Raw genomic sequence first — 55878 nt, forward strand, 5'->3', positions numbered from 1 at the left:
CCGATGGATTTGCGCGAGGCGATCGCGTGAATCTTGTCCACGGGGAATTCCACTTCCTCGAGGATATTCAGCATCTCACGGCCCACATTGCCCGTGGCGCCGACGACGGCTACCCGGTAACCCATCGAAGTCTCTCCTGAATTTCGGTGCGGTGCGTTCCGTTACGCCGCCGCATGAACGCGCGCAAGCGCGCCGCCGCAAGGGCCCGACCGGCCGCGGCTTCGTCCCCCCTCACCTAGGGGCTAGGATGGATGGGCGCAACCCGGAGGCGAGGCCGCCCGGGCCCGCCTTAAGGGAGAGATCACCATGAGCCAGCCGACCACCGGCATGCCCTTCGCCGACCTGATGGGGGTGCAGATCCTGGAGCGGGCCAGGGACCGCGTGGTGGGGACGCTCACCGTCCGCGAAGACCTCTGCACCGCCGGCGGCATCCTGCACGGGGGCGCCTTCATGGCGTTTGCAGATGCGCTGGGCGCCATCGGCGGCTTCCTCAACCTGCCCGCTGGGGCGCGGACGACGACGCTGGAGAGCAAGACCAACTTCCTGGGCTCGGCCAGGGCCGGCGCCACCGTCACCGGCGAGGCGACGCCGCTACACATCGGCCGCCGCTCCAGCGTCTGGCAGACCCGCATCACCGACGAGACCGGCAGGCTGCTGGCCCTGGTCATCCAGACCCAGATGACGGTGGAGGGGTAGGCGGTGGACGCGGAGCGAGCGGCCGACATCATGCAGGCCAACCGGGCGGCCTGGAACGCCGCTCGCTATGAAGCCTGGCACGAGGCTCTTGGGTCTCCCGCCGACGCGGCCGCCCGCCTGCAGGCAGACCCCGCAAGGGCCGCCAGGCGCATCCTGCCCCATCTCGGCCCGGTCGCCGGAAAGCGGATCTGCAACGTCCAGGGGTCGCACGGCCGCCTCGCGGTCAGTCTCGCCCTTTTGGGCGCGCAAGTGACGGTGATTGATTTCGCCGAAGACAATCGGCGCTACGCCGCCGAACTCGCCGACGCGGCGCAGGTCAGCCTCGACTATGTCCTGGCCAACGTGCTGGCGGCGGCCGATCTCGGCCTGGGGGCGTTTGACGCCCTGGTCATGGAGCTCGGCATCCTCCACTACCACCTCGATATCGCGGCCTTCTTCCAGGTCATGGGACGGCTCTGCGGCGAGGACGCGGCCCTGGTCCTCCATGAATTTCACCCGGTCCAGCGCAAGCTGTTCCAGCCCTATCCAGGGCAGGCGCCGGACTACTTTTCCGCTGAGCTCGTCCGGGCGCCCGTGCCTGACCCGACCGGCCAGGACCGAGTCCTCGGAGAATGCCAGTATCGGTTCTGGACCCTGGGCGAGGTGTTGGGGGCCGCCCTGGCCGCCGGCTTCCAGGTGACGAGGTTCCAGGAACACCCCGACTGGACCGATCCGCACATTCCCGGGGCCTACACCCTCGTCGCCCACTGGCGGCCAGCCTGATCTCGGCAAGGATCGACCATGGGCCAACTTCTCCTGATCAAGCACGCGCCGCCGGAGATCACGCCTGGGGAGATCTCGCATCGCTGGGTCCTCTCGGCCGAGGGGCAGGCGCGGTGCGGCTGGCTCGCCGAGATCTGTCGGTCCAGGGGCGTGGCGCACATCTTCGCCAGTCCCGAACCCAAGACCCTGGAGACCGCGGCCTTGATCGCCATGGCGTTGGGGCTGCCCTTCCGTCCCCTGGACGGGTTGCAGGAGAACGACCGCACGGGCCTGGGCTTCGTCTCGGCCAGCGCCCTCGAGGCCCGGATCGCGGCCTTCTTTGGAACCCCCGACGCCATGGTGGTCGGACGTGAGACGGCCAACGCTGTCCTGGCGCGGTTTCAGGCCGCAGTCGACATCGCCGCCCAGGGCGCGACAGAGGGCGCCGTCGCCGTGGTCACCCACGGGACGGCCATGAGCGGCTTCATCGCGGCGCATAATTCCGTGGACGCGCTCGAGGTGTGGCGTGACCTGACCCTGCCCGGTGTCGCGGTGCTGGACGCCTCGACCTACCGGCTTCTGGAGCCGCTCATTCCCCATCCCGACGCCCAGGCGCCTAAAACCTGACCACCGGCGCCCGATCCTCCCGCAGCGCAGCACCGCGATGTTGCGTCGCAAAATTGTAGCTTGTGACCCCGGGGAAAGGGCGGCTAAGACCTGTCTCAAGGCAGCCGACAACGACGCACATCGACGACGAAGGCCGCCAGAGGAACGCCCCGCAAAGTGGTTGTCATCAACCCCCTTTTCGGGAACTGAAAAAATGATCGCTCGTATCGCTGCTCTCGCCGCCGTCGCGGCCGTCTCCATCTCGGCCCCCGCCTTCGCGCAAGGCGTCAAGGTCTCCCTCGCCGGCAAGTCGGCCGAGCAAATCCACGCCGACATCCAGGGCGCCGCCCGCTCGGTCTGCCTGCGTGAAACCACCAGCGAAACCTTCCGCCAGGCCGCCCAGGCCCGCTGCGTGAAGTCGACGGTGGAAGCCACCCTGCAAAAGGTCGGCGACTCCGAACTGGCCGCCGTGGCCGGCATCGAGCTGGCCCAGCGCTAAGCTGACCTGAAGCTCCCACGGGGGCTTCTGCGACCTCTAGGTCCCCTGGAAAGGCCGACGGCGACGTCGGCCTTTCTTGCGTCCGGGACCCGTGCTTCTTTTGAGGCTCAACCCGATCCAGGAGCCCCGCCATGGCCGACAGCGACGATCTGCAGGTGATCAACAACACCGAGGACGGCCGGTTTGAAATCCACGTCGGCGACGAAGTGGCCTATGCCGAATACCGGCTATTGAAGACCGGGATTCTGTTTCCCCATACCGAGGTCCCGCCGGCCTTCGAGGGCAAGGGTGTGGGCTCCCAGCTGGTCCGCGCGGGCCTGGACTATGCCCGCGAGCACGGCCAGGCGGTGATGCCGGTCTGCCCCTTCTTCGCCAGCTACATCAAGCGCCACGCGGAGTATCAGGACCTGCTGCATCCCGACTACCGCAAGAGCCTGGGCCTGGACTGAGGCCGGACGCGCCCCCACCCGCACAACAGGGGTTGGCGAGCCCCAACAACCTATTGTAGGGAACCTCGGGCGTTTCTGTTTTGTTCGGGGGCGGGCATGGGGCGGTTTGCGGGGCGGTTCTGGACGAAATGCGTCCTTGCGGGCTGGATTCTCCTGTCGGCGGGAAGCTGCGCGGGCCCATCTTCAGCGCAGGATGAGCATCCCGCTCTGGTGCGGGGCGCGCTGTCCAACGGCCTGGCCTACATGATCCTGCCCATGGCCGACGCCGACGGCCCCTCGTTCCGCCTGATGGTTCGCGTCGGCAGTCAGGCCGAGAGCGCGGACAACCGCGGGATCGCCCACTTCGTCGAGCACATGGCCTTCCGCTCCACCCGCAACCTCGCCGATGGCGAGATCGACCAGGTGATGGCGCGGGCCGGCGGGGCGTACGGGCGGGACCACAACGCCTTCACCGGCCGCTGGACCACCACCTATCACCTGGACCTGCCCAGCCACGACGCGGCCACGGCCGCCCGCGGGCTCGACTGGCTGCGCGACGTCGGCGACGGCCTGGTGTTCCGTCCTGAAGAGGTGACCGCCGAACGGGGCGTCGTCCTGGCTGAACGCCTGGACCGGCTGCGCTCAGGCGATGCGACCGACGAACAGGAGACCAGCTTCCACTTCCGGCCCGAGGACCATCTGACCCCGGCCGGCTCCGTGGCCACCCTGAACGCCCTGACGCCGGAAGATCTGCGGGCCTTCCACGCCAAATGGTATCGCCCAGACCGCAGCGTGATCATCGTCACCGGCGATCTCGACGCCGGCGACATGGCCGCCGAGCTGGAGCGCCGCCTCGGCGGCTGGGCGGGCGCAGGCGCGCGGCCCCGCATGCCCACCAGTCCGGCGCCCGAGCCCCCGAAGACGCCCGTCGCCCTGGCCCTGACGCCCAGCCGCCTGCCGGCCCAGAGTCTGGCCTGTCGCAACACCGCCGTTGGGGAGGAAGATCACGACGATCCCGCCAACGAACTGCGCGAGACCCTGCTGCTCAGCATCGTCAACCAGCGGCTGAGCCGGGCGGCGGCGGCGACCCCCGGGGTCTACTATCTGGGGTTCGAAGGGCCGGCCTGGTACGAAACCCGGAGGGTGGCCTGCGTGCGGGCGACCCACGCCCCGCAAAAGGGCCTGGAGGGCCTGGGCCTCGCCCAGGCGACTTTGCGGAGCTTTGTGTCTGAGGGACCGACCCAGGCCGAGATCGACGGGGCTGTGGCGAGCCAGCGGGCCTATGTGCGCGGCGCCCAGACCAGCTACGCCAGCGCTACCTCGGCCGAGATGGCCGACGAGCTGGCCTATCACGAAGAATATGGACGGCCCTTCCTCGCCCCCCATCAGAGGATGAGGCAGATCAGTCAGGTCACCGCCCGCCTGACCTCGGATGACCTTGCCGCGGCCTTCGAGGCCCTATGGCCCGAGGCGGCGGCGGCCACCATCTCGATCGAGGACACGGGGGTGACGCCTTCCGGGGCGCTCGCAAGCTGGCAGGCGGGCGCCGTGGCCCCCTTGGCCAGGGCGTTTCCGCCGCCAGAGCCCCTGACCTACGACTTCGGCCCCGATGGCCGGGTGGTGCGCCGGGAGGCCCTCGCCCAGGGGGTGGTGCGGGTGACCTTCGCCAACGGCCTGGTGCTGAAGCACATGGCCACCGAAAATGCGCCGGGCTTTGTGCAGATTCTGATCCGCATGGGCCCAAGCGCAGGCGAACTCAGCCCCGCAGACTTCGTCCTCGCCTCCGCCGCCGCCTCTGTGCTGCCGATGGCCGGCGTGGAAGGCCGCAGCTATGGCGCCCTGCAGGAGCTGAACGCCCAGTGGGATTGGGAATTTGAAGCCACCCTCGCCGACGCCGGCCTGGTCGTCGCGGCCCAGAGCTTCGCCAGCCAGACCCCGGCCCAGCTGGCCCTGATCATGGCCCACCTCATCGCCCCGGGCTTCGACGCCGAACTGGCCGACCCGCTGGCCCTGCTGGCCGCAAGCCTCGAACAGGACGCCCGGCTGAACCCCATCGACGCCATCGAGACCGCCTTCTCGAGGACCATCTGGCCCGACACGGCCGGGGCGGCCGTCGATCCGGAAACCTATCGGCGACTCGACCCTGCGGACCTGCGGTCCGCCCTGACGCCCTTTCTCACCACCGGGCCTGTGGAGCTGACCCTGGTGGGCGATATCACCGAAGACGAGGCGGTGGAGCTAGCCGCCCGCACCCTGGGGGCGCGCCCCGCCCGACGCCCGCACCGTCCCGGACCTGCGCGGCCCACCCTCGACTATTTGGCCGCGCCGGCTGGCCCGATCGAAGTGACCCACCAGGGTCCGGCCGATCGCAGCGCCGCCCGCATCTATTGGACCCGCCCGCCGGTCCGGGCCATCGAGGATCAGGCGGCCGCCATGGTCCTGGCCGCGCTGCTGGAGACCGCCGTGGTCGAGGAGACCCGGCGCCGCCAGGGGCGCACCTATTCTCCTGTCGCCGAACTTGATGGCCACCTGGATGATCCCCATGACATCGCCCTCTATGTGGAGGTCACGCCTGAAGCCCGCCGCCTGGACGAGGTCGTCGAGACCGTCCAGCAGGCCGCCGCAGCCCTCGTCGCCGCCCCGCCGGCCATGGACGCCCTGGAGCAGGCCCGCAGGCCCTTGCTGGCCCAGCTAGAGGCGGTGGGCCGGTCCGACGTCTACTGGGGGAGCGCCCTGGCGAGTCCCGCCGACTGGGACGCCGAACGCACGGAACTCGACCGGCTGAACAAGGCCCTGGCGAAGATGACGCCCGCCGACATCCACGCCCTGGCCCGGCCGTGGCTCTCCACTCCCCCGATCATCGTTTTGGCCCGCCCCGTCGCCGCGCCTTTGGGAGACGCGCAATGAACCTACGACGCCCCAAGATCCGATCGATCCTGGCGGCCGGCGTCTGGCTGGCCGGTTTCGCGGTCAGCCCGGCGGCGGCCCAGGATCCGGCGGCGGAAGACCCCGCCCCGCCCCAGGTGCAGGCCTGCTGGGATTCCACGCCCCTGAGCGCCCCTGACGCCAGCCTCGCCCTCTGCCGCCCGGCCCTGACAGCGGCCGAGACCGACGAGGACCGCGCCGTGGTCCTCATGTGGACCGCCATGGCGCTAAGTGCGAAGAACGATCACGACGAGGCCATCGCCGCCGCCGACCTGGCCGCGGCGCTCTATCCCACGGTGGACGCCCTCAACGCCCAGGCTCTGGCGCGCCTGTTCGCCGGCCGTCATGACGAGGCCCTGGCCGCCGTCGAGGCCGCCCTGCGCCAGGATCGCGCGGCGACCGAACTGAGGCGCACCCGGGCCCGGATTCTCAGCGCCATGGGCCGGCAAGCTGAGGCGGTGGAAGACCTCGAACGGCTGCATCGGGAATCGCCCGACGATGTCGACCTGACCTTGACCCTGGTCGCCGCCCTCGACGAGGTGGGACAGACGAAGAAGCGCGACCGGATTCTTGACCGCGCCATCGCCCGAGCGCCGGAGGCGGCCGATCTTCGTGTCGAGCGGGCGCTCCTCTTGATGCTGACCCGGCCGGAAGGGTCCGTCACCGACCTTGATGTGGCGATCGCCCGGGCCCCCACCGACGAAGCCTACGCGTTGCGAAGCTTCGCCCGCATCGCCGCCGGTGATGTTGAGGGCGCCAAGCTTGACCTTGCCGCCATAGGCGATCTCGCGACGCTCAGCGTTCCGGCTCTCGTCTACGCCTCCTTCGCCGCCGAGACGGCCGGTGACCTGGACGGGGCCCTCGCCCTCGCCGAACAACTGGTCGAGAGCGCCAACCCAACCGACCTAGGGACCAGCCTCGCCCGGCGGGGTACGCTGCTGATCCAGCTGGACGACCTGACGCGCGCCAAGGCCGACCTTGAACGGGCGGTCATCCTGGACCCCGAGGAGGCCATCGCCTGGGGCGGGCTCGGCGCCCTGGCTCTAAGGACAGACCCCGCCCAAGCCGTGGTCTTCTATCGGCGCGCGCGCGCCCTCGACCCAGACGATGCAAACTTCGAGCTCGGCGTGGCCGAGGCCCTGTTCTGGAGCGGTGACTATCCGGGCGCTGCGGCCGGTTACACCGGCCTCCTGAAGCGCTATCCGGACGACGCCGAGATCAACGCCGCCCTGGCCGCCACCCTGGTCCGGCTGGAGCGCTTCGAGGACGCTAGGCGCCCCGGCGCCCGGGCCGTGGCCCTTGCCCCGGACAACCCCGAGCACATGCTGATCTACGGCGAATTGCTCTACATGCTCGGCGAGGAAGACGGCGCCCTGGAGCAGATGAACAGACTGGCCGCCGTGGGCGCCGACACCGCCTATTCACGATATGTCGCCGCCGTCATCCGGCGCACCAAGGCCGATTATGAGGCCGCCCTTCGGGAGACCAATGCGGGCTTGGCGCTGGCCCCCGATGATGCGGACCTCATGGAGGAAAAGGGCGGCGTCTACTACATGCTGGATGACCCGCTCAGCGCCCTGGAATGGCTGGACAAGGCCCTGGCGATCAATCCGAGGCTGCCTGGCGCCCTCTTCGTCCGCGGCCTGGTCCGCGCCGAGCTGGGGGACGCCGAGGGGGCCGCCGCCGACCGGGCCGCGGCTGTCGCTCTCGATCCTTCCCTGGCCGAAGAGCTCTAGGCGAGCGCCGCGAGGACAGCGTCGCCCATCTGCACGGTGGTCAGGGCGCCGCCAAGATCGCGGGTGCGGGCGCCGTCCTCCAGGGCCTTGATCACTGCGGCTTGCAGGCGGTCGGCGGCCTCCGGCCGCTCCAGCGACCAGCGCAGGGCCATCTCGAACGACAGGATGGCGGCCAGGGGATTGGCCAGCCCTTGCCCGGCGATGTCCGGCGCCGAGCCATGGATCGGCTCATAGAGGCCAGGCTTGCCCGGCGCGCCGAGCGCCGCCGAGGGCAGCATGCCCAGCGATCCGGTCAGCTGGGCCGCGGCGTCCGACAGGATGTCGCCGAACAGGTTGTCGGTGACCATGACGTCAAACTGCTTGGGGTTCTTGACGATCTGCATGGCCGCATTGTCGGCCAGGATGTGCTCCAGCTCGACATCGGCGAATTCGCGGGCGTGCAGTTCGGTGACCACTTCGCGCCACAGCAGGCCGGAATCCATCACATTGGACTTCTCCGCCGAATGGACCTTGTTGCGGCGGCCCCTCGCCAGCTCGAAGGCCACCCGCGCCACCCGCTCGATCTCCGCGGTCGTGTAGACCTGGGTGTCCACCGCCCGCTTGCCGCCGCCGGGCAGGTCCTCGATGAAGCGGGGCTGGCCGAAATAGATCCCGCCGGTGAGCTCCCGCACGATCATGAAGTCGAGGCCCTCGACCAGCTCGCGCTTGAGCGACGAGGCGTCGGCCAGGGGGCCGAAGCACAGGGCCGGGCGGAGGTTGGCGAACACCTCCATGCCCGCCCGCAGGGCCAGCAGGCCCGCCTCGGGGCGCTTGTCCCGGGGAACGCCAGCCCATTTCGGCCCGCCCACCGCGCCCATCAGGACGGCCCTGGACGCCTTGGCCAGCGCCAGGGTCTCGTCGGTCAGGGGCAGGCCCGTCTGGTCATAGCTGATCCCGCCGAAGGGGCGTTCCTCGACCCCCAGGTCCGGGGTCAGGGCGGCGATCACCCGGCGGACCTCGGCGGTCACTTCGGGGCCGATGCCGTCGCCGGGCAGGAGGAGAAGGTCGGTCATGGTCATCGCCCCGTCGCTGGTCAGGTGGACGGAGAACTAGACCGTCCGCTCAGAAGCGACCTCGTAGGCGATGAGACGGCGATCGGAAACCCCGAATTCCGGCCAGGCCGCCCGCCAAGCGGCCAGATGCGGGGTCTGGAAATGGGCGTCCAGGGCGGCCTGGTCGCGCCAGGCCTCGAACACCCGGATCAGGCCAGGCTCGGCCACGTCCTCGGCATAGGCATATTGCACGCAGCCGTCCTCGGCCCGGCTGGCCTCCAGCATGGCCAGCATGTGGGGCCGGAAGGCCGCCAGCCGGGCGGCCGGCACGCGGATGGTCCCAGCGATGACCAGGCTCACGCCCGTTCCAGCCACGGATTGTCCAGGGCGCGGCGGCCCTCATAGACATCGATGTCGGACACCCGCTGCAGGGTCTCGCCGATGGCGTCGAGGCCGTTCAGCATCTTGTGCTTGCGGGCGGGATCGATGTCGAACCGGAAAACCTCGCCGTCCGGCGCGGTGACCGTCTGGGCCTCCAGGTCAACGCTGACCACATGGTTGCCGCCCCGGGCCTGGGCCATGAGGCTCTCGACCTCGTGCGCCTTCAGCACCACCGGCAGGAGGCCGTTCTGGAAGCAGTTGTTGTAGAAGATGTCGGCGAAGCTGGTGGAGATCACGCAGGTGATCCCGAAGTCCAGCAGGGCCCAGGGGGCGTGCTCCCGCGAGGAGCCGCAGCCGAAGTTGTCGCCGGTCACCAGGACGCCGGCGTCCTTGTAGGCCGGCTGGTTCAGGACGAAGTCGGTCTTCTCGTTCCCTGCCTCGTCGAAGCGGAAGTCATAGAACAGCCCCCGGGCCAGGCCCTCCCGCTCCACGGTCTTCAGGAACTGCTTGGGGATGATCTGGTCGGTGTCGATGTTGGAGAGCGCCAGCGGCGCGGCCTTGGCGTCGATCTTGGTGAAGGGCTTCATGGGGCGGTCTCCTGGGACGCGGCGGGCGTCCCCTGCTGGATCATCAGGGCGGGCAGGCCGGGCGCGCCTGAGCGTACGGTGAAGACCTGGGTGCCGGGCTTGCGGCCCTGGCGCAGGTCCGAGACATCCCAGCCCCCGGCGGCCAGGCGGGCGTGGACGGCGGCGGGGTCATCGACCCGCCAGGCCAGGCCGCCGCTGGAATCCGGCGCGTCCGAGACCGGCGTCTTCAGGCTGGCCCCGAACTCCACCACGGCTGAGCCGCAGCGGAAGAAGAGCTGGCGGGCGCCCCAGTCGGGATTGGAGCGATCCAGCCGCAGGTCGAGGCCGAGCTTGGCGCCGTAGATCGCCAAGGCCCGCTCCGGGTTGGGGGTGCGGACCACCACATGGTCGAGCGCGGTGACCGCCGCGGCCTCGCCCGCGGCGGGTGGCGACATGGGCCAGGGCTGGCCGTCCCGGGGCGGGGCGGTGAGCAGGATGTTCATGCCGCCGGTGGCGGCCGCGTCCAGGGTCGAGGTGGTCCAGTAGCGCTTGCGCCCATCCGCGTGGGTCGAGCGGACGGGGCCAGGATCGGCGGCGCCGATCCCCCGCCGGCGCAGCAGGGCGACGGCGGCTTCAATGTCCGGCGTCGTAAAGGCCAGGGCCCAGACGCCCTCCCCATGGGCGTCGAGATGGGCGCGGATGACGTCGCCAAACGCGCCTTCGCCAGACCGCGCGATCACGTCCAGGGCCATGTTGGGCAGCTGGAACCAGGCGTGCCGCGCCCCGCCGTCGCCGCCCACCCAGTTGGGGGCGCGGCCCAGCAGGCGGGCATAGGCGTCCTGCGCCTGATCCAGGTCGCGCACGGCCAGCGCGACATGATCCAGGCCGCTGATCATCAGATGAAGTCGCGCACGTCGGCCAGGTGGCCGGCGATGGCGGCGGCCGCCGCCATGACGGGGCTGAGCAGGTGGGTGCGTCCGCCGCGGCCCTGCCGGCCCTCGAAGTTGCGGTTCGAGGTGGAGGCGCAGCGTTCCCCCGGCGCCAGGCGATCGGGGTTCATGCCCAGGCACATGGAGCAGCCCGGCTCGCGCCAGTCGAAGCCCGCGGCCTTGAAAATGGCGTCCAGCCCCTCATCCTCGGCCTGAGCCTTCACCAGGCCTGAGCCCGGCACCACCATGGCCCGCACATGCGGCGCCACCAGCCGGCCCTCCAGGAAGGCCTTCTGCACCACGGCGGCGGCGGCGCGCAGGTCCTCGATCCGGCTGTTGGTGCATGAGCCGATGAACACCCGGTCCACCTTGGCCTCGCTGATCGGCTGGCCGGCGACCAGGCCCATATAGTCCAGGGCCCGGGCGACCGAGGCGCGCTTGTCCGGCGTCGCGAAGCTGGCCGGATCGGGCACCAGGCCGGTGATCGGCATGACGTCTTCCGGCGAGGTGCCCCAGGTGACCAGGGGGGCGATGGCGGCGGCATCCAGCACGATCTCGCTGTCGAACACCGCGCCCTCGTCGGTGAAGAAGCTCTTCCAGTGGGCCACGGCCATGTCCCAGGCCGCGCCCTTGGGGGCGGCGGGCCGGCCGCGCATATAGTCGAAGGTGGTCTCGTCCGGCGCCACCAGGCCGGCCCGGGCGCCGGCCTCGATGGTCAGGTTGCAGAGCGTCATCCGCCCTTCCATCGACAGGGCGCGAATGGCCTCGCCGGCATATTCGATCACATGACCGGTGCCGCCGGCCGTGCCGATGGCGCCGATGACGGCCAGCGCGAAGTCCTTGGCGCCGACGCCGGGGGCCGGCGTCCCATCGATGGTGACGCGCATGTTCTTGGACTTGGCCTGGCGCAGGGTCTGGGTGGCCAGCACGTGTTCGACCTCGGAGGTGCCGATGCCCTGGGCCAGGGCCCCGAAGGCGCCGTGGGTCGAGGTGTGGCTGTCGCCACAGACGATGGTCATGCCCGGCTGGGTGCGGCCCTGTTCAGGCCCCACCACATGGACGATGCCGTTCCGCAGGTCGCCCATGGGGAAATATTCGATGCCGTTGTCGGCGACATTGCGCTCCAGGGTCAGGAGCTGCAGGCGCGCCTCCTCATCGGCCACCGCGCCTGCGCCCAGGGCCTGGCCCTCGGTCGGCACATTGTGGTCGGCCACCGCCAGGGTGCGGTCGGGGCGGCGCACGGGGCGGCCATTGGCCCGGAGGCCGGCGAAGGCCTGGGGCGTCGTCACCTCATGGATGAGGTGCAGGTCGATATAGATGATCGTCTCGCCATCCTGTTCGGCGACGAGGTGAGCATCCCAGATTTTGTCGTAGAGCGTCTTGGCGGCCATGGCGCGGTATGTAGGAGGCCTGGGGCCATTCCGTAAAGGTCGCAGGCGCGTCCGGACGCCGAGTTTGACCCGCCGCAGGTTTCGGCGCGCCCCCAAACCGTCTAGGACAGGACCCCATGAGCCTTGAGACGGACCCTCAGGACGAGCGCGACCTCGACCGGGCGACCGCCTTGATGATGGTGGACTCCGCCGCCGCCACGGCGGTCACGGCGGTGACCTCCGGCATCGTCCTGGCCGCCTTCGCCCTGCATCTGGGCGCCTCCAACGCGGTCATCGGCCTGCTGGCCGCCCTGCCCTTCCTGACCCAGCTGATCCAGGCGCCGGCCGTGCCCCTGGTGGAGAAGCTGCGCCGCCGCCGGCTTATCGCCTCGACGGCGGCCTTCTGCGCCCGGCTCACCCTGCCGATCATGGCCGCCATCGCGCTCCTGCCGCACAACGCCTGGAGCCTGACGGCCCTGGTGGCCACCCAGGTGGTGATCGGCTCCCTCGGCGCGGTGACCAGCTGCGCCTGGAATTCCTGGGTGCGGGACCTGATCCCGGAGGAACGGCTGGGGTCGTTCACCGCCCGACGCACGGTGATCGCCACCGGCGTGACCCTGAGCGTGACCATCCTGTCGGGGGTGGCCCTCGACCAGGCCGCCGCCCAGGACCGGGGCATGGTCTTCGCCGCCTTCTTCGGCGTCGCCTTCGTCCTCGGCATGATCAGCGTCGCGGCGCTGGCCCGTACGCCGGAACCGCCCATGCCGCCGCCGGCCGCGGGCGTGAACCTCTATCGCCTGCTGCGGGCGCCCCTGCGGGATGAGAATTTCCGCCGCCTGATCCTCTTCCTGTCGAGCTGGCAGTTCGCCGTGAATCTGGCGAGCCCGTTCTTCACCGTCTATTTCGTCACCCAGCTCAACTATCCGCTGACCTTCGTCATGATGCTCAGCGTGGTCAGCCAGATCGCCAATATCGGGGTGCTGCGGTTCTGGGGGCAGCTCAGCGACCGCTTCTCCAACAAGTCGGTGCTGGCGGTGACGGCGCCGGCCTACATCCTCTGCATCGCCGCCACGGCGCTCACCTCGCAGATCGACGACCGCCAGCTGGCCGGCGCCTATCTGGTGGGCCTGCATGTGGTGCTGGGCGGGGCCGCCGCCGGCGTCGGCCTGGCCACCGTCAACATCGCCCTGAAGCTCGCCCCGCGGGGCGGCGCCACGGCCTATATCGCCGCCAACACCCTGATCACGTCGATGGCGGCGGCGGCGGCCCCGATCCTGGGCGGCCTGTTCGCCGACTTCTTCGCCGCCCGCCAGCTGGAGGTCCTGGTGCGGTGGTCCAGGCCCGGGGAGGATGTCGACGTGCTGCACCTGGCCTTCAACAACTGGGACTTCTACTTCCTGATGTCGGCCCTGCTCGGCCTCTACGCCCTGCACCGCCTGACCCTGGTGCGCGAGGAGGGCGAGATCGAGCACAAGGAGATGGTGCAGCAGATGATGACAGAGGCCCGGCGCGTGGTGGCCAACCTCTCGCCCGTCGCCGGCCTGAAGATGATGCACGCCTTCCCCGCCGGCCGGCTGATGGAGCGCCGCCGCCGCCGCCGCCCCGAGCGCGAGGCCGAGCAGCAGGCCCTGGCCGAGGCGCTGGAAGAGGCCGAGGCGGTCAGCTGAGGGCCGAACTCCGCTCGGCGAACATTGTACGGCGCCGCTGTCGTCCCCATCATCTAGCCATGCCGTCGATCACCGCCACCGACTGGGATCTCTTCCAGAGCCTGCATGCGGTCCTGGAGGCCGGAAGCCTTTCCGCCGCCGCCCGGGCCCGCGGCGTCACCCAGCCGACCATCGGCCGGCATATCGAGGCGCTGGAACATCGCCTGGGCGCGCCGCTCTTCCTGCGCTCGCCGCGGGGTTTCACCCCCACCGACCTCGCCCTGGCGCTCCGCCCCAAGCTGGAGGACATGGCCGCCGCCGCCGGCGCAGCCCTGCGGGAGGTGGCCGGCGCAGCCGATCAGGCCGGCGGCGCGGTGCGGATCACCGCCAGCGAGCTGGTCGGCTGCGAGGTGCTGCCGCCCATACTGGCCGCCTTCCACGCCGCCCATCCGGCCATCGAGGTCGAGCTGACCGTCTCCAATCACCAGGCCAACCTGTCGCGCCGCGACGCCGACATCGCCGTGCGGATGGCCAGGCCGACGCAAAACACCCTGGTGGGCCGGCGGATCGGGACCTTGGATATCGGGCTCTATGCCGCGCCGGCCTATGTCGCGCGTCACGGGACGCCTGGCGATTTCGACGAGCTGGACGACCACCCGACCATCGGCTTCGACGGGGTCGCGCCCAAGTTCGACGGGCAGATCGACATCGGCCGCCCGATCACCCGCGACGTGTTCAGCTTTCGCAGCGACAGCGATGTGGCCCAGCTGGCGGCGCTGCGCGCGGGCCTGGGGATCGGCGGCTGCCAGGCCCTGATCGCCCGGCGCTATGGCCTGGTCCCGATCCTGGCTGACCGGTTTCGGATCGAGATGGAGATGTGGGTCTGCATGCCCGAAGGCCTGCGCACCACGCCGCGCATGCGCCTGATGTTCGACCACCTGGTGTCGGCCCTGTCAGACGAACTGGGCGCCGTCGCCGCAGCCTGAAGGGCGGCGCGGATACAAAAAAAGGGCGGCTACAGATCCTGCAGCCGCCCTTTTGATCGTTATGCGCTGAAGGCGATCTAGCCTTCGGCGTCCTTCTTCTTGGGGGCGTGGGCTGCGGCCGAGGCCTCGGCGCGGGCGTTGCGTTCAGCCTTGTCGGCCTCGCGCTCGGCCGGGGTCATCTGGCGTTCGGCGATCCGCGCCGACTTGCCGCGACGATCACGCAGATAATAGAGCTTGGCCCGACGCACGACGCCGCGGCGCTTGACCTCGACGGACTCGATCATCGGCGACAGCAGCGGGAAGACCCGCTCCACACCCTCGCCGAAGGAAATCTTGCGGACGGTGAAATTCTCGTCGACGCCCTCGCCCGACCGGGCGATGCAGACGCCTTCATAGGCCTGAACGCGTTCGCGCTCGCCTTCCTTGATCTTCACATTGACGCGGACGGTGTCGCCCGGACGGAAGTCGGGCATGTTGCGGGCGGACTTGAGGCGGTCGGCCTCTTCCTGGCGCAGTTGCTGGATCACGTTCATCGGTTCAATTCCTTTGTCACTGGGCTTTACGCGCCCTTTGCCTGTTGATTGGCGAGATGCTGCGCCCACAAGTCCGGCCGCCGCTCCCGCGTCGTCTCTTCCCGCTGCTGCGCCCGCCATTTGGCGACCTCGGCATGGTGCCCCGAAAGCAGCACCGGCGGAATTTCGCGCCCTTCGAACTCCCGCGGCCTGGTGTACTGCGGATGTTCCAGGAGCCCGTCTTCGAAGCTCTCTTCACTCAAACTCAGCGCCTGGCCCAACACGCCGGGCACAAGACGCACGCACGCCTCGATGGTCAGCATGGCCGCCACCTCGCCACCGGCGAGGACGACGTCGCCCACGGCGACCTCCTCGAACCCCCGGGCGTCGAGCACCCGCTGGTCCACCCCCTCGAACCGGCCGGCCAGGACGATGACGCCCGGACCTGCAGCCCATGCCTTCGCCCGCGCCTGGGTCAGGGGCCGACCCCGGGCGCTCATGTACAAAAGCGGCCGCCCTCGCCGCTCCACGCTGTCCAGCGCAGAAGCGATGACGTCCGCCCGCATCACCTGTCCCGGGCCGCCACCCGCAGGGGTGTCGTCCAGGAAGCCGCGCTTATCCTTGGAAAAGGCGCGAATGTCCACTGTTTCCAACGTCCAGAGCCCCTGTTCGCGCCAGGCGGTTCCGATCAGGGACACCCCGAGCGGGCCGGGAAAGGCCTCGGGAAACATGGTCAGGACAGTGGCGTCGAAGGACATGGGCCCATCTGCACCAGCCGACGGTCAAAAGCCAAGGCCGGGCTTCGCCTTGCCGCGAAGAGCCGCAGGGGTTAAGCCCTGGCGCTTTCGCACCTGCAACATACGATAAGTCATTTCATGGACAGTCCCGAGATCACGCCCGAGATCCTGCCCGACACCCTGGCGCTGGAACGCATCGAACAGAACCTGTTCCGCGGCGTAAGCCCGCAGGGCGGGCCGCCCCGCATCTTCGGCGGCCAGGTGATCGCCCAGTCGCTGCTGGCGGCCTATGAGACCGTCGAAGAGCGCATGTGCCATTCGCTGCACTGCTACTTCATCCGCCCGGGCGACCCGCGCATCCCGATCCTGTTCGAGGTCGACCGCTCCCGCGACGGCGGCACCTTCACCACCCGCCGGGTGGTGGCCATCCAGAACGGCAAGCAGATCTTCAACCTCGCCGCCTCCTTCCAGGTGGTGGAAGACGGATTCGACCACCAGGCGCCCATGCCCAAGGTTCCGGGTCCCGACGACCTGCCCACCGAGGCGGAGTCCATGAAGAAGGCGGCCGACAAGATGCCGCCGGAGATGCGCAAGATGATGTCGCGCCCGCGGCCCATCGAGATGCGCGGCCGCGACGCCTTCGGCTTCGGCGGGAACACCAAGCCCACCGAGGGCAAGTCCGACGTCTGGATCCGCGCCACCGGCGCCATCGGCGAGGACCCGCGGATGCACCAGGTGATCCTGGCCTACGCCTCGGACATGAACCTGTTGTCCACCGCCATGCGCCCGCACGGGGTGGCCTGGCAGACGCCGGGACTGCAGTCGGCCAGCCTCGACCACGCCATGTGGTTCCACAAGCCGTCCAACTTCAACGACTGGCACCTCTATACCCAGGACAGCCCCTCGGCGTCCGGCGGCCGCGGCTTCGTCCGCGGCGCCCTCTACGCCCAGGACGGGACCCTGGTGGCCTCGGTCGCCCAGGAAGGCCTGATGCGGATGCGCAAGGAAGGCTGAGGGCCTCCATCCAGCGCCGCAGGCGCCGTCAAGGCGGGACACGAAGGGCACGAAGGGGCGGGAAGGACACCAGAGGCCAAGCCGCCCACTCCTTCGTGTCCTTGGCTATCTTCGTGTCCTTTGTGACCTTGTCCTGTTTGGCCTCCGGCCAGGTCCCTACCTACTCCGTCTCTTCCGGCGGAATGGCGATCAGCCGGCCCTCGGCCAGCTTCACCTCGGGCACGTTGTCGCGGGTGAAGGGCAGCCACCAGGAGGGGCCGCTGGCCGGCTGGACCTCGAGCAGGTCGCCGGCGCCGAAGTCCTGCACCGACTTCACCTCGCCAAGCCGCTCGCCCTGCGGCGTCTCCACCACGGCGCCGATCAGGTCGGTCAGATAGAATTCGTCCTCCTCGGGCGCCGGCAGGACGTCCCGGGGGATGAAGAGGGCGAGGCCGCGGGCGGCCTCAGCCTGCTCGCGGGTTTCGATCTCCTTGGCGCGGGCCACCACACCGCCCTTGACGGGCCGCGCGCTGGTGAGCGTCAGGGCCGGAGACCCGTCCTGCCGCAGCAGCGCCTTGAAGGCGGCCAGCGACATGGGGTCTTCGGTGAAGGTCGTGATGCGGAGTTCGCCGCGGACGCCGAAGGCGCCGGCCACCCGGGCCACCTGGATCAGCTTATCGGCCATGGCGCCTTCGCTTCAGAGAGGATCACCCCCACCCGTCACCTTCGGGCTTGTCCCGAAGGTCCATGAACACTGGCCCATCGAGAATGGGCGCCGTCCGTGCGCATGGATGGTCGGGCGGGGCCCGACCATGACGGAGGAGATGCGAGGAGGGCCCTTAGCCTTCCTTGGCGGTCGCGTCGTCAGCGGCCTCGGCGGCCGGCTCGACGGCGGCTTCCTCAGCGGCGGCGGGCGCCTCTTCAGCAGCCGGGGCGTCTTCAGCGGCGGGGGCTTCAGCAGCCGGCTCTTCGGCGGCGGCTTCGGGCTCGGGCTCAGGCGCCGGCTGGGCGGCGGCCTCGGCGGCGGCGGCTTCGCGATCGGCCTCGCGCTGGGCGCGCTCTTCAGCCCGCTCCTTGGCCTTGCGGCCCGGCTCGGCCTTCTGCGGGTTGTTGCCGTGCTCCCACTTCACCAGGCCCTGCTGGGAGAGGAAACGGGCGACGCGGTCGGTGGGCTGGGCGCCCTTCTTGACCCACTCTTCGATGCGCTCGATCTTCAGGACGACGCGGCTGGGGTCATCCTTCTTGAGCAGCGGGTTATAGGCGCCGACCTTCTCGATGAAGCGACCGTCGCGGGGCGCGCGGCTGTCGGCGACGACGATGGAGTAATAGGGGCGCTTCTTGGCGCCGCCACGGGACAGACGAATCTTGAGCATGGATGTTCCTTGTGAGCTCTAGGATTTCTTGAAGGGATTCACGCCCGGGGGCAGACCGCCGCCCAGGCCGGGAAGTTTGGGGAGGCCGCCGCCCAGGCCGCCAAGACCGCCGCCGAGTCCGGGGCCGCCCAGACCAGGCCCACCCAGACCGGCGAGGCGCGCCTTGGCCTCCTCGATCTCCTGCGGGCTCGGGGCCTTGCCGCCGCCCATGGCCTTCATCCGGGCCATGTCGGCGCCGCCGCCGCCGGTGAGCATGCCCGCCATCTTGGCGAAGCCCTTGCCCCCATCGCGGCTCATCATCTTGAAGGCGTCGGCCATCTGGCGGTGCTGTTTCAGCAGCCGGTTGACCTCGGCCACCTCGACCCCGGCGCCCTTGGCGATGCGGCGCTTGCGCGAAGCCTGCAGGATGTCGGGCTTCTTGCGCTCGATCCTGGTCATGGACGAGATGATCGCCGCCTGACGATCCAGGGTCTTGTCCGAAACATTGGCCTCGGCCATCTGCTTCTTCATCTTCTGGACCCCAGGCAGGAAGCCCATCAGCCCCTCCATGCCGCCCATCTTCTTCATCTGGGCGAACTGGTCGGCCATCCTGTCCCGGTCGAACTGGCCCTTGGCCAGCTTCTTGGCCATGACCTCGGCCTTGGCCTGGTCGAAGTCCTGGGCCGCCTTCTCCACCAGGGCGACCACGTCGCCCTGGCCGAGGATCCGGCCGGCCACCCGGCGGGCGTCGAACACGTCCAGGCCGTCGATCTTCTCCGAGACGCCCAGGAACTTGATGGGCAGGCCGGTGACCGCGCGCATGGACAGCGCCGCGCCCCCGCGGCCGTCGCCGTCGGAACGGGTCAGGACCAGGCCGGTCAGCGGCAGGCGCTCATGGAAGGCCGTGGCGGTGCGCACCGCGTCCTGGCCGGTGAGCGCATCGGCCACCAGCAGGGTCTCGGACGGGTTGGCGATCCTGGCGATCTCGGCCGCCTCGGCCATCATCGCCTCGTCCAGGGTCGTGCGGCCGGCGGTGTCGAGGATCAGGACGTCATAGCCCTGCAGCTTGGCGGCTGAAAGCGCCCGCCGCGCGATGTCGGGGGCCGACTGGCCGGCCACGATGGGCAGGCTGTCGACGCCGGCCTGGGTCGCCAGGGTGGCCAGCTGCTCCATGGCCGCAGGCCGGCGGGTGTCCAGCGAGGCCAGCAGGACCTTCTTGCGTTCGCGGGCCAGCCGCAGGGCCAGGCGGCCGGCGGTGGTGGTCTTACCCGAACCCTGAAGGCCGGCCATCATCATGACGGTGGGGGGATTGAGGGAGAGGTTCAGTCCCTCGACCTCTTCGCCCCCCAGCATCTCCACTAGGCCGTCATAGGTGATCTTGATCACCTGGTCGGTGGGACGGACCGAGCGCAGCACCTCTTCGCCCGAGGCGCGCTCCTTGGCCTTGGCGATGAATTCGCGGACCACCGGCAGGGCCACATCGGCCTCCAGCAGGGCGATGCGGACCTCGCGCAGGGCCTCGTCGATATGCTTTTCAGACAGCACCCCGTGGCCCGACAGACGGTCGAATACCCCGGAAAGCCGTTCAGAAAGTGCGTCGAACATTCAATCTCCCATGGGGTGACGACGTCACGCCCGCTTGTCTTCCGGCTCCAAGGCGCCCTGCGGACAGGAAACCATGAGCCCAAACGCGATCAACCCCCGTGGACGATCACGTCGACGGGGGGCCTCGCCGCCCTCGTCCCATATGGTGATGGGGGTCGTGGCGGGGGAGGGCGCTGACCGAGGTTGCGCCGGAAGGGCGCGCTTATGCGCCTGTGGATGGTTCAGGTCAAGATCGCGGGGGCCGGCCGGGCCCTGGGCAGGGCCGCCGCGGCCCGGGCCAGCTCGGTGATGCGGTCCCAGTCGCCGGCCGCCACGGCGTCCCGGGGCGCCACCCAGGAGCCGCCGATACAGGCCACATTGGGTTCTTTCAGATAGTCCGGCGCCTTGGCCGCATCAATGCCGCCCGTGGGGCAGAAGACCGCCTGGGGGAAGGGGCTGGCCAAGGCCTTCAGCAGGCTGACCCCGCCCACCACGCTGGCCGGGAACAGCTTGAAGGCGGTGAAGCCATGGTCGAGGCCGGCCATCAGCTCAGTGGCCGTGGCGATCCCCGGCAGCAGGGGGATCGGCCCCTCGATCCGCTCTCCGGCGATCAGGCCGGGGCTGACGGCGAAGCGGGCGCCGGCGTTGGCCACAGCCTGGCGGGCCGCCGCCGAGGTGACCGTGCCGGCCCCGACCACCGCATCCTCGACCTCGCCAGCGATGGCGCGGATGGCCTCAAGGGCCGCAGGGGTCCGCAGGGTGACCTCGAGGGCGAACAGGCCCCCCCGGGTCAGGGCGCGGGCCAGGGGGATGGCGTCGGCGGCGTCCTCGATGATCAGCACCGGCACCACCGGAGCCAGGGCCAGGATGTGGTCCACCGTCATGGGCAGGGTCATAGGCGCACGCCTTCCAGCTGGGCCAGCTCCCGGGCGCAGCCCACCAGGGCGGCATACGGGTGAGTGATCAGATAGGTGGGGATCTCGCGCACATAGTCGGCCAGCCGCCCCTTGGCCTCGAAACGGTCCCGGAAGCCGCCGGCCATCAGGCGCTCGCCCATGCGCGGGGCGATGCCGCCGCTGATATAGACGCCGCCCCGGGCGCCGTGGGTCAGGGCCAGGTCCCCGGCCACCCCGCCGAGGATGGCGCAGAATCGGTCCAGCACCGCCCCGGCCACCGGGTCGCCGGCGTCGGCCGCCTCGACGACGGCGCGCTCATGGGCCAGTTCCGGCGTGTGGCCGGCCATGTCCTCCAGCGCCAGATAGAGATCGAAGAGGCCCTGGCCCGACAGGACCCGTTCCACCGACACCCGGCCATAGAGACCCATCAGCCGGCGCCACAGCTCGACCTCGACCTCGTCATGGGGGGCGAAGCCCGCATGGCCGCCCTCGGTGGCCACGGCGATGTCCACATGCTGGGAGCGCGCCACAGCCCCCACGCCAAAGCCCGTGCCGGCGCCCAGCACCACGATGGGGCAGGTGGCGGCCCCGCGCAGAACTGGGCCGATAGGGCGCAGGTCGGCGGACGCCAGCACCGGGGCGGCCATGGCCTGGGCGGCGAAGTCATTGATCAGCCGGATGGCGTCGAAACCGAAGCTGGCGATCAGGTCGGTCTCCGACACCCGCCAGTCGAGATTGGTGAATTCGATCTCGCCGTCCACCACGGGCCCGGCCACCGCCACGACGGCCTTGGCCGGGCGCTTCTTGCCGGCGGTCTCCTCGAGATACTCTGCGATGATCTCGTCCAGCGCCCCATAGTCGGCGCAGGCATAGACCTTGGTGTTGCGCAGATGGCCCTCGCCATCGACCAGGGAGAACCGCGCATTGGTGCCCCCCACATCCCCCACCAGGCCGGCATAGATCACGCCCATCAGGCCACCTCTTCAAACAACACCGAGGCGCCCGCCTCGGCAGGGCCAGCGGCCCGACGCATCCAGCCGAACAGTTCCCGCCCAAAGCCGATCTGCCGTTCGTGCGCGCGGGCCGGCTCCCGCCCCGCCAGCTCGGCCGCATCGACCTTGATCTCCAGCCGGCCGGTGCGGGCGTCCACCAGGATCAGGTCCCCGTCCCGCACCCGCGACAGCGGCCCCCCGTCGGCGGCCTCCGGCGTCACATGGATGGCGGCCGGCACCTTGCCCGAGGCGCCCGACATGCGTCCGTCGGTGACCAGGGCCACCTTCAGCCCCCGATCCAGCAGGACCCCGAGGGTCGGGGTCAGGCTGTGCAGTTCGGGCATGCCATTGGCCTTGGGACCCTGGAAGCGCACCACGGCCACGAAGTCGTGGGTCAGCTCCCCGCGGCGGAAGGCCTCCAGCAGGGCGTCCTGGTCGTCGAACACCCGGGCCGGCGCCTCGATGGTGTGATGCTCGGCCTTGACCGCGGAGGTCTTCATCACCGCCCGCCCCAGGCCGCCGGCCATCAGGCGCAGGCCGCCCTCGGCCTGGAAGGGATCGCTGACCGGCCGCAGGATGTCGAGGTTGAGGGAGGTCTCGGGCCCGTCCCGCCACACCAGGCGGCCGTCCTCCAGGAAGGGTTCGCGCTGATAGGCTCGCAGACCGCCGCCGGCCACGGTGACCACGTCATCATGGGCCAGACCCGCGTCCAGCAGCTGGCGGATGACGAAGGCCATGCCGCCGGCCGCCTGGAAGGCGTTCACGTCCTCCGACCCGTTGGGATAGACCCGCGTGATCAGGGGGACGACCCGGGAGATGTCGTCGAAGTCCGACCAGGTCAGGATGACGCCCGCCGCCCGGGCGATGGCCACCATGTGCAGGGTGTGGTTGGTGGAGCCGCCGGTGGCCATCAGGCCGACCATGGCGTTGACCAGGCTCTTTTCGTCCACCACCTTGGCCATGGGCGTATAGGCCTCAGTCCCGGCGATGATCTGCACCGCCCGCTGGGCGGCGGCCGCCGTCAGGGCGTCCCGCAGGGGGGTGTTGGGATGGACGAAGGCTGCGCCGGGCAGGTGCAGGCCGGTCATCTCCATCATCATCTGGTTGGTGTTGGCCGTGCCATAGAAGGTGCAGGTGCCCGGCCCGTGATAGGACTTCATCTCGGAGTCCAGCAGCTCCTCGCGGCCGATCTTGCCCTCGGCGTAGAGGCCCCGCACCCGGGCCTTCTCGGCGTTGGAGAGACCCGAGGTCATCGGCCCGCCCGGCACGAAGATCATCGGCAGATGGCCGAAGGCCAAGGCGCCGATGGTCAGGCCCGGCACGATCTTGTCGCAGATCCCCAGCATCAGCCCGGCGTCGAAGGCGTCGTGGCTGAGCGCGATGCCCGTCGACATGGCGATCACGTCCCGGGAGAACAGCGACAGCTCCATGCCCGGACGCCCCTGGGTCACCCCATCGCACATGGCCGGCACCCCGCCGGCCACCTGGGCGGTGGCGCCCACGGCGTCGGCGGCGGCGCGGATCACCTCGGGAAACCGCTCATAGGGCTGATGGGCCGAGAGCATGTCGTTATAGGCGGTCACGATCCCCAGATTGGGCGCCATGGGGTTGCGCATGCGGCTCTTGTCGTCGTCCGGCAGGGCGGCGAAGGCGTGGGCGAAGTTGGCGCAGGACAGCTTGGCCCGGCCGGGACCTGAGCGGCTGGCCGCATCGATCTGCGCCAGATAGGCGGCGCGGCTGTCCTGGCTGCGGGCGATGATCCGCGCAGTGACCTCGGCGACGACCGGATGCATGGGCATGACAGTTCCCTTCAGGGCGTCCAGAGAACCCGCACGGGAACCGTGCTCTGGGTCAAGAGCGCGCGGACCGGCAGATCGGCTCCGGCCTGGGCCCGCTCGACGACCCCGTGTTTCTCAGGACCGGCGATCAGGATGATGATGGCCTGTGATTGTAACAACGCCGCCAGGGTCAGGGTGATCCGTGGGCGGGGGGGATCGCCGATCGCCTGGTCGAACCCCCGGCAGAACCGGCCGCCGCCCGGCGCCATGGCGGCTTCGAGGCCCGCGGCCCCGGGGATCAGCGAGGCCACATGGCCGTCCGGCCCCATGCCCAGCAGGGTCATGTCGAAGGGCGCCAGGGCGGCCACCTCGGCTTCGGCCAGATCGGCGGCGGCGGCGGCGCTCGGCGCCTCACGCATCAGGGGAACGAAGCGGGCGGCGGCCGTCTTTCCGGTCAGCAGCCGCGATCGCACCAGGCGCTCATTGGAGGCGGCATCGGTCACGGCCACGAACCGCTCGTCCGACAGGGTGACATCGACCAGGCCCCAGTCGAGCTCGGCCTTGGCCAGGCGATCATAGACCGCGCCCGGCGAGCGCCCGCCGGTGACCACCAGCCGGCCCCGACCCCGGGCGGCGATCCCGCCCGCCAGGGCCAAAACCGTCGCCTCTGCGGCGGCGTCCGCCAGGGTTTCAGGAGTGTCGAAGCGCTCGATCATGCCTCCTCTTAATCCCTCCGGCGCGGGCTTGCAGCCCCGCGCGCCGGCATTGGGGAACTTTCGACAGGTCTGTCGACTTACCGACTCGGCACGGCGGTGGGCGCCGACGTGCGGCCGGGGACGTCCTGCCCGGGATTCTTCGCCCTTCAGGACACAATCCAATGCGCATCGCACAGGTTTCACCCTTGTACGAAGCCGTGCCGCCCCGCTTCTACGGCGGGACGGAACGGGTGGTCGCCCATCTCACCGACGCCCTTGTGGATCTCGGGCACGAAGTGACCCTCTTCGCCAGCGCCGAGGCCCGCACCAAGGCCCGGCTGGTTTCGGTGCGCGATGAGGCCATCCGCCTCGACCCCGCGCCGCTGAAGTCCGATCTGGCCGCCCACATGAACGCCCTGGCCCAGGTGCGCGCCCAGGCCGACGACTTCGACCTGATCCACTTCCACACCGACATGATCCACTTCCCCTTCTTCGCCGACATGCCCGAGAAGACCCTGACCACCCTGCACGGGCGGCTGGACATGAAGGACCTGCCGGCGGTCTACGCCCACTGGCGGCGCTATCCCCTGGTCTCGATCAGCGATCACCAGCGCCTGCCGATCCCCGACGCCCATTGGGCCGGGACCGTGCATCACGGCATGGACGCGGGCCTCTACAGGTTCCACCCAGAGCCCGGCGGCTACCTGGCCTTTCTGGGCCGCATCTCGCCGGAGAAGCGCCCGGACCGGGCCATCGAGATCGCCATCGCCTCCGGCGTGCCCCTGCGGATCGCCGCCAAGATCGACCGGGCCGACCGGGACTATTACGAGGGCAAGATCAGGCCGCTGATGGACCATCCCCTGGTGACCTATGTGGGCGAGATCGGCGACGCCGAGAAGTCGGGCTTCCTGGGTCGCGCCCGGGCCCTGCTGTTCCCCATCGACTGGCCCGAACCCTTCGGCCTGGTGATGATCGAGGCCATGGCCTGCGGCACGCCGGTGATCGCCTATGACTGCGGCTCGGTGCCTGAGGTGGTGGAGCCCGGCCTCACCGGCATGATCGTGCGCAACCAGGACCAGGCCGTGGCCGCCGTGGCCGAGGTGGCGAGCTATGACCGCGCCGCCATCCGCGCGCGGTTCGAAACCCGGTTCTCGGCCCACGCCATGGCCCGACGCTATATCGCCCTGCATGAGGCCCGAAGCCCGACCGCGGCGGCTCCGCCGGAACTGACCCTCGCCGTCAGCGCCTGAAGGCTTCATGGACGATCTTGCGCCCGACACCCTCTCCGAAGCCGGCCAGACCGGCGAGGCCCGCTCCCCCAACCGGCTCTTCGCCCTGAAGGACAAGGACACCTTCATCGTCGCCGACGCCTTTGGCGACATCACCGGCGAAGGGGACGGCCTGTTCCACAACGACACCCGCATCCTCTCGCGGTTCCGCATGTTGCTGGGGACGAGCCAGCCTTCCCTGCTGTCGGCGGCCATCGGTCAGGAGAATGTGTTCTTCACCTCCAATGGCGCCAACCAGGCCCTGCCCTATCCCGGCGGGCCGATGGGGCCGCCGGGCGTGCTGCATGTGGAGCGCCGCCGCTTCCTCTGGGACGAGCGGCTCTATGAGCGGGTGCGCATCGTCAATTACAGCCGCGACGTGGTCCTGGCGCCCCTGACCCTGGAATACGGCGCCGACTTCCGCGACATGTTCGAGGTCCGCGGCGCCAAGCGCCCGAGGCGGGGCGTGACCCTGCCCCCGGAGTGCGACGGGCGCTCGGTGCGCTTCCGCTATGAGGGCCTGGACTATGTGGAGCGGGCCAGCGTGGTGGCCTTTTCCGACGCCCCCTGGCGCATCAGCCCGCAGAAGGCGGACTTCATGTGCAGCCTCAATCCCGAGAGCCATTTCGAGCTCTATATCGAGGTCGGCGCCCATGCGGGCCTGACCCCGAGCCGCGAGCGGTTCGAGGCCGCGGCCACCCGCGCCCGCTGGGACATGCGCCGACGGCGCCGACACGGGGCGCGACTGCGCAGTTCCGGGCGGCTGTTCAACGAGTGGCTGGCCCGCTCGCGCTCGGACATCGCGCTCCTGACCACAAGGCTGGAGACCGGCCCCTATCCCTATGCGGGCATCCCCTGGTTCTCCACGGCCTTTGGCCGGGACGCCATCATCACCTGCCTCCAGCTGCTGTGGTTCGAGCCCAGCCTCGCCAAGGGGGTGCTGACCTATCTGGCCGCCCACCAGGCCGAGGAGGTGTCCAGCTTCCGCGACGCCGCGCCGGGGAAGATCATGCACGAGACCCGCAAGGGCGAGATGCCCGCGGTGGGCGAGGTGCCCTTCGCCCGTTATTATGGCGGGGTCGACACCACGCCTCTGTTCATCGTCCTGGCCGGCGCCTATGCCGAGCGCACCGGCGACTATGAGCTGATCGACGCCCTGTGGCCGGCGCTCAAGCGCGCCACCGCCTGGATCGAGCGGTTCGGCGATTCCACCGGCGATGGCCTGATCGACTATGCCCGCGGCGAGGACTCAGGCCTGTCGAACCAGGGCTGGAAGGACAGCGAGGACTCCGTCTTCCATGCCGATGGACGGTTTCCCAAGGGACCGATCGCCCTGGTGGAGGTTCAGGGCTACGCCTATGGCGCCTTCCGGACCATGGCCGACTTCGCCCAGCGGCGGGGCGACATGGAGTCCGCCCACCACTGGCGCGGCCGGGCCGAGCATCTGCGCGACGCCGTGGAGCAGCGGTTCTGGATGCCCGACAAGGGCTTCTACGGCATGGCCATCGATGGGGACGGCGAGCTCTGCACGGTCCTGGGCTCGAACCCCGGCCACCTGCTGTTCGTCGGCCTGCCGGCGCCGGAGCGGGGCAAGGCGGTGGCCGAGCGGCTGCTGTCAGGCGCCTTCTCCACCGGCTGGGGCCTGCGGACCCTGGCGGCCGGCGAGGCCCGGTTCAATCCCATGTCCTATCACAACGGCTCGGTCTGGCCCCACGACACGGCGCTGTGCGTCCAGGGCATCGCCAACTACGGCGAGCGCGAGGGGGTGGTGCTGATGATGTCCCACCTGTTCGAGACCGCCGCCCATTTCGAAATGCGCCTGCCCGAGTTGTTCTGCGGCTTCCGCCGGGCGGCCGGCGAGCCGCCGGTGGCCTATCCCGTCGCCTGCCTGCCCCAGGCCTGGGCGGCCGGCGCGGTGTTCATGATGCTGCAGGCCTGCCTGGGCCTGAAGATCAAGGGCGCCGAGCGGCGGGTGGAGATCCACGACCCGCGCCTGCCCATCGGCATCGACCGCCTGTGGGTCGAGGACCTGCGGGTCGGGCCGCACCGGATCAGCCTCGGCTTCGAGGATGTGGACGGCCAGATCAAGGTCCGCTTCACCCCCGTCGAAGGGGTCCAGGTGGTGGTCAGCTAGAGCGCCCTGACTTGCTCGGTCAGCGGCGTGGCACGTGGGCCAGGCGCAGGATGTTGGCCGCCCCCGGCGAGCCCATGGGCAGGCCGGCCAGGATCAGGATCCGGCGCCCCGGCGCGGCCAGGGCCAGGTCGCGGGCGATCTCGGTGGCGATCTTGGCGAGCGATTCGGAATCCGCCGGCTGGGGCACCACGCGGGCCTCCACCCCCCAGGTCAGGGCCAGGCGCCGAGCGACGCCGGCATGGGGCGTCAGGGCCAGGGCCGGCTGCAGGGGGCGCTCGCGGGCCAGGCGCAGGGCCGTCTGGCCAGTGGTGGTGAAGCTCGCCAGGCAGGCGATGGAGGGGCCTTGCGCGGCGCGGCTGGCGGCGGCCACCAGGGCGTCGGCGTCGGCGTCCTCCATGGGATATTCCGCGGCCATCAGCTCGGTCCAGCGGGGGTCGCGCTCCACCCTCGCAATGATGCGATCCATGATCGAGACCGCCTCCAGGGGGAAGCCGCCCGAGGCCGTCTCGGCCGACAGCATCAGGGCGTCGGCCCCCTCATAGACCGCGCCGGCCACGTCGGAGGCCTCGGCCCGGGTCGGCGTCGGCGCGGTGGTCATGGATTCCAGCATCTGGGTGGCGACGATCACCGGGATGCCCCGGGTGCGGCAGGCGCGGATCAGCGCCTTCTGCACCACCGGCACGTCCTCGGGCGCCAGCTCCACCCCCAGGTCGCCGCGGGCCACCATGACCCCGTCGCAGAGGTCGAGAATCTCGTCCAGCGCGTCAAGGGCGGCGGGCTTTTCGATCTTGGCCAGGACGGCGGCCCGGCCCTGGACTAGCTGGCGCAGCTCGGCCATGTCGGCGGCCCGCTGCACGAAGGACAGGGCCACCCAGTCCACCCCCTGGTCCAGGGCGAAGGCCAGGTCCTTGCGGTCCTTGGGCGTCAGGGCCGGGATCGGGATGGCGTGGCCGGGCAGGTTGAGGCCCTTGTGGTTGGACAGGGTCTCGCCGACCATCACCTGGGTCTCGGCGAAGTCGGCGCCGTGGCGCGTCACCTGCAGGCGCACCCGGCCATCATCGATCAGGATATCGGCGCCGGCCTTCACCGCCGCCAGGATCTCCGGATGCGGCGCGCAGACCCGCGAGGCGTCGCCCGGCGTCGGGTCGAGATCCAGGCGGAAGGCCTGGCCCGGGCGGATGCGCACCTGGCCGTCGGCGAACTTCCCCAGGCGCAGCTTGGGGCCTTGCAGGTCGGCCAGGACGGCGATAGGCCGCCCAGTGGCGACCTCGGCCTGACGCACCGTGGCGATGGCGCGGGCATGGTCCTCGTGGGTCCCATGGCTGAAATTGACGCGGAAGACGTCGGCCCCGGCCCGGGCCAGCGCCTCCACCTGGGCAGGACTGCGGCTTGCGGGGCCCAAGGTGGCGACGATACGCGCGCGGCGGGCTCGGATCATGGGGTCCCCGTTTGGAAGTGCGGCCGCACCGGGCCAAGATGGCGGCGAGTCACTTGGCGCGTCACAGCTTAGCAAACAGGGCTAAGACGCCGTCGAGAAAAAGGACGCGACACATGCGACACAACCGCGAGGCGCCTAAGCTGTGATCCAGACCCTGGACCTGTTCCCCATCGGCAACTGCGCGGCCAGCGGCCTTATCGACCGGCAAGGCCGCATTGTCTGGGGTTGCGTGCCCCGGGTGGACGGCGACCCCTTCTTCTCGGCCCTGCTCAGCGACCGCGATCCCGCCGACCGGGATGTCCACGGCCTGTGGGCCATCGAGGCCGAGGACCACGCCAGCACCCGCCAGGCCTATCTGCGCAACACGCCGATCGTGCGCACCGAGGTCACCAACAAGCACGGGGACAGTTTCGAGATCCTCGACTTCTGTCCGCGCTATCGCCAGTTCGGCCGGGTCTATCGGCCGACCGCCTATATCCGCCTGGTCCGGCCCATCACCGGCGCGCCGCGCATCCGCATCCGCCTGCGCCCGACGGTGAACTGGGGCGAGGCGCCGGCCAGGCAGACCACCGGCTCCAACCACATCCGCTATGTGGGCGGGCCGACCACCATGCGCCTGACCACCAACACCTCGGTCAGCCACATCACCGAGGAGCGCGTCTTCCGGCTGGAAGAGCCGATCGCCATGTTCCTCGGCCCCGATGAGGGGTTCGACGCCGACGTGATGGCCACCACCTCGCGGATGCTGAACGAGACCACCGACTACTGGCGCAGCTGGGTGCGGACCCTGTCGGTGCCGCTGGAATGGCAGGAGGCGGTGATCCGCTCGGCCATCACGCTCAAGCTCTGCGCCTATGAGGAGACCGGCGCCATCGTCGCGGCGCTGACCACCTCTATCCCCGAACATGCGGAGTCCGGGCGCAACTGGGACTATCGCTACTGCTGGCTGCGAGACGCCTATTATGTGGTCCAGGCCCTGACCAGGCTGGGCGCCGCCGACATGCTGGAGAACTACCTCTCCTATCTGCGCAACCTGGTGGACACTGAGGGCGGCGGCCATGTGCAGCCGGTCTATGGGGTGGGGCTGGAGCCTGGCCTGATCGAGCGGTTCGCCGACGCCCTGCCCGGCTATCGCGGCATGGGGCCGGTGCGGATCGGCAACCAGGCCCACGAGCATCTGCAGCACGACGTCTATGGCCAGATTATCCTGTCGACGGTGCAGGCCTTCTTCGACGAGCGCCTGCTGCGGCCGGCCACGGTGGAGGATTTCCGCGACCTCGAGCCGGTGGGCGAGCGGGCCTATGAGATGTACGCCACGCCGGACGCCAGCCTGTGGGAGTTCCGCGGGCGCGAGGCGATCCACACCTATTCGGCGGTGATGTGCTGGGCCGCCTGCGACCGGCTCGGCAATGCGGCCGTCCAGCTCGGCCTGCTGGAGCGGGCCAAGTACTGGAACGCCCGGGCCGACGAGATGCGCGGCGTGATCGAGGCGCGCGCCTACAACCCGGCGCTCGGCCGCTTCGCCGCCACCTTCGACGGGGACGAACTGGACGCCAGCCTGCTGCAGCTGGTGGACGTGCGCTTCGTGCCCCCTGGAGATCCGCGGATGGCCGCCACCATCGAGGCGGTGGAGAAGGGCCTGCGGCGCGGCCCCTACATGCTGCGCTACGCCCTGCCCGACGACTTCGGCGAGCCCAAGACCGCCTTCAACATCTGCACCTTCTGGCTGATCGAGGCCCTCTATCTCAGCGGCCGGGCCGACGAGGCCCGCGAGCTGTTCGAGGAGATGCTGACCAGGCGGACGGCGGCGGGCCTGCTGTCGGAGGACATCTCCTTCGACGGCAATGAGCTGTGGGGCAACTATCCGCAGACCTATTCCCTGGTCGGGCTGATCAACTGCGCGGCGCTGCTCTCCAAGCCGTGGGCGGCGGTGCGCTAGAAGCGCGTTCCGATAAGTGGGAACCGGTTATCGGATCGAAACGCGCGCCCGCGAAAAGAACTAGATCACACCCGTGATCTAGACTTTCAGCTCCGGGGCGGTGAAGCCGCGCACATTCTCGTCGATGGCCTGGGCCAGCGACAGGAGCCTCCCGTCGCCGCCATGCGGTCCGATCAGCTGCGCGCCCACCGGCAGGCCATCGGCTGAAAAGCCGGCCGGCAGGGTGGTGGCCGGCAGCAGGCAGGCGGTCGCCAGGCCGATCCAGCCCAGCAGGGTCACATAGGGCGCGCTCGTCCCGTCCGACAGCTTCAGCGCCCGGGACGGGAACGAGCCTTGGTTGTGCGCAAACGCCGTAACCGGGGCGACCGGCGCTAGGATGGCGTCATAGGCGTCGAACACCCCCTCCATCTCCCGGCGCAGACGGGCGCGGATGGCGTCGGCGGCCAGCCATTCCCGGTGGCGGGCGGTATAGGCGAGCGCCGTGGCCGCCCAGGAGAAGGGGCCGGCGCCGCGGGCCCGGGCGATCTTCGCCGCCGGGCGCATCCACTCCATCCTGCGCAGGTCCTTCTCGCGCATGTCACCGCCGATGATGGCGCCCAGCAGCACCATATAGGCGTCCAGCAGGGTGGCCACGTCCACCGGCGGGGAGACGAACTCAATGGTGGCGCCCGCCGCCGACAGCTCGCCGGCGAAGGCCTCGATCACCGCCCTGACCTGCGGGTCCAGCGGCAGGCCCGGCGCCTCGACCCAGACCCCGATGCGGGCCTTGGCCAGATCGGCGGGCGCCGCCTTGGGCGAGACCCCGCCATCGCAGATCACCGACAGCAGCAGCCGCAGGTCCCGGGCCGAACGGGCCATGGGGCCGATGACGTTCAGGTCCGGCTCCTGCCAGGAGCCCGGCGAGGGCGGCACATGGCCGTGCTGGGGGACGAGGCCCCAGGTGGGCTTGTGCGAAAACACCCCGCAGAAATGGGCCGGGATGCGCAGGGAGCCGCCGATGTCCGAGCCGATCTCCAGGGCCGTGACGCCGCTGGCCAGCGCCGCGGCCGCCCCGCCCGACGAGCCGCCCGGCGTGCGGGCGATGTCCCAGGGATTGTTGGTGGTCCCATAGAGGCCGTTGAAGCTCTGCCAGTCCCCGGCCATCACCGGTACATTGGTCTTGCCCCAGATCACCGCCCCGGCCTTGCGGGCCAGCGCGCTCACCGTGGCGTCCTCGGCCTGGCGGCGGCGATGGATCTCCAGCCCGGCCGAGGCCGGCATGCCGCTGACGTCCAGGGTGTCCTTGATGGTCATGGGCAGGCCAGCCAGCGGCCCCAGGGCCCCGTCCCGGGCGCGGATGTCATCGATGGCCCTCGCCCGCTCCAGGGCGCGCTCCAGGTCGGCGGCGACCACGGCGTTCAGCCGGTGGTGGGTCTGTTCGTGACGGGCCAGAGCCAGCTTCAGGAGCTCGACCGCGCTGATCCGGCCGGCGCCCAGCAGGGCCAGCTGGCCGCTGGCGTCCAGGGCCAGGACGTCGAGGTCGGGGTTCACGCGTGCGCCTTCTTCAGGCCCAGCACATCCTGCATGTCATAGGCGCCCGGCGGCTGGCGCACCGCCCAGAGGCCGGCCTCCACCGCGCCACGGGCGAACAGGCTGCGGTCCCGGGCCGAGTGGGACAGGGTCAGGATCTCGTCCTCGGCGGCGAAGACCACCGAATGCTCGCCGATGATCCCGCCGCCGCGCATCACCGAATAGCCGATCTCGCCCTCTGGCCGCGCCCCCGTAATCCCGTCCCTAGCCGCCCGCGCCACCGTCTCCAGCGCCACCCCGCGCCCGTCGGCGGCGGCCTGGGCCAGCATGATCGCCGTGCCCGACGGCGCATCGACCTTGCGCCGGTGGTGGGCCTCGAAGACCTCGATGTCGTAGTCGGCCGCCGCCAGGGCCTGGGCCGCCTGGGCCACCAGGCCCAGCAGCATGTTGACGCCCAAGGAAAAGTTGCCGGCCCGCACGATGGGAATGGCCCCCGCCGCCTTGTCGATCGCCGCGATCTGGTGGGCGTCAAACCCGGTGGAGCCGATCACCAGGGCCATGCCCCCTTGGGCGGCGCACACCTGGGCCAGCTCGACCGAGGCCTTGGGGGTGGAGAAGTCGATCACCACCTGCGCCGCAGCAAGCGCGCTGGCCCGATCCACCAGCCGCGGATCCTCCGCGCCCGGCCGGTCGAAACAGGCGAACAGGTCAGCGTCCCCGCGCCCCTCCACCACGGCGGCCACAGCCTGCCCCATACGCCCCAGGGCGCCCGCGACGGCGATACGAACAGGTGCGGTCAGGGCGATCTCTCCGGGGCTTGGCGGCGCAGGGGAGCGAATGTCGCGCCTGGGCGCCCGCGGTCAAGGGCGGAGAGGGTCCCCAACCGGAAAGAGGATCAGGCGCGGTCGCGGAGGCGAGCGATCTCGCGTGCGAACTCGGCGCGAAGCGTATCGGCCTCGTCGTCCGGCAGCCAGTCAGCCATCTGCGGAAACACCGTCTCCCACATGCGCGTATCCCGCTCCGACCACGGCAGGGTCTGGGACCGGCGCGCCAGGGCCAGCAGGGCGTTGAGCTTTTCCCGCGCGCGGGCCGGATGGTCCACAGGCGTGGGCGCCGGCGCCGGCATACGGGCCTCACCCTCGCCAAACAGGCTCAGCTGTCGAGGGCCATCGGTGTGGCGAAGGAAGTCATCGACGTCACCCATCAAGGTCAGCTCACGCTATCAGGTTTCGCCGTCCCACCAGCACACCGACCACCATCTGGCTCACCGCCCTCACGGCCAGTGGTCCAACAAACAGCAATACGACCAGGTGCGGTCAGGACAGTATCTCCAGCACTCGGTGGCCCAAGGCAGCGAATGTCGCGCCGGGGCGCCCGCGGTCAAGGGCGGAGGTGGTCAGGCCGCCGCGCCAAAGTCCAGCTGTCCATGAGGTGTCGCCTACAAGCGACATTCGGTTGACAAAATCACCTATTGTCGCCCATAGTTTACACATGATCGAGGTGCGCCAGACCGAGGCGTTCAGGGCGTGGCTTGAGAAGCTGCGGGATCGCAGGGCTGCGGCCAAGATCGCCGCGCGCCTTGCGCGGCTCGAACTCGGCAATTTCGGCGATGCGGAGGCGGTCGGCGAAGGCGTCTCCGAGCTGCGGATTCACTATGGACCCGGCTATCGGGCCTACTTCGTGCAGCGTGGCGAGGTCCTCGTTGTCATGCTCTGCGGCGGCGACAAGTCATCGCAGGATCGGGACATCAGTCGGGCCAAGGCCATGGCGCGTGAATTGGAGATGTGAGCGGATGCCTCTGAAGACCAGCCGCTTTGATGCGTCGGCCGTTCTGGACACCCCCGAAGCGATCGAAGCCTTCCTGGAGGACGCCTTCGAATCCGGCGACCCGTCCTTCATCACCCACGCCCTGGGGATCGTCGCCCGCGCCAAGGGGATGTCGCAACTGGCCGAAGAGACCGGCCTCTCCCGCCAGGCCCTCTACAAGGCGCTCAGCGCCGAGGGCCGTCCGGAGTTCAGCACGGTCCTGAAGGTGGCCGGCGCCCTAGGCTTCCGGCTGCACCCGGAGCGCGTTCCGGAGACGGCCTGATTGGGTTCGGCGGCTGACAACCTTGGAAGAAGGGTGCGGCGCCATTGCGCCACTTGCTGAGGCTCCGAGCCAGAATGCGGCCATTCCCTCAGCGTCGACGAATGTCGGTTGCCGACCTGCCGCCACGGTTGAATTAACCCATTGCGGACTTTGCCGCCCGTCCATCAAGGCGGGCACGGTCGCTTCCCAAGTCTAGGCGCGGTGACCGCGGACTTTCGGCAGCCTGCCCGACCGGTGCGGCCTGCCTGCCTTCAATACCGGCCTGGCAAGCAGCCGACTGCGGGGCGGCGGGGCCAGCGACTTTCCGTTGTTCAGCCTGGGTTTTGGCCCGGTGCGGCTGCTTCCGCATCGGGCAGTTCGCCTTCATCGTCGGACCCGCGGATCGTTCGCAGGTTGGCTCGAAACGCGCGGTGGCTTTCGTCATCCGGGCCAAGCCGCTCCGCGAACACGAGCCGAAGAATGGCAAGCGCTGCAGCGCCTGCCTCAAGCACCGCATGCAGCCCGAACACGAGCCGAGGGCCGTTCTCATGCAGATAGATTTGGATAAATCGGCGGCCTTCTTCGTCAGGCATTGCTTGCGCATTCGCGCTCAAACCCCGTTCGTTCGGGTGCCCACCGTAGTCGATAGATTGCTGATAGAGTTCCCCGAACAGCGCGCCTATTTCAGCGTCCAACGCCGTCACGCTCGCGAGGACTGTGGTGTGGTGAAAATCCCGCCCTCGCGCCACTTTCATTGCGGCGGCTCCATCATGCCGTCTCAACCACGCTTCCGTCCGCTTCGCGTTACCCTCTAGGTGGACGGCATAAGCCGCCGCCTCGATGCAGGCGCGGATCATCGGGAACATGTCGCCAAGCTGACCCGCCAAGGCGTGTTCGCAGGCCGCGCGGAAATTGGAGTGGCTGCGGAAGGCGAGGTGCGGCGTGACAGGGTTGGGAGGGTCACGCCAGCCATCCAAATCCATGAACTGGGCGTCAAGATAGGCGAGATTTCGCATTGCCGGCCCGTAGTGCGCGAACGTCGCCCACCGGTTTCGCGCTGCATCAGCCATAAAGGACGTCAGCGGGTCGGCGCCCTACCCAGGCGGTGGTGAAAGGTCGGTCGCGTGCGCCTTCCCCATCAGCACGTGCCACGCCTGCCGAACTCGTTCACCCGACAGCATGGGGCCTCCTTGGCCGTTTATTCCTGCGGCTCTGTCGGGCCGCGTCGTATCAGTTCGATTAGCTTTTCCTGCATCGGCACTAGCGGTTCGCACTCGCGCGCGAATTCCACGGGCAGGGCCTTTGTGATGGCCACAGCGTCCTGTTCGTATCGCGCCTTCAGCTCCATCAGTCGTACCTCGACCAAGTTGTCGAATGTCGCCGTTGCCTCCGCAGCTCGACTGAGCGCCATGCCCTCGACCATGAACAGCAGTCCCGCCACCTTCCAGCCGCGCGCGCGGCCCTGCGCCAGCGTCACTGTCTCAGGCATGCCTGTGCGCGTTGCGACCACCTCCATGAGTCCGAACCACGCGCTACAGTTCGCGAACCGCTGCGCCATCGCGTAGTTGCCTTCGCGGGTGGTCGGCAAGGGTTGCAGTTGCTGTGCTGCGGCAGGGTTCGCCACGACGAGGGCGCCAAGTAGCGCCGCGATGCTCAGCTTTCTCATGCACCTAGCTTCGCCCAAGCTGTGCCTTGTGGCTACGGGCCTTTGAAGCACTGATGAAGTGCGCGGTGAATATCGGCGGGACGTCCGCAGCGTTGGACCCTGATCGGCAATCGAGCCGAGGGCGCACGGATCTGCGATCCGCCGCGTACTGGGGACGTGCCTCATGCTCCAGTCATCAGCAAACGACCGCAGCCGACTTCGGGTGCGCGCGCCACAGCAGACCTTTCGATGGTCTTCATTGAGCCCTAATCGACCTCCACCCGCGTGCCAGCTCCACCCCCCACCCGCAATTCCTACCGCTCCGCAGGAGTCTGGAGGTTGTGGCGGGGGGGCGGCCTATGTAGGTTGCGGCCCTCATCCCATCACCCGTGTCTGCAAGGACCGTCCGCGCTCATGAGCGACGCCGAGAAACGCACCTTCACCGACGAGGAGGCGCTCAGCTTCCACCGTCTCCCCACGCCTGGAAAAATCGCCATCGTGCCGACCAAGCCGATGGCCACGCAGCGGGACCTCTCGCTGGCCTATTCCCCGGGCGTGGCCGTACCGGTGCTGGCCATCGCCGAGGACCCGGACAAGGCCTACGACTATACGTCCAAGGGCAATCTGGTGGCGGTGATCTCCAACGGCACGGCGATCCTGGGGCTGGGCAATCTCGGCGCCCTGGCGTCCAAGCCGGTGATGGAGGGCAAGAGCGTCCTCTTCAAGCGCTTCGCCGACGTGGACTCCATCGACGTGGAGGTCTCGGCCACCGATCCGGACGAGATCATCACCGTCGTCAAGAATATCGGCATCACCTATGGCGGCATCAATCTGGAGGACATCAAGTCCCCGGAATGCTTCCGCATCGAGACCGAGCTGCAGGAGCTGCTCGACATCCCGGTGTTCCATGACGACCAGCATGGCACGGCGATCATCTCGTGCGCAGGCCTGCTGAACGCCTGCAAGATCACCGGGCGGCGCCTGGACGAGGCGAAGGTCGTGCTGTGCGGCGCGGGCGCTGCGGGCATCGCCTCGCTCGAGCTGATGAAGGCCATGGGGGTGCGGGCCGAGAACTGCATCGCGGTGGACAATACGGGCGTGATCTATCGCGGCCGCGCCGAGAGCATGAACCAGTGGAAGTCCGCCCATGCGGTGGACACCGACAAGCGCACCCTGGCCGAGGCGCTAGACGGCGCCGACGTCTTCCTGGGCCTGTCGGTCAAGGGGGCGGTGACCGCCGAGATGGTCGCCTCGATGGCGCCCAACCCGATCATCTTCGCCATGGCCAATCCCGATCCGGAGATCACCCCGGAAGAGGTTCACGCCGTCCGCAGCGACGCCATCATGGCCACGGGCCGCAGCGACTATCCCAACCAGGTGAACAACGTCCTGGGCTTCCCCTACATCTTCCGCGGCGCGCTGGACGTGCGGGCGCGGCGGGTGAACATGGAGATGAAGATCGCCTGCGCCCAGGCCCTGGCGGCGCTGGCCCAGGAGGACGTGCCCGACGAGGTGGCCGCGGCCTATCACGGGGTGCAGCTGAAGTTCGGCCCGCAATACATCATCCCCAGCCCGTTCGACCCGCGGCTGATCTGGTACATTCCGCCCTTCGTGGCCCAGGCGGCCATGGACACCGGGGTGGCGCGCAAGCCCATCGAGGACATGGACGCCTATCGCGCCCAGCTGGCCCAGCGCCTCGATCCCACCGCGGCCTTCCTGCAGAAGCTGCAGGGCGCGGTGCTGTCGGGTCCGAAGAAGCGCGTGGTGTTCGCCGAGGGCGAGGAGGCCAGCGTGATCCGCGCAGCCTACGCCTTCCAGACCGCAGGCCTCGGCGAGGCCATCCTGGTCGGCCGCGAAGAGCTGGTGGCCGAGAACATGCGCGCCGTGGGCCTGAGCCCCGAGGATGCGGGCCTGAAGGTGATCAACGCCCGGGTCTCCGAGCACAATCCGGAATTCGCCGAGTACCTGTATGAGCGGCTGCAGCGTCAGGGCTATCTGATGCGCGACGTCCAGCGGCTGGTGAACCAGGATCGCAACACCTTCGCCGCCTGCATGGTGGCGCTCGGCCATGCCGACGGCATGGTGACCGGGGTGACCCGCTCCTATGATCAGGTGCTGGACGAGGTGCTGCGGGTGATCGATCCCGCGGCCGGCGGCCGGGTGATGGGCATGTCGGTGCTGCTGGGCAAGGGCCACACCCTGTTCATCGCCGACACCAATGTCACCGAGATGCCCGAGGCCGAGGACCTGGTGGAGATCGCGCTGGAGGCCGCCCAGGCGGTCAAGGCGCTCGGCTACACCCCGCGCCTGGCCTTCATGTCCTATTCCACCTTCGGCAATCCCATGGGCGACCGCTCCGAAAAGGTGCGCGAGGCCGTGGCCATGCTCGACGAGATGGACCTGGACTTCGAGTACGAGGGCGAAATGCCCCCGGCCCTGGCCCTGGAGCCGGAGCGCCGCGGCAACTACCCGTTCATGCGCCTGACCGGCCCGGCCAATGTGCTGATCATGCCGGCCATCCATTCGGCGGCCATCTCCACCCAGCTGGTCCAGGCCTTTGGCGGCGCCACCGTGGTGGGGCCGATCCTGCTCGGCCTCGAAAAGTCGGTGCAGATCTGCCCGCTGTCGGCCTCGGTGTCGCGCATCCTGCAACTCGCCACCCTGGCCGCCTACGACCAGACCCAGGCCCAGGCCCAGGTCGAGGCCGTCCTGTGATCACCCAGGCAGACCACCGCCTGACCTAGGGATCGCGCGCCTCCGGGCGGCGGGCGATCCGTCGCCGCCGCTCCGGGGGAGATCGCGCCATGGGCGCCTCAGAATCCGACTCGTCCGCCCCCGGCTTCACCCTGGGGGTGGACTTCGGCACCACCAACACCGTCGTGGCCCTCGCCCTGCCCGGCGAGCCGGCCCGGCTGGTGCGGTTCCCCGCCCCCGAGGGCGAGCTCTTCGCCTTCCGCTCGGCCCTGGCCTTCCACGCCCCGCCCGAACACCCCACCGAACGCACGGTGGAGGCCGGCCCCTGGGCCATCGAGGACTATGTGGAGGACCCGCTGGAGACGCGGTTCATCCAGTCCTTCAAGACCTTCGCGGCCTCGGCCAACTTCACCGAGACCCAGATTCTCGGCCGGCGCTACGCCTTCGAAGACCTGCTCTCGGCCTTCCTGCTGAAGCTCCGCGACCATGCGGGCGCAGCGCTCAAGGACCTGCCCGGCCGGGTCATTGTCGGGCGCCCGGTCACCTTCGCCGGCGCCGCGCCCCAGGCGGGGCTGGCGCTTTCCCGCTACGAGACGGCCTTTTCCCGCCTGGGATTCTCGGAAATTCTCTATGTCTATGAACCGGTGGGCGCGGCCTTCTTCTTCGCCCGCACGCTTCAGGCCGACGCCACCGTCCTGGTGGGCGACTTCGGCGGCGGCACCAGCGACTTCTCGATCATCCGCTTCCATCGCGATGACAAAGGCGCCTTCCGGGCCGAGCCCCTCGGGCGATCGGGCGTCGGCGTGGCCGGCGACGCCTTCGACTACCGGATCATCGACAATCTGGTGTCGCCGGCGCTCGGCAAGGGGTCGAGCTACAGGACCTTCGGCAAGGTCCTGCCCATCCCCAACCGCTACTATTCGGCCTTCGCCCGCTGGGACCAGCTGGCCCTGTTGCGGGCCTCCCGGGACATGCGCGAGATCCGCAGCCTGGAGCGCCAGGCGGTGGAGCCGCAGAAGATCGCCGCCCTGGTGGAGATCCTCGACGACAACCACGCCTATCCCCTCTATCGCGCCGTCTCGCGCCTGAAGGAGACCCTGTCGGCGAAGGACGAGGCGACCTTCGCCTTCGAGGCCGGCGCGGTCTCCATCACGCGGTCTGTGGCCCGGTCCGAGTTCGAGAGCTGGATCGCGCCGGAACTGGCCCAGATCGAGGGCGCGGTGGACGCCGCCCTGGCCGACGCCGGCCTGGGCGCCGATCAGATCGACCGGGTCTTCCTCACCGGCGGCTCGTCCCTGACGCCCGCCGTGCGGGCCATCTTCGCCCGCCGCTTCGCCGCCGAACGGATCGAGACCGGCGGGGAGCTGGAATCCATCGCCTCGGGCCTGGCCCTGATGGGCCACGAGCCCGACCTCGACCGCTGGGGCGAGCGGGCCGTTCTAAGCTAGGCCGGAACGACCCCGGTCTCGCCGGCCGGGACGGCCAACCGCGCCCGGGTGCTGATCGTCCCGCCGGGGGCGCTGACCTTGTCCAACACCCGGAAGGCGGTCTCCCAGCGCTCGGCGGTCACGTCGCACAGCAGGTAGCCCCGCTGGGCGTTGTTGAACTTCAGCTGCGGATTGGCCGCCAGGAGCTTCGCCATATGCGGCTGCTGGTCCACGCCGTCCCCGCCCGAGGTGATGGATGTGCCGACGAACTCCGTGGCGATGGCGCGGCCCTCTGGGTGGCGCCCGTCCAGGTGCAGTTCGCCGGCATAGTTCTGATGCTCGTCCCCGGTCAGCACCACCGGATTGAGCACGCCCCGATCGCGAATGTGGCGCAGCAGCCGCGCCCGGGGGGCGCGATAGCCGCCCCAGGAGTCCGGATTGGCCATGTAGCCCGGCCCCGGATCGCGATCGAGGTCCATGACCATCACCTGCTGGGCGATGGCGTTCCAGCGGGCCGGCGAGGTCGACAGGCTGTCGAACAGGAACCGCTCCTGTTCAGAGCCCAGCATCTCGGCCTCGGCCCGCTCCAGCTCGTCACAAACCCCCCAGCGGCCGCCACAGGCCTGGTCGGACCGGTATTGCCGCGTGTCCAGCAGGTTCAGCCGCAGCAGGGTCCCGTAGTCGGCCCGCCGGTAGAGGCGCATGGCCGGCCCCGCCGGGAAGGCCGACCGACGCAGGGGCATGTGCTCGTAATAGGCCTGCATGGCCGACTGCTGGCGCAGGCGGAAGATGGCCCGGTCGGTCCCGTCCTGGTCGAGGTCGGCCGCCCAGTTGTTGTCGATCTCGTGGTCGTCCCAGGTGACGAACCAGGCCGCGGCCGCATGGCTGGCCTGCAGGTCGGCGTCCATCTTGTACTGGGCGTAACGACGTCGGTAGTCGTCCAGGCTGTAGATCTCCTGGCCCACATGCTGGCGCTGGTTGGCCTGGGGGCCGGCCCCGGAATTCCCCACCCGGGCCGAGCGGCCCTCATAGATGTAGTCCCCGTAGCAGAAGACGAAGTCGAGCTCGTCCTCCTGCGCCAGCCGCCGGTGGGCGGTGTAGAGGCCCTGCTCATAGTGCTGGCAGCCGACCACGCCGAACCGCGCCCGGGCCAGGCTCGCCCCGGCGGCTGGCGTCGTCCGGGCCCGGCCGACCAGGCTGCGCTCAGCGCCGGCGGTGAAGCGATAGTGATAGGTGCGCGCCGGCGAGAGGCCGTCCACCTCCACATGCACGGCGTGGGCGAGCTCGGGCCGGGCCACGGCCTCGCCCTGGGCGGCGATACGGCTGAAGCCCTCGTCCTCAGCCACCTCCCAGCTCACCGGCACGGGGCGGGCGGGCATGCCGTGGCCGATGGCCAGGGGGTCAGGCGCCAGCCTCGTCCAGATCACGAAACCGTCGGGCGCCGGGTCGCCGGCCGCCACGCCGAGCTGGAACGGATCGTCGGCGAAGACGGGCTGGGCCAGGGCCTGGCGCGGGTCCAGGCTCGGCGCCAGCAACGCCCCCAGGCCGAGCGCCATCATGCGGCGGCGCGACAGGGTCAGGGCTCGGGTGATGTGGTCGGTCATTGGCGCCTCCCCAGGACAGGCGGTCATCCTAGAAGCGGTCTATGACGCCTTCGATTCAGGCCGCCGCCACCCGCAGGGCGGCCAGCACCTCATCGGCGGCGCGAAGGCCGGTCTCCCAGGCGCCGTGGGCGGTGGAGAAGGCCCGGGTCGAGGTGGCTTCGCCGGCGAAGAACAGCCGGCCCTCGACGGGCTCGGCCAGCACCTGCCGGGCCGGCGCGCAACCGGGCAGGGCGTGGGAATAGGCGCCCAGGGCCCAGGGGTCCTGGCTCCAGCTGGTGGCCGCCAGCAGGCGCAGCTGGGGGCGGATGTCGGCGCCAAAGACCCCCACCAGCTCCTCGATGGCGAAGTCGGCCGCCGCCCGCGGCCCCTCCGCGGCCAGGGCGCGGGCATGGTCGCCGCCGAAATAGGCCTCGATCACCGGCCGCCCCAGGGGCCGCAGATAATAGCTGCCGGTGGCGGAGGTCTCCACATCGCCCCACAGATGATGCTCCCGGGGGAAGGCCTCGGGCGCAGAAGGGCTCAGGAAGACCTTGTCGGCCAGGCCCAGGGGCAGGCCGGTGGCCGCATCGGTCTTGGCCGGCAGGGGCGGGTGCAGGCGGATCGCCTCGCGGGCCAGCAGGTCGCTGGAGATGGTCAGCACCACCGCCCGGGCCGTCACCGCGCCGCGGGACGTCTCCAGCCGCAGGGCCTGGCTGCTGTGGTCGACGGACAGGACCGCGCAGTGGGGCACGATCAGGGACCGGTCGGCCAGGTCGCAGATCGCCGCCCCATAACCCTCGACCGCCCGCCAATCGAGGCCGGTGTCGATGAAGGCGCCATAGTCCTGCACCGAGACCTGCGAGAGGGGCGCGCCGTTATAATAGCTGGAAAAGGCCTCCAGCAGCGGCCGCCAGCGGGCGGCTCGCGGCAGGTAGGCGTTGGCTCGGCCCTCCTGGCCGGCCCGGGCGGCCTCTTCCAGGGCGGTTTCGAAGGCGCCCATGGCCGCCTCGAACCCGGCGCGGGCCTCCGGGGGGAGGCTCAGATTGGCCTCGGGCCGCCGCCAGGCCGGCGGGGTGCGGTCCAGGGGGATGTCGGCCCGCTCGAACAGCGGGACAAAGGGGTTGCGGTCGGCGCTGTGCAGCCAGCCACAGCCGAGATCGACCGGCAGGTCGGGGCGAGCGGCCAGGGTGTGGGCCCGGCCGCCGATCCGCCCCTGGCCCTCCAGCACCACCACCGACAGGGGCGCGCGCGACAGCCGCGCAGCCGCAGCTATGCCCGCCGCCCCGGCCCCCACGACGACCACGTCAAAACGATCCTGCATGACCTATCCAGGCATGGCCCAAGGCCAAGGTTCAAGCCCTGTCGGCGCCTTGTCCGGACTAATCGACCTTGGTCAGGGTTTCGGAGTCCAGGTCCAGGTCCTCGGCGGCGATGATCCGCAGGTCCGGCGTCCGCTGGCGCAGGCCCGCCTCGAACAGGCTGGCGTCCCCGGCCACGATGACGGCGGCGTCGGCGGGCGACAGATGATCGGCCGCGAAGGCGTTCACCTGAGCTGCTGTCACCGCCTCGACCTTGGCCGTATAGGCGCCGATCTCCTCCAGGGGCACGTCCTGCACCGCCAGGTCGCCGAGCACGCCCCCCAGGCCGCCAGCTGTCCCCAGAGCGCGGCCAAAGCCGCCGATCAGCACGGACTTGCGGGCCTTCAGCTCCTCGGCCGAGACCGGCTCGGCCGCCAGCCGGGTCAGTTCGGCGGCGATCAGATCGACCACCTCGGGCGCGGACTCGTTCTTGGTCTGGGCCTGGGCCTGGAAGGCGCCAGTGGTGCGGCGGGCCGACAGGGACGATCCGGCCCCATAGGAGAGGCCTCGCTTGATGCGGATCTCCTGGTTCAGCCGCGCCGAATAGCCGCCCCCCAGCACCGAATTGGTGACGATCGCCGGATAATAGGCCTCGTCGCTGCGGGCGATGGTCGGCTTGGCCAGGCGAACGGCGGCCTGGCCGGCGCCCGGCAGGTCGATGACCAGGGCCTGGCGCGTGGCCGAGGGCGAAGCCTCCGGCTGGCGCGGCAGGGGGCCGGCGGGCGCCGCCCAGTCGCCAAAGGCCTCGCGGGCCAGGGCGAAGCCGGCCTCGGGCGTGACGTCCCCGGTCAGCACCAGGATGGCGTTGTCGGGCCGGAAGTAGGTCCCATGCAGGCGGCGCAGGGTGTCCGGCGTCAGCTTGGGCAGGGAGGCCGGCGTGCCGCCGACCGGATGGCCAAAGGGCGTGCCGGCGAAGATCAGCGGGCTGGCGGTCATGGCCGCCAGCTGGCCGGGATCGCCATAGGCCACCGACAGGCCGTCCAGGGCCTGGGCGGTCTGCCGCTCCAGCTCCTCGGCCGCGAAGGCCGGGTTGCGCGCCACATCGGCCAGGATGGCGAAGGCCGGCGCCACCTTGTCGGACATCACGGTCAGACCGATGCTGGAGGATTCCGCGCCGGCAGCTGAGGACAGGGTGGCGCCCAGGGCCTCCACCTGCTGGGCGATCTCCGGCGCTGTGCGGGTCTTCGTGCCCTCGGTGAGCATGCCGGCGGTCATGGACATGGCGCCGGCCAGCCCTTTCGGATCGGCCCAGGCGCCCGCACGCACGATCAAGGCGGCGGAGATGAGGGGCAGGTCGCTGGAGCGGGCGACGATCACCCGCAAGCCATTGTCCAGGGTGGTTTCGGACGGCTGCGGCAGGACCGGATCCACCGGCTCGCCCACCGGCGGCGGCGCCTGGCGCTCGGCCTCCGGCGCCAGGGCGAGGATCTCGCCGTCGAACACCACCGCCTGGGCCGGGGGCGGGGCGGGCTCGGCCGGGGTCTCGCCGGCCGGACGTTCGGATTCGGGGCGATAGCGAATGGTCATCCGCCGGTCTTCGGCCAGATAGGTCTGCGCCACCCGCTGCACATCAGCGGCGGTGACGGCGGCGAGATCGGCCAGCTCGCTATTGGCCCGGGCCGGATCGCCCTGCGTCGCCCAGGCATAGCCGAGGGCGAAGGCGCGGCCGTCCACCGTCTCTCGCTCGCGCAGGGCGCCGGCGATCACCTCGTTGCGGGCTTCATCCAGTTCGGCCTGGGTCGGCGGGGCGTCCCGCAGGCGGGCGACCTCCGCCAGCAGGGCGGCCTCGCCGGCGTCGACCGTCTGGCCGCTGGCCAGGATGGCGCCCACGGCGAACAGGCCCGGCTGCTGGGGCAGGTCGGCCTGGGAGAAGGCCTCCACAGCGATCTGCTGCTCATAGACCAGCGCATTGTAGAGCCGGGAAGACTTGCCGCCGGACAGGATGGTGTCGAGCACCTGCAGGGCCGGGGCGTCGGGGCTGGCGGCCTCGGCGCCCAGCCAGGTCAGGACCACCGCCGGCAGCGGCACATTGGGGCCATAGCCCTCATGGACGCCGGGGCCGGTCCGCGGCGGCTCCACGGCGTCGACCCGCTTGAGGGGCGTCTCGGGGGTCTTGAGCGGCGCAAAATACTGGTCCACCCAGGCGTCGAGCTGGCCCTCATTGAAGTTGCCGATGACGATCAGCACCGCATTGTCGGGGCGGTAATAGTCCCGGTGGAAGGCGCGCACATCGTCGATGGTGGCGGCGTCCAGTTCGGCGATCGAGCCGATGCCCGGGCGCTTGTAGGGATGTTCCCGATAGCTGGCCTGGGGGATCATCAGGCCAAACAGCCGGCCATAGGGGGCGGCCAGGATGCGCTGTCGCAGCTCCTCCTTCACCACGTCCCGCTCGGAATTGAAGATCTCGGCGTCCACCACCAGGGACCCCATCCGCTCGGCCTCGGCCCAGAGCAGCCGCTCCAGGTGGTTGGCGGGGATCACCTCGAAATAGTTGGTGAAGTCGTCATAGGTCGAGGCGTTGTTGAAGCCCCCCACATCCTCGGTCATGCGATCCATGGTCTCGGAGGGCATGTTGCGGGTGGTCTTGAACATCATGTGTTCGAAGAGGTGGGCAAAGCCCGAGCGCCCCTGGGGGTCGTCCTTGGAGCCGACCCCGTACCAGACCTGGACCGTGACGTTCGGCGTCGTCGCATCCACCCCGCTCAGCACCCGCAGGCCGTTGTCCAGCACCCGCTCGCGATAGGCGATCGGCGGAATGTCGGCCGCCTGGACGCAGAGGGGCGCCGCCAGCACGGCGAGGACCAGGGCGAGGCGAGTGAAGGCGCGAAACATGGCGGGCTCCGGGTGGCGAAGCCAGATCCATAGCATTCTGAGCGGCCGGCGCCATGGCCGTCCCTGGGCCCCTATGTCCCGAACGCCCGGACCGCGGGCCTCATCGGCTCTCGCGCTCCAGCAGCTTGCGCATCAGGTCGATCTGTTCCTGCTGGGCGGCCAGGAGCGCCTCAAGCTGCAAGACACGCATCTGATCCAGCTTGTCGTGCAGGGCCATGATCTCGATCTCGGCCTTGAGATTGACCTCATAGTCGTGGGCGGCGTTCACCCGGTCCTTCGCGGCCTGCCGGTTCTGGCTCATCATGATGAAGGGCGCCTGGATGGCCGCCAGCATCGAGAGCAGCAGGTTGAGGAAGATGAAGGGATAGGGATCGAAGGCCCCGCGCCCCAGGGTCAGGTTCAGCAGGGTCCAGGCGCCCAGGAAGGCGCCGAAGCCCAGGATGAATTTCCACGATCCGCCGACCGTGGCCACCCGGTCGGCCAGGCGCTGGGCGAAGGTCTGATCATCGGCGAAGCTCTCGTTGGCGTCCCGGGTCACCGGGCTGCGGGCCACGGTGGTCTCCAGGACCCGGCGCTCGGCCTCGTCCAGGGCGCTGGCCGGCTTGCCCAGCCACCGTGTCGCCGCCTCGCCGAGGCGGCCGCCTTGCTCGCTCATGGAATGTCCTCTCCTGGCTGGATCGACCGGCGCGGTCATGGATTTTCACATCCAAAAGCCCCGGGGTTTGATCCTGGCCAATGACGCTGGGGTCGATGCCTGTGCAAATCCAGTCTTAAGGTGACGCCGGCACGATATTGCGACGCGCCGATGCGCGCGCCGAACGCCGGGAGGAATGAACATGATCGAGGCGGTCAAGTACGGTCTGGCCAACTATGTGAACTTCGAGGGCCGCACCGGCCGCGCCACCTTCTGGTGGTGGGTCCTGGCGGTGGTCCTCGCGGCCATCGTGGCCAGCATCCTGGACGAGGGTCTGGGGGTGGGCGACATGGAGCCCTTCAGCCTTCTGCTGGGCCTGGCGGTCTTCCTGCCGCACCTCGCCATGGCCGTGCGGCGGCTGCACGACACAGGGCGGTCGGGCTGGTGGGTGCTGATCGGGCTCATCCCCCTGATCGGCCTGGTGGTGCTGATCATCTTCTATGTGCAACCGAGCAATCCGGCCGGCGAGCGGTTCGACGCGCCCGGGCCTGCGCCGATGCCGCCCGAGCCGCCCTCGGCGGCCTGAGAAGACGTCACAGGCCTCCCGCGCCGCAGGCGCTCTGAAAAGACGGGACACGAAGGACACAAAGGGGCGGCTGCCGCCCCCATCGTGTCCTTCGCTGTCTTCGTGGGTTTTGTGTCCCGCTTTTTCGTATCGCTACGCGCCGAAACCGAACCCCACGGCCAAGCTGGGCCTGAGCGCGGCGCGCCTATCTGTCTCCGATGAGATTCAGTCCGTCCCGCCAGATCGCCGGCGCCCTGGTCCTTGGGCTGCTGGGCGCCTGTTCGCCCTCTCCGGCGCCCGATCGCGCCCAGGCCCAAACCGCCCTGGCCCAGGCGGCCCAGGCGGCCCAGGCGCCCGCGCCCGCCGTGGAAAGCCAGGGCCTCGACCCCGCGGCCATGTCCGCCGTGGTCGAGGAGGCCCAGGCCTTGCCCAACCTGCACGCCCTGATCGTCGCCCGGGACGGCGAGGTGCTGGCCGAGCACCGCCTGCGAGGGCCAGGCCTCGACCAGCCGGTGAACATCAAATCGGCGTCCAAGACCGTGCTGTCGGCCCTGGTGGGCGTCGCCATCCAGCGCGGCGTGCTGTCTGGAACCGACCAGAAGATCGCGCCCCTGCTGGCGCGCGACCTGCCAACGGGCGCCGACCCCCGCCTGCAAGAGATCGAGGTGGGACATCTGCTGTCGATGCAGGCCGGCCTCGGGCGCACCTCGGGCCAGTATTATGGCGCCTGGGTGACCAGTCCCAACTGGGTGCGCCATGCGCTCGCCCGCCCCTTCGACGACGATCCGGGGGGCCGGATGATCTATTCCACCGGGACCTCGCACCTGATGTCGGCGGCGCTCAGCGAGGCGGCGGGGGCCAGCACCCACCAGCTCGCCCGCGACTGGCTGGGCGAGCCCCTGGGGGTGACCATCCCGCCCTGGCAGCGGGACCCGCAGGGGATCTATTTCGGCGGCAACGACATGATGATGTCGCCCAGGGCCCTGCTGCGGTTTGGCGAGCTCTATCGCCTGGGCGGCGAGATCGACGGGCGTCGCATCCTGCCGGCGACCTGGATCGCGGAGAGCTGGACCCCGCGCACCAGGTCCCCCTGGAGCGGCCACGCCTATGGCTATGGCTGGTTCACCAAGCAGGCGGCCGGCCACGACGTGCATTTCGCCTGGGGCTATGGGGGCCAGATGCTGTTCGTCGTCCCCAGCCTCGATCTCACCGTGGTGATGATCTCCGATCCCTCGCCCCGCCCGCGGGAGGAGAGCCATGTGAACGATCTGCATACCCTGCTGGACGCCGGCATCATCCCTGCGGCGATCACCGGCGCAAGGCCCAGCGGGGCCTCTAGCCCTTCAGCAGGCTGAGGCAGCGGCCGACGGCTTGGCCGTTGGCCTCTGCGGTCTTCAATTTGAGCTTGCCGCCCATGACCAGGCCCCGCAGGTGCTTGCGCATCAACTGTTCGATGTCGGAGTCCGCCTGCACGTGGGGCGCCACGGTCTGGTGCATCAGCCGGCCCTCGGGCGAGAGGCCTGCGGCGCACTTGTCGGCGGCGGGATTGGCGAGGGCCGAGGCGGCGCTGAGGCTGGCCACCGTCAGGGTGGCGGCCATCAGGGTGCGGAGGCTGTTGCGGGTCATGGGCCTGTCCTTGCAAATGACGAGGGGTTCTGGCGTCCACGCTGCCAAAGGCCCGCGGCGCAATCAAGGCGTTAGCCGACCGGCGTAATCTTAACCGAGACATCCATGCCGAGCGCGTCGCTGGCTGCGCCGGCGAAGCTGCCGGCCACCGGCATGATCTGGCCATTGGCGCGGCCCACCGCCAGCGGGATCAGCCCTGCGGCGCCGATGCGGTTGTGGGTAGGATCAAAGGTGATCCAGCCGGCGCCGGGGAGATAGACCTCGGCCCAGGCGTGGGTGGTGTCGGCCTGGCGCTCGACCTGGTCGGGGTCGAACATGTAGCCGCTGACAGCCCGGGCCCCCAGGCCCAGCTGGCGAACGGCCTCGATGAACAGGGCCGCCAGGTCGCGGCATGATCCGCTGGCCAGGCGCAGGGTCTCGCCGGCGCTCTGCACGCCCTCTTCGTCCCGCACGCGGTAGGCCGCCGCGCCCAGCACGCCGGCGTTGAGGTCCTTGAGCAGGGACAGGGTGTCGGTGCCACGGCCTGCGACGAAGCCGTGGGTCCAGCGCGCCACCTCGGGATCGGGCTTGGGCAGGCGCAGGCGGCCAAGATCTGTGGCCTCGTCGTCGTAATAGGCGAAGGGATAGGTCTGGGCGGCCGGCGTGATCGGAAAGACCGGCCAGGGCTGGGCCCGCGAAGCCACCTCCAGGCGGCTCTCGATGACCAGGGTCTGCGAGGGGTGGCGGAAGCTCGCCACGGCGCAGAGATTGCCGAACACGTCCTGGCTCCAGGTGATGTCGGCGGCCGGCGAGCAGGCGAGCTGGAAGTCGAGCACGCTCAGCTCGTGGCTGTCCCGGGGCCGCAGCATCAGCCGGTGCGGATGCAGGACCACGGGCCGGGCGAACCGGTAGGCGGTCTGGTGGACGATCTCGAAGGTCGAGGGCGTCACCCCAGCCCGCGCATCGATCAGCGCTTCTTGCCCGGCATGGCGCCGGCGGCGTCGAGGAAGGAGCGCGCGGCGGCCTCCGGCTTGGCGGCGGCCGCCTGCTTGGGCTTGCGGACTTCTTTGTTGGACTTTTTCTGGCCCTTGGCCATGGGGGTCTCCGGGGCGGCGAGCGCCGCTGTCGTCAAGGAATGGATGGGCTCAGAAGAAGTTCATCGTGAGCCGGCGATGATCACGCAGGGATGATCACACAGGACTGGCCCGCGCCGACGCCGCTCAGCGCGGCCGCAGGCCCAGCAGGGAGAAGGCCACGGGGGCCAGAACGGCGGTAAGCACACAGACCGCCGACACAATCAGGAGGGGAGACATTTGGGGAAAAAACCAGAATCGCGCCGCATCGGAGGGGTTCGACCGCTTGAGACACGGCACACGCCCGATGACGCATAGGCTTAGATGGGGTGTCGCAGGCGAAATAGCCAGGGGCGCCGCAAGCTCTTGGCTTGGCGCGCCATCCGTGGTCCGAAGGAGGCCATGACCGCCCCGCCCTCAGACCCCCGCGCCGCCGAATCCCGGGCGCCCGCCGGCTGGGTCGTCGCCGTGCTGCTGGAGCCCGGACGCGAGGCCGAGCAGGCCCGCCGCTACTTCGCCATCGGCCGCGCCGACCGCGCCCAGGCCGAGTGGGTGGCCGTCGACATGGCCATCAGTCTGGGCCTGCGGGTCGCCCCCAGCCCGGCCGGCGGGCAGGAGCCGGTGGAGGCCCTGGCGCCCCTGCCCCCGGTGCGCATGCGGGCCCTGGGCCTGGCGCCGGGCGAGCGCCGTGATCTGGGCGAACGACGGCCCCGCCGCTGGCTGACCTGATCGCCGGCGTCCAAACGGGCCGGCCCAGCATGTGGCCGAGGTCGCCTGGATGGCCGAGCGCGGCTATCACATCCTGGAGCTGCCCACCGGCCAGGGCATGGTGATCAAGTCGCGCCCCATTCGGCCCAGGAGATGTCGCGCCCTGGAAAGGCCGTGCGCTCGAAGGGCCAGTCTGTGGCCAGCCATCCCTTGAAGGCGGCATAGAGCGGCGCGTCCAGATGGGCCGCCGAGGCCCGGACCCAGCAATAGGCCTTGGCGTCATAGCCAGGCCGCCCGGCGGGATAGATATAGGCGCAGCCCAGGCACTGGCCCTCGTCGGGCGCCATCATGGTGAAGGTGAACGAGGTGCGGCGTTCGAACTCCCCCTGGTGCCAGCCCAGGTCCACCAGATCCTCCTCCAGGGTCATGTCCGGCCGGGGCCAGTCATTGCCGGGGCCGAACACGTCGGCCAGGCGCTCGATGCTGGTCATCACCGCCGCATAGTCCTTGATCAGGTCGTGGATGGTCAGGGGGCGGAGCACGAAGTCGGGGTGCTCGAGACGGCGCGGAATCTCGAACTGCGGCGGTACGAACGGCATGGTCATTCCCCCTTCTCGACGCCTCCAGCTTGCGCCGCCGGGGCGGCCGTCGGCAAGGGCCGGGTCCTTGCAGGGCGCCCGCGCCCGCTGATCAGGCGCTCCCCGTCCGGTCGGCGAATACCCCGAGAATGTGCAGGCCCCCGGTTGCGGCCGACGGCGGATCAGGCTTAAGCCCCTGGGGGAGCCGGGGGGCGAACCGGCTGCGAGTCGTGTGATGAGAATTTCCAGTCCCCGCAAGGGCGCGCGCGTCGCCCTGGTCCTGTCCCTGACCGTCGCCCTGGCGGGACTCGCCGCCTGCGCCACGGCGGTGCAGACCCGGCCCGGCCGCACGGCGACCGAGCAGTTGCTGGTGGCGCACGCCGCCGAGCGGGCGGCGTCCGACTTCCGCATCGAGGCGCCCGAGGGCAGCCTGGTCTTCCTCGACACGGTCAACTTCACCGGCGAATGGGCGCCCTACGCCGCCAGCGCCCTGCGCCAGCGCATCCTGAACAGCGGTCTTCGGCTGTCGCCCAACCGGGCCGAGGCCGACCTGATCGTCGAGGTTCGGATGGGCGCGCTGTCCATCGATCAGATGAGCCGGGTCCTCGGCGTCCCGGCGCTCACCCTGCCCACCGGCAACAACTATTCGACCTTCTCGGTGCCGGAGCTGTCGCTCTACAGCCAGGCGGAGCGCTCCGGCGTCGCCGAGTTCTCGATCTTCGCCTATGACGCCCGCTCCGGGGCGGCCGTGCCCGTGTCTCACCGCATTTCCGGCGAGACCCAGATGCGCAGCCACAAGTTCCTGATGGTCATGACCTGGGGCAAGCAGGAGGTGAAGCCCGGCGACCCGACCCTGGACGCCGAGCCCTGGTGGAAGCCCTGGTAGGGCTGGCCGCGTGAAGCCTGGACCGCAGCAGAGCGACCGCTAGACTGCGCCCCCTTGAGGCCCAAGCGGGGCTTAAGAGGGGGAGTTTCAAGCTCATGTTGCGCCACATCGCCGCCGCCGTCGTTCTGGTCGCCGGGTTTATCGGGCACGCCGCCCAGGCTCAGGAGACCGCCGCCCCCGCCCAGACCTATGTCCCCCGGACCTATGTCCATGCCGGCGCCCTGCTCGACAAGCCGGGCCAGGCGCCGCGGGGCGCCTCGACCCTGGTCGTGCAGGACGGCCGCATCGTGCAGGTGGCCGACGGCCTGCTGGCCGCACCGGCCGGCGCGCGGCTGATCGACCTGTCCGACCAGTTCGTCCTGCCCGGCCTGATCGACGCCCACGTCCACATCTTCTCCGACGACGACAAGACCGCCGCGCGGCTGGAGGCCATGACCCGCGGGGCCGAGACCCGCTTCGTGGTCGGGCTGGACAATGCCCGCCGGACCCTGGACGCCGGCTTCACCACCGTCCGCGACCTGGGCTCCGATCCCGCCGCCATCACCGCCCTGCGGGACGGGATCGAAAAGGGGCTGATCGAGGGCCCGACCATCGTCAATGCAGGCCGGATGATCTCCATCAGCGGCGGCCACGGGGACGGCGCCAACGGCCTGGCCCAGCCCTATGCCGAGCTGGAGCGGGCGCACGCGGTCAACACCTGCGACGGCCCCGAGGCCTGTCGCCGGGCGGTGCGCATCCAGGTGTCCCAGGGCGCCCAGGTGATCAAGTTCGCCGCCACCGGCGGGGTGCTCTCCAATGTCGCCGGCGGCCTCGGCCGGCAGATGTTCGATGACGAGATGAAGGCCATCGTCGACACCGCCCACGCCTTTGGCCGCAAGGCCACCGCCCATGCCCACGGCAAGGACGGCATCGAGGCGGCCCTCCGCGCCGGGGTTGATTCCGTCGAGCACGCCACCTTCACCGACGCCGAGACCCTGGCCCTGTTCCGGCAGACCGGCGCCTATCTGGTGCCGACCATGATCGCCCCGGAAGCCGCCGTCGCCCAGGCCCGGGCCGGCCAGCGCCCGCCCGCCGTCCTGGCCAAGGCCGAGGAAGCCGCCCGCATCGCCTTCGAAAAACACATCGAGCAGTACGCCGCGCCGGGCGTGAAGATCGCCTTTGGCACCGACACCGGCGTCTCGGCCCACGGGGACAACGCCACGGAGTTCAAGATGATGGTCGACGCCGGCATGACGCCAGCCCGCGCCATCCGCAGCGCCACGGTGGACGCCGCCGACCTGCTGGGCCTCTCGGCCAGCCTGGGTACGCTGGAGGTGGGCAAGTCCGCCGATATCGTCGCAGTGGCGGCAAGCCCCCTGGAGGACGTCACCCAGCTGGAGCGGGTCACCTTCGTCATGCGGCGGGGCGTGGTCCACAGGCTGGACGGCGCCCGCCAGCCCTGGCCGGCCGACTAGACCTTGAACCGGCCCGTGTCGAAAAAGGCCTCCAGCGCCGCCTCATAAGGGCCGGTATCGAGGCCCGACGCCGCCAGCCAGTCGGGATTGGAGAGCGTGCTGGCGTAGCGCTCGCCGGAATCGCACAGCAGGGTGACCACCGAGCCGGCCTGGCCCCGCGCCGCCATGGCCTCGATCACCTGGGCGCAGGCGAAGAGGTTGGTCCCCGTCGAGCCGCCGCAGGAGCGGCCCAGGCGCCGCGAGGCCACCCGCGCGCCGGCGATGCTGGCGGCGTCGGGCACGGGGATGGCCCGGTCGATCAGCTCGGGATTGAAGGAGGGCTCGCAACGGGCGCGGCCGATCCCCTCGATGATCGAGCCCCGGTCGGCGCTGGCCGTCACCCCCCGATCGGCCACATGGCGGTGGAAGACCGAGGCTTGCGGATCGGCCAGGCACAGGCAGGTGGAGGCGCGATTGTAGCGGATGAACCGGCCAAGGGTCGCCGTGGTGCCGCCGGTGCCGGCCCCGGCCACGATCCAGGCGGGCACCGGGTGCGGCTCCTGGGCCATCTGGCTGAAGATCGACTGGGCGATATTGTTGTTGCCCCGCCAGTCGGTGGCCCGCTCGGCATAGGTGAACTGGTCCATGTAGTGGCCCGAAAGCTCGGCGGCCAGCCGTGCGCTCTCGGCGTACACATCGGGGCTGGCCTCGACGAAATGGGTCTCGCCCCCGTGGAATGCGATCTGCGCCACCTTCTCGGCCGAGGTGGACCGGGGCATCACCGCGATGAACCGCAGGCCCAGCAGCCGGGCGAAATAGGCCTCCGACACCGCCGTCGAGCCGCTGGAGGCCTCGATGATCGGCGTCCGCGGTCCGATCCAGCCGTTGCACAGGGCGTAGAGGAACAGCGATCGGGCCAGCCGATGCTTGAGGCTGCCGGTGGGGTGGGTCGACTCGTCCTTGAAATAGAGGTGGACGCCCCCGGCCACGGGCGCGCGCAGCAGGTGGGTGTCGGCTGAGCGGTTGAAGTCGGCCTCGATGGTCTGCACCGCCTGATCGATCCAGCCACGGTCGCGGCACAGGGTGACCAGGGCGCGGTTTTCGTGAGACGGGGTGGAGGACGACAAGGTCATGGATCTATCCGCTGCGGCGCTGAACACCCTGGACATGACCCATTCATCGCGCCTCGGCTAGAACTTGCGGTCTGAAGGCGCATCCGCCCCCCGGGAACGAAGCCAAAGCGTGGCCGTTAGGCCATGCCCGGGGCGAAGGGCGCGCCGCCCTATTGACGCCGCGGGCGCCTGATAAGGCTGGCCCGCCACGACCAAGGAGCTGGTTTTCATGATCCGCACCCCCGCCCTCTCCCGCCGGACCCTGGCCTTTGGCCTCGCCGCCGCCCCCTTCGCCGGTCTGCTGTCGGCTGGCCCGGCGTCTGCGGCCCTGTCCTCGGCCGACCAGGCCCTGGTGAACAGCGCCGTGGCCTATCTGGAAGGGCTCAGCCAGGCCAAGGGGACCTTCGTTCAGACCGATCCCCGGGGCGTCACCACCCAGGGCGAGATCTTTCTGAAGCGCCCCGGCAAGGCGCGCTTCGCCTATGCCGCGCCGTCTGGCCTGCTGGTGGTGTCGGACGGCAATCTGGTGTCTGTCGCCAATTCCAAGCTCAAGACCTTTGAATCCTACCCCCTGGGCGCCACGCCCCTGTCCCTGTTCCTGGCCAAGCAGATCCGCCTGGATCGCGGCGTGCAGGTGACGCGGGTGAACCGCCTGGCCGACGGCTTCTCCATCACCGCCCGCGACGGCAAGAAGGAGGCCGAGGGCCAGATCACCCTCTCCTTCTCCGATTCGCCGACGAAGCTGGCGGGCTGGACGATCAGCGACGCCCAGGGCCAGGCGACCCGGGTGCGCCTGACCCGCCTGGACAAGGTGGCCAGCCTGGACGACAGCCTGTTCGTCCTGAAGGACCCACGAAATCTGCGTCCTGGCCGGGGCCGAATGTGACAATCTCACAACAGGCAAGAATCATCGTGATTCCCGCTTGACTTTTATCGGCCTCGTGGCAAATATGACACGCATCGCTGAGGCAGGGCCGCTGGCCCGATATCAGCGCCGTGCCGGAACCTATCCCCTCCCGGCGGCGGCATGAGAGACGAATGACTTGGCGCCCGGGGTTCTCCAGTCCCCGGGCGTTTTCTTATGGCGCGCCTAGAGGCCGAGCGCGTTTGATCCGACAACCGGTTCCCACTTATCGGGACGCGCTCAGTGGCCTAAACCCTGCCCATGCGCCTCCGTATCGCCTCCTGGAATATCAACTCCGTCCGCCTGCGCGCCGAGCAGGTCGCCCGCTTCGTCGACGAGCAGGCGCCCGATGTTCTGTGCCTGCAGGAGATCAAGTGCCAGGAGGCCGAGTTTCCCCGGGACGCCT

The 55878-nt window shown here is 69.9% G+C and carries 53 protein-coding genes and 1 pseudogene (1 of these 54 only partly in view); 24 read left to right on the forward strand and 30 right to left on the reverse strand.

Translation table 11 applies throughout. The features are described 5' to 3' along the window. Positions 1 to 125 (reverse strand): annotated as a pseudogene (locus Q7S93_RS09755) (aspartate-semialdehyde dehydrogenase); the annotation flags it as partial. Positions 126 to 306: 181 nt separating this feature from the next. Between Q7S93_RS09755 and Q7S93_RS09760 the strand changes: the two are divergent. From Q7S93_RS09760 to Q7S93_RS09790, 7 genes are all read left to right on the forward strand, one after another. Next, positions 307 to 696 carry a PaaI family thioesterase gene (locus Q7S93_RS09760; protein WP_304713690.1) on the forward strand — a complete coding sequence of 130 codons (390 nt, stop codon included), beginning with the start codon at positions 307 to 309 and terminating at the stop codon, positions 694 to 696. A 3-nt stretch (positions 697 to 699) separates the two neighbouring features. Then, positions 700 to 1458, forward strand: a complete 759-nt coding sequence (locus Q7S93_RS09765; protein WP_304713691.1) for a class I SAM-dependent methyltransferase — start codon at positions 700 to 702, stop codon at positions 1456 to 1458. Between the two features lie 18 nt (positions 1459 to 1476). Further along, positions 1477 to 2064 (forward strand): histidine phosphatase family protein, encoded by a 588-nt coding sequence (locus Q7S93_RS09770; protein WP_304713692.1) that lies wholly within the window; start codon positions 1477 to 1479, stop codon positions 2062 to 2064. 193 nt (positions 2065 to 2257) lie between these two features. Then, positions 2258 to 2542 carry a hypothetical protein gene (locus Q7S93_RS09775; RefSeq protein ID WP_304713693.1) on the forward strand — a complete coding sequence of 95 codons (285 nt, stop codon included), beginning with the start codon at positions 2258 to 2260 and terminating at the stop codon, positions 2540 to 2542. Between the two features lie 131 nt (positions 2543 to 2673). Next, positions 2674 to 2991, forward strand: a complete 318-nt coding sequence (locus Q7S93_RS09780; RefSeq protein ID WP_304713694.1) for a GNAT family N-acetyltransferase — start codon at positions 2674 to 2676, stop codon at positions 2989 to 2991. A gap of 210 nt (positions 2992 to 3201) precedes the next feature. Next, the gene (locus Q7S93_RS09785; RefSeq protein WP_304713695.1) at positions 3202 to 5877 is read left to right on the forward strand and encodes a M16 family metallopeptidase; all 2676 of its coding nucleotides are present in this window, start codon (positions 3202 to 3204) and stop codon (positions 5875 to 5877) included. Further along, positions 5874 to 7631: a tetratricopeptide repeat protein gene (locus tag Q7S93_RS09790; RefSeq protein WP_304713696.1), complete on the forward strand. Its 1758-nt coding sequence runs from the start codon at positions 5874 to 5876 to the stop codon at positions 7629 to 7631. The genes Q7S93_RS09785 and Q7S93_RS09790 overlap by 4 nt, the downstream gene beginning before the upstream one ends. Here Q7S93_RS09790 and leuB read toward each other — a convergent pair. The 5 genes from leuB to leuC are packed head-to-tail and all read right to left on the reverse strand — an operon-like array spanning position 7628 to position 11929. Beyond that, complete coding sequence (gene leuB, locus Q7S93_RS09795; RefSeq protein ID WP_304713697.1) at positions 7628 to 8683, reverse strand: 3-isopropylmalate dehydrogenase; 1056 nt, start codon at positions 8681 to 8683, stop codon at positions 7628 to 7630. The two genes, Q7S93_RS09790 and leuB, sit on opposite strands and share 4 nt — an antisense overlap. 36 nt (positions 8684 to 8719) lie before the next feature. Then, positions 8720 to 9022, reverse strand: coding sequence for a putative quinol monooxygenase (locus Q7S93_RS09800; protein ID WP_304713698.1), 303 nt, complete (start codon positions 9020 to 9022; stop codon positions 8720 to 8722). Next, positions 9019 to 9630: a 3-isopropylmalate dehydratase small subunit gene (leuD, locus tag Q7S93_RS09805; RefSeq protein WP_304713699.1), complete on the reverse strand. Its 612-nt coding sequence runs from the start codon at positions 9628 to 9630 to the stop codon at positions 9019 to 9021. The genes Q7S93_RS09800 and leuD overlap by 4 nt, the downstream gene beginning before the upstream one ends. After that, on the reverse strand, positions 9627 to 10505 hold the full coding sequence (locus tag Q7S93_RS09810; protein WP_304713700.1) for a VOC family protein: 879 nt from the start codon (positions 10503 to 10505) through the stop codon (positions 9627 to 9629). The genes leuD and Q7S93_RS09810 overlap by 4 nt, the downstream gene beginning before the upstream one ends. After that, complete coding sequence (leuC, locus tag Q7S93_RS09815) at positions 10505 to 11929, reverse strand: 3-isopropylmalate dehydratase large subunit (RefSeq protein ID WP_304713701.1); 1425 nt, start codon at positions 11927 to 11929, stop codon at positions 10505 to 10507. The genes Q7S93_RS09810 and leuC overlap by 1 nt, the downstream gene beginning before the upstream one ends. 116 nt (positions 11930 to 12045) lie before the next feature. Between leuC and Q7S93_RS09820 the strand changes: the two genes are divergently transcribed. Both Q7S93_RS09820 and Q7S93_RS09825 read left to right on the forward strand, forming a co-directional pair. Next, on the forward strand, positions 12046 to 13575 hold the full coding sequence (locus Q7S93_RS09820) for an MFS transporter (RefSeq protein WP_304713702.1): 1530 nt from the start codon (positions 12046 to 12048) through the stop codon (positions 13573 to 13575). Positions 13576 to 13634: 59 nt separating this feature from the next. Then, positions 13635 to 14540, forward strand: coding sequence for a LysR family transcriptional regulator (locus Q7S93_RS09825; RefSeq protein ID WP_304713703.1), 906 nt, complete (start codon positions 13635 to 13637; stop codon positions 14538 to 14540). A gap of 77 nt (positions 14541 to 14617) precedes the next feature. Here Q7S93_RS09825 and rplS read toward each other — a convergent pair whose 3' ends face one another. Further along, positions 14618 to 15073: a 50S ribosomal protein L19 gene (rplS, locus tag Q7S93_RS09830; protein ID WP_304713704.1), complete on the reverse strand. Its 456-nt coding sequence runs from the start codon at positions 15071 to 15073 to the stop codon at positions 14618 to 14620. 26 nt (positions 15074 to 15099) lie between these two features. Beyond that, positions 15100 to 15810 (reverse strand): tRNA (guanosine(37)-N1)-methyltransferase TrmD, encoded by a 711-nt coding sequence (gene trmD, locus Q7S93_RS09835; protein WP_304713705.1) that lies wholly within the window; start codon positions 15808 to 15810, stop codon positions 15100 to 15102. 117 nt (positions 15811 to 15927) lie between these two features. On the opposite strand from trmD, the gene Q7S93_RS09840 reads away from it, so the two are divergent. Next, positions 15928 to 16803, forward strand: a complete 876-nt coding sequence (locus tag Q7S93_RS09840) for an acyl-CoA thioesterase (protein ID WP_304713706.1) — start codon at positions 15928 to 15930, stop codon at positions 16801 to 16803. 160 nt (positions 16804 to 16963) lie between these two features. Here the strand turns inward: Q7S93_RS09840 and rimM are convergent, their stop codons facing one another. The 7 genes from rimM to pgl form a co-directional block, all read right to left on the reverse strand. Next, complete coding sequence (rimM, locus tag Q7S93_RS09845; protein WP_304713707.1) at positions 16964 to 17467, reverse strand: ribosome maturation factor RimM; 504 nt, start codon at positions 17465 to 17467, stop codon at positions 16964 to 16966. A gap of 154 nt (positions 17468 to 17621) precedes the next feature. Then, on the reverse strand, positions 17622 to 18155 hold the full coding sequence (gene rpsP, locus Q7S93_RS09850) for a 30S ribosomal protein S16 (protein WP_304713708.1): 534 nt from the start codon (positions 18153 to 18155) through the stop codon (positions 17622 to 17624). A gap of 18 nt (positions 18156 to 18173) precedes the next feature. Beyond that, positions 18174 to 19739, reverse strand: coding sequence for a signal recognition particle protein (gene ffh / locus Q7S93_RS09855; protein WP_304713709.1), 1566 nt, complete (start codon positions 19737 to 19739; stop codon positions 18174 to 18176). 221 nt (positions 19740 to 19960) lie between these two features. Beyond that, complete coding sequence (gene eda, locus Q7S93_RS09860; protein WP_304713710.1) at positions 19961 to 20614, reverse strand: bifunctional 4-hydroxy-2-oxoglutarate aldolase/2-dehydro-3-deoxy-phosphogluconate aldolase; 654 nt, start codon at positions 20612 to 20614, stop codon at positions 19961 to 19963. Then, the gene (gene glk, locus Q7S93_RS09865) at positions 20611 to 21585 is read right to left on the reverse strand and encodes a glucokinase (RefSeq protein WP_304713711.1); all 975 of its coding nucleotides are present in this window, start codon (positions 21583 to 21585) and stop codon (positions 20611 to 20613) included. The genes eda and glk overlap by 4 nt, the downstream gene beginning before the upstream one ends. Further along, positions 21585 to 23405, reverse strand: a complete 1821-nt coding sequence (gene edd / locus Q7S93_RS09870) for a phosphogluconate dehydratase (RefSeq protein ID WP_304713712.1) — start codon at positions 23403 to 23405, stop codon at positions 21585 to 21587. Before edd ends, glk begins: the two co-directional genes overlap by 1 nt. Before the next feature lie 11 nt (positions 23406 to 23416). Continuing rightward, positions 23417 to 24100, reverse strand: a complete 684-nt coding sequence (pgl, locus tag Q7S93_RS09875; protein WP_304713713.1) for a 6-phosphogluconolactonase — start codon at positions 24098 to 24100, stop codon at positions 23417 to 23419. A gap of 161 nt (positions 24101 to 24261) precedes the next feature. Here pgl and Q7S93_RS09880 point away from each other — a divergent pair, with 161 nt between their 5' ends. Then, the gene (locus Q7S93_RS09880) at positions 24262 to 25329 is read left to right on the forward strand and encodes a glycosyltransferase family 4 protein (protein ID WP_304713714.1); all 1068 of its coding nucleotides are present in this window, start codon (positions 24262 to 24264) and stop codon (positions 25327 to 25329) included. A gap of 7 nt (positions 25330 to 25336) precedes the next feature. Beyond that, positions 25337 to 27481 carry an amylo-alpha-1,6-glucosidase gene (locus tag Q7S93_RS09885; RefSeq protein WP_304713715.1) on the forward strand — a complete coding sequence of 715 codons (2145 nt, stop codon included), beginning with the start codon at positions 25337 to 25339 and terminating at the stop codon, positions 27479 to 27481. 19 nt (positions 27482 to 27500) lie between these two features. On the opposite strand, the gene pyk is transcribed toward Q7S93_RS09885, so the two are convergent. After that, complete coding sequence (pyk, locus tag Q7S93_RS09890; protein WP_304713716.1) at positions 27501 to 28919, reverse strand: pyruvate kinase; 1419 nt, start codon at positions 28917 to 28919, stop codon at positions 27501 to 27503. 142 nt (positions 28920 to 29061) lie between these two features. Here pyk and Q7S93_RS09895 point away from each other — a divergent pair, with 142 nt between their 5' ends. Further along, positions 29062 to 30858, forward strand: coding sequence for a glycoside hydrolase family 15 protein (locus tag Q7S93_RS09895; protein ID WP_304713717.1), 1797 nt, complete (start codon positions 29062 to 29064; stop codon positions 30856 to 30858). 78 nt (positions 30859 to 30936) lie between these two features. Here the strand turns inward: Q7S93_RS09895 and Q7S93_RS09900 are convergent, their stop codons facing one another. From Q7S93_RS09900 to Q7S93_RS09910, 3 genes are all read right to left on the reverse strand, one after another. Next, on the reverse strand, positions 30937 to 32388 hold the full coding sequence (locus Q7S93_RS09900; RefSeq protein ID WP_304713718.1) for an amidase family protein: 1452 nt from the start codon (positions 32386 to 32388) through the stop codon (positions 30937 to 30939). Beyond that, the gene (gene dapB, locus Q7S93_RS09905) at positions 32385 to 33167 is read right to left on the reverse strand and encodes a 4-hydroxy-tetrahydrodipicolinate reductase (protein ID WP_304713766.1); all 783 of its coding nucleotides are present in this window, start codon (positions 33165 to 33167) and stop codon (positions 32385 to 32387) included. The genes Q7S93_RS09900 and dapB overlap by 4 nt, the downstream gene beginning before the upstream one ends. Positions 33168 to 33262: 95 nt before the next feature. Beyond that, complete coding sequence (locus tag Q7S93_RS09910) at positions 33263 to 33571, reverse strand: hypothetical protein (RefSeq protein ID WP_304713719.1); 309 nt, start codon at positions 33569 to 33571, stop codon at positions 33263 to 33265. 287 nt (positions 33572 to 33858) lie between these two features. Here Q7S93_RS09910 and Q7S93_RS09915 point away from each other — a divergent pair, with 287 nt between their 5' ends. Then, entirely contained in the window at positions 33859 to 34155 is a 297-nt protein-coding gene (locus Q7S93_RS09915) for a type II toxin-antitoxin system RelE/ParE family toxin (protein ID WP_304713720.1), read from the forward strand. Between the two features lie 4 nt (positions 34156 to 34159). Next, the gene (locus tag Q7S93_RS09920; protein WP_304713721.1) at positions 34160 to 34456 is read left to right on the forward strand and encodes an addiction module antidote protein; all 297 of its coding nucleotides are present in this window, start codon (positions 34160 to 34162) and stop codon (positions 34454 to 34456) included. 311 nt (positions 34457 to 34767) lie between these two features. Here Q7S93_RS09920 and Q7S93_RS09925 read toward each other — a convergent pair whose 3' ends face one another. After that, complete coding sequence (locus Q7S93_RS09925) at positions 34768 to 35451, reverse strand: hypothetical protein (RefSeq protein ID WP_304713722.1); 684 nt, start codon at positions 35449 to 35451, stop codon at positions 34768 to 34770. A 182-nt stretch (positions 35452 to 35633) separates the two neighbouring features. After that, positions 35634 to 36101, reverse strand: coding sequence for a hypothetical protein (locus Q7S93_RS09930; protein ID WP_304713723.1), 468 nt, complete (start codon positions 36099 to 36101; stop codon positions 35634 to 35636). A gap of 393 nt (positions 36102 to 36494) precedes the next feature. Here Q7S93_RS09930 and Q7S93_RS09935 point away from each other — a divergent pair, with 393 nt between their 5' ends. Both Q7S93_RS09935 and Q7S93_RS09940 read left to right on the forward strand, forming a co-directional pair. After that, positions 36495 to 38795, forward strand: coding sequence for an NADP-dependent malic enzyme (locus Q7S93_RS09935; RefSeq protein WP_304713724.1), 2301 nt, complete (start codon positions 36495 to 36497; stop codon positions 38793 to 38795). A gap of 89 nt (positions 38796 to 38884) precedes the next feature. Beyond that, positions 38885 to 40222: an Hsp70 family protein gene (locus Q7S93_RS09940; protein ID WP_304713725.1), complete on the forward strand. Its 1338-nt coding sequence runs from the start codon at positions 38885 to 38887 to the stop codon at positions 40220 to 40222. On the opposite strand, the gene Q7S93_RS09945 is transcribed toward Q7S93_RS09940, so the two are convergent. The 4 genes from Q7S93_RS09945 to Q7S93_RS09960 all read right to left on the reverse strand — a co-directional run bounded on the left by Q7S93_RS09945 (position 40219) and on the right by Q7S93_RS09960 (position 46629). Then, complete coding sequence (locus Q7S93_RS09945; RefSeq protein ID WP_304713726.1) at positions 40219 to 41805, reverse strand: alkaline phosphatase D family protein; 1587 nt, start codon at positions 41803 to 41805, stop codon at positions 40219 to 40221. The two genes, Q7S93_RS09940 and Q7S93_RS09945, sit on opposite strands and share 4 nt — an antisense overlap. 55 nt (positions 41806 to 41860) lie before the next feature. Then, positions 41861 to 43105: a flavin monoamine oxidase family protein gene (locus Q7S93_RS09950; protein WP_304713727.1), complete on the reverse strand. Its 1245-nt coding sequence runs from the start codon at positions 43103 to 43105 to the stop codon at positions 41861 to 41863. Positions 43106 to 43163: 58 nt separating this feature from the next. Beyond that, positions 43164 to 45974: a M16 family metallopeptidase gene (locus Q7S93_RS09955; protein WP_304713728.1), complete on the reverse strand. Its 2811-nt coding sequence runs from the start codon at positions 45972 to 45974 to the stop codon at positions 43164 to 43166. A 100-nt stretch (positions 45975 to 46074) separates the two neighbouring features. Continuing rightward, complete coding sequence (locus Q7S93_RS09960) at positions 46075 to 46629, reverse strand: DUF1003 domain-containing protein (protein ID WP_304713729.1); 555 nt, start codon at positions 46627 to 46629, stop codon at positions 46075 to 46077. Positions 46630 to 46810: 181 nt separating this feature from the next. Here Q7S93_RS09960 and Q7S93_RS09965 point away from each other — a divergent pair, with 181 nt between their 5' ends. Continuing rightward, positions 46811 to 47194 (forward strand): DUF805 domain-containing protein, encoded by a 384-nt coding sequence (locus Q7S93_RS09965; protein WP_304713730.1) that lies wholly within the window; start codon positions 46811 to 46813, stop codon positions 47192 to 47194. 197 nt (positions 47195 to 47391) lie between these two features. Next, on the forward strand, positions 47392 to 48528 hold the full coding sequence (locus tag Q7S93_RS09970; RefSeq protein ID WP_304713731.1) for a serine hydrolase domain-containing protein: 1137 nt from the start codon (positions 47392 to 47394) through the stop codon (positions 48526 to 48528). Here Q7S93_RS09970 and Q7S93_RS09975 read toward each other — a convergent pair. The 3 genes from Q7S93_RS09975 to Q7S93_RS09985 all read right to left on the reverse strand — a co-directional run bounded on the left by Q7S93_RS09975 (position 48509) and on the right by Q7S93_RS09985 (position 49874). Beyond that, a complete protein-coding gene (locus Q7S93_RS09975) occupies positions 48509 to 48799 on the reverse strand; it encodes a hypothetical protein (RefSeq protein ID WP_304713732.1) in 291 nt (96 codons plus the stop codon). The two genes, Q7S93_RS09970 and Q7S93_RS09975, sit on opposite strands and share 20 nt — an antisense overlap. A gap of 71 nt (positions 48800 to 48870) precedes the next feature. Next, positions 48871 to 49728 (reverse strand): transglutaminase family protein, encoded by an 858-nt coding sequence (locus Q7S93_RS09980; protein WP_304713733.1) that lies wholly within the window; start codon positions 49726 to 49728, stop codon positions 48871 to 48873. A gap of 17 nt (positions 49729 to 49745) precedes the next feature. Further along, positions 49746 to 49874 carry a hypothetical protein gene (locus tag Q7S93_RS09985; protein WP_304713734.1) on the reverse strand — a complete coding sequence of 43 codons (129 nt, stop codon included), beginning with the start codon at positions 49872 to 49874 and terminating at the stop codon, positions 49746 to 49748. Positions 49875 to 50253: 379 nt separating this feature from the next. On the opposite strand from Q7S93_RS09985, the gene Q7S93_RS09990 reads away from it, so the two are divergent. After that, positions 50254 to 50580: a hypothetical protein gene (locus Q7S93_RS09990; RefSeq protein WP_304713735.1), complete on the forward strand. Its 327-nt coding sequence runs from the start codon at positions 50254 to 50256 to the stop codon at positions 50578 to 50580. A 104-nt stretch (positions 50581 to 50684) separates the two neighbouring features. Here Q7S93_RS09990 and Q7S93_RS09995 read toward each other — a convergent pair whose 3' ends face one another. Continuing rightward, positions 50685 to 51164 carry a hypothetical protein gene (locus tag Q7S93_RS09995; protein ID WP_304713736.1) on the reverse strand — a complete coding sequence of 160 codons (480 nt, stop codon included), beginning with the start codon at positions 51162 to 51164 and terminating at the stop codon, positions 50685 to 50687. A 208-nt stretch (positions 51165 to 51372) separates the two neighbouring features. Between Q7S93_RS09995 and Q7S93_RS10000 the strand changes: the two genes are divergently transcribed. Then, positions 51373 to 52023: a DUF6655 family protein gene (locus tag Q7S93_RS10000; protein WP_304713737.1), complete on the forward strand. Its 651-nt coding sequence runs from the start codon at positions 51373 to 51375 to the stop codon at positions 52021 to 52023. 95 nt (positions 52024 to 52118) lie between these two features. Then, entirely contained in the window at positions 52119 to 53477 is a 1359-nt protein-coding gene (locus Q7S93_RS10005; RefSeq protein WP_304713738.1) for a metal-dependent hydrolase family protein, read from the forward strand. Here Q7S93_RS10005 and Q7S93_RS10010 read toward each other — a convergent pair. After that, on the reverse strand, positions 53474 to 54589 hold the full coding sequence (locus tag Q7S93_RS10010) for a PLP-dependent cysteine synthase family protein (protein ID WP_304713739.1): 1116 nt from the start codon (positions 54587 to 54589) through the stop codon (positions 53474 to 53476). The genes Q7S93_RS10005 and Q7S93_RS10010 overlap by 4 nt on opposite strands. A 208-nt stretch (positions 54590 to 54797) precedes the next feature. Between Q7S93_RS10010 and Q7S93_RS10015 the strand changes: the two genes are divergently transcribed. Both Q7S93_RS10015 and xth read left to right on the forward strand, forming a co-directional pair. Beyond that, positions 54798 to 55454, forward strand: coding sequence for a LolA family protein (locus Q7S93_RS10015; RefSeq protein WP_304713740.1), 657 nt, complete (start codon positions 54798 to 54800; stop codon positions 55452 to 55454). Between the two features lie 279 nt (positions 55455 to 55733). Further along, positions 55734 to 55878: the 5' portion of an exodeoxyribonuclease III gene (gene xth / locus Q7S93_RS10020; RefSeq protein WP_304713741.1), read on the forward strand. 662 nt of this gene lie beyond the right edge of the window; 145 of the gene's 807 nt are visible here — the first part of the coding sequence; it begins with the start codon at positions 55734 to 55736; its stop codon lies beyond the right edge, outside the window.

It is taken from the genome of Phenylobacterium sp. (assembly GCF_030646615.1).
GTDB lineage: Bacteria > Pseudomonadota > Alphaproteobacteria > Caulobacterales > Caulobacteraceae > Phenylobacterium.

Coding starts and splice junctions, on each gene's coding strand:
- Q7S93_RS09975 (WP_304713732.1), bottom strand. CDS start 48,799: ATGACCCGCAACAGCCTCCGCACCCTGATGGCCGCCACCCTGACGGTG.
- Q7S93_RS09760 (WP_304713690.1), top strand. CDS start 307: ATGAGCCAGCCGACCACCGGCATGCCCTTCGCCGACCTGATGGGGGTG.
- Q7S93_RS09770 (WP_304713692.1), top strand. CDS start 1,477: ATGGGCCAACTTCTCCTGATCAAGCACGCGCCGCCGGAGATCACGCCT.
- Q7S93_RS09950 (WP_304713727.1), bottom strand. CDS start 43,105: ATGCAGGATCGTTTTGACGTGGTCGTCGTGGGGGCCGGGGCGGCGGGC.
- Q7S93_RS10005 (WP_304713738.1), top strand. CDS start 52,119: ATGTTGCGCCACATCGCCGCCGCCGTCGTTCTGGTCGCCGGGTTTATC.
- leuD (WP_304713699.1), bottom strand. CDS start 9,630: ATGAAGCCCTTCACCAAGATCGACGCCAAGGCCGCGCCGCTGGCGCTC.
- Q7S93_RS09910 (WP_304713719.1), bottom strand. CDS start 33,571: ATGGGTGACGTCGATGACTTCCTTCGCCACACCGATGGCCCTCGACAG.
- Q7S93_RS09935 (WP_304713724.1), top strand. CDS start 36,495: ATGAGCGACGCCGAGAAACGCACCTTCACCGACGAGGAGGCGCTCAGC.
- Q7S93_RS09995 (WP_304713736.1), bottom strand. CDS start 51,164: ATGACCATGCCGTTCGTACCGCCGCAGTTCGAGATTCCGCGCCGTCTC.
- Q7S93_RS09985 (WP_304713734.1), bottom strand. CDS start 49,874: ATGGCCAAGGGCCAGAAAAAGTCCAACAAAGAAGTCCGCAAGCCCAAG.
- Q7S93_RS10000 (WP_304713737.1), top strand. CDS start 51,373: ATGAGAATTTCCAGTCCCCGCAAGGGCGCGCGCGTCGCCCTGGTCCTG.
- rimM (WP_304713707.1), bottom strand. CDS start 17,467: ATGGCCGATAAGCTGATCCAGGTGGCCCGGGTGGCCGGCGCCTTCGGC.
- Q7S93_RS09825 (WP_304713703.1), top strand. CDS start 13,635: ATGCCGTCGATCACCGCCACCGACTGGGATCTCTTCCAGAGCCTGCAT.
- pyk (WP_304713716.1), bottom strand. CDS start 28,919: ATGATCCGAGCCCGCCGCGCGCGTATCGTCGCCACCTTGGGCCCCGCA.
- Q7S93_RS09960 (WP_304713729.1), bottom strand. CDS start 46,629: ATGAGCGAGCAAGGCGGCCGCCTCGGCGAGGCGGCGACACGGTGGCTG.
- Q7S93_RS10015 (WP_304713740.1), top strand. CDS start 54,798: ATGATCCGCACCCCCGCCCTCTCCCGCCGGACCCTGGCCTTTGGCCTC.
- eda (WP_304713710.1), bottom strand. CDS start 20,614: ATGACCCTGCCCATGACGGTGGACCACATCCTGGCCCTGGCTCCGGTG.
- Q7S93_RS09920 (WP_304713721.1), top strand. CDS start 34,160: ATGCCTCTGAAGACCAGCCGCTTTGATGCGTCGGCCGTTCTGGACACC.
- Q7S93_RS09990 (WP_304713735.1), top strand. CDS start 50,254: ATGACCGCCCCGCCCTCAGACCCCCGCGCCGCCGAATCCCGGGCGCCC.
- Q7S93_RS09970 (WP_304713731.1), top strand. CDS start 47,392: ATGAGATTCAGTCCGTCCCGCCAGATCGCCGGCGCCCTGGTCCTTGGG.
- Q7S93_RS09930 (WP_304713723.1), bottom strand. CDS start 36,101: ATGAGAAAGCTGAGCATCGCGGCGCTACTTGGCGCCCTCGTCGTGGCG.
- rplS (WP_304713704.1), bottom strand. CDS start 15,073: ATGAACGTGATCCAGCAACTGCGCCAGGAAGAGGCCGACCGCCTCAAG.
- Q7S93_RS10010 (WP_304713739.1), bottom strand. CDS start 54,589: ATGACCTTGTCGTCCTCCACCCCGTCTCACGAAAACCGCGCCCTGGTC.
- Q7S93_RS09955 (WP_304713728.1), bottom strand. CDS start 45,974: ATGTTTCGCGCCTTCACTCGCCTCGCCCTGGTCCTCGCCGTGCTGGCG.
- Q7S93_RS09940 (WP_304713725.1), top strand. CDS start 38,885: ATGGGCGCCTCAGAATCCGACTCGTCCGCCCCCGGCTTCACCCTGGGG.
- Q7S93_RS09790 (WP_304713696.1), top strand. CDS start 5,874: ATGAACCTACGACGCCCCAAGATCCGATCGATCCTGGCGGCCGGCGTC.
- Q7S93_RS09925 (WP_304713722.1), bottom strand. CDS start 35,451: ATGCGAAATCTCGCCTATCTTGACGCCCAGTTCATGGATTTGGATGGC.
- glk (WP_304713711.1), bottom strand. CDS start 21,585: ATGGGCGTGATCTATGCCGGCCTGGTGGGGGATGTGGGGGGCACCAAT.
- pgl (WP_304713713.1), bottom strand. CDS start 24,100: ATGATCGAGCGCTTCGACACTCCTGAAACCCTGGCGGACGCCGCCGCA.
- Q7S93_RS09880 (WP_304713714.1), top strand. CDS start 24,262: ATGCGCATCGCACAGGTTTCACCCTTGTACGAAGCCGTGCCGCCCCGC.
- Q7S93_RS09945 (WP_304713726.1), bottom strand. CDS start 41,805: ATGACCGACCACATCACCCGAGCCCTGACCCTGTCGCGCCGCCGCATG.
- Q7S93_RS09915 (WP_304713720.1), top strand. CDS start 33,859: ATGATCGAGGTGCGCCAGACCGAGGCGTTCAGGGCGTGGCTTGAGAAG.
- Q7S93_RS09820 (WP_304713702.1), top strand. CDS start 12,046: ATGAGCCTTGAGACGGACCCTCAGGACGAGCGCGACCTCGACCGGGCG.
- Q7S93_RS09780 (WP_304713694.1), top strand. CDS start 2,674: ATGGCCGACAGCGACGATCTGCAGGTGATCAACAACACCGAGGACGGC.
- rpsP (WP_304713708.1), bottom strand. CDS start 18,155: ATGCTCAAGATTCGTCTGTCCCGTGGCGGCGCCAAGAAGCGCCCCTAT.
- edd (WP_304713712.1), bottom strand. CDS start 23,405: ATGCCCATGCATCCGGTCGTCGCCGAGGTCACTGCGCGGATCATCGCC.
- ffh (WP_304713709.1), bottom strand. CDS start 19,739: ATGTTCGACGCACTTTCTGAACGGCTTTCCGGGGTATTCGACCGTCTG.
- Q7S93_RS09885 (WP_304713715.1), top strand. CDS start 25,337: ATGGACGATCTTGCGCCCGACACCCTCTCCGAAGCCGGCCAGACCGGC.
- Q7S93_RS09840 (WP_304713706.1), top strand. CDS start 15,928: ATGGACAGTCCCGAGATCACGCCCGAGATCCTGCCCGACACCCTGGCG.
- Q7S93_RS09810 (WP_304713700.1), bottom strand. CDS start 10,505: ATGATCAGCGGCCTGGATCATGTCGCGCTGGCCGTGCGCGACCTGGAT.
- Q7S93_RS09965 (WP_304713730.1), top strand. CDS start 46,811: ATGATCGAGGCGGTCAAGTACGGTCTGGCCAACTATGTGAACTTCGAG.
- trmD (WP_304713705.1), bottom strand. CDS start 15,810: ATGTCCTTCGACGCCACTGTCCTGACCATGTTTCCCGAGGCCTTTCCC.
- leuC (WP_304713701.1), bottom strand. CDS start 11,929: ATGGCCGCCAAGACGCTCTACGACAAAATCTGGGATGCTCACCTCGTC.
- leuB (WP_304713697.1), bottom strand. CDS start 8,683: ATGACCGACCTTCTCCTCCTGCCCGGCGACGGCATCGGCCCCGAAGTG.
- Q7S93_RS09775 (WP_304713693.1), top strand. CDS start 2,258: ATGATCGCTCGTATCGCTGCTCTCGCCGCCGTCGCGGCCGTCTCCATC.